The organism is Mycolicibacterium fluoranthenivorans, assembly GCF_011758805.1.
Taxonomy (GTDB): Bacteria; Actinomycetota; Actinomycetes; order Mycobacteriales; family Mycobacteriaceae; genus Mycobacterium; species Mycobacterium fluoranthenivorans.
Genome location: NZ_JAANOW010000002.1, coordinates 860,805 through 917,806, shown reverse-complemented (window position 1 = coordinate 917,806; position 57,002 = coordinate 860,805). Strand labels below are relative to the sequence as shown.

Annotated in this window: 53 protein-coding genes (2 of these 53 cut by a window edge); 16 read left to right on the top strand and 37 right to left on the bottom strand. The window is 68.7% G+C overall.

From position 1 onward, the window contains the following. The 4 genes in view from cydB to FHU31_RS22365 are tightly spaced (at most 20 nt apart) and all read left to right on the top strand, a layout consistent with a single transcriptional unit that may run on beyond the window. A protein-coding gene (gene cydB, locus FHU31_RS22380; protein ID WP_167162558.1) for a cytochrome d ubiquinol oxidase subunit II crosses the window boundary here: on the top strand, window positions 1–881 show its 3' portion. The gene continues 160 nt to the left of window position 1, outside the view; 881 of the gene's 1,041 nt are visible here — the last part of the coding sequence; its start codon lies off the left edge, out of view; the stop codon is at window positions 879–881. Window positions 882–901: 20 nt separating this feature from the next. Next, window positions 902–2,500, top strand: a complete 1,599-nt coding sequence (gene cydD / locus FHU31_RS22375; protein ID WP_167162982.1) for a thiol reductant ABC exporter subunit CydD — start codon at window positions 902–904, stop codon at window positions 2,498–2,500. Next, a complete protein-coding gene (locus FHU31_RS22370) occupies window positions 2,487–3,995 on the top strand; it encodes an ATP-binding cassette domain-containing protein (RefSeq protein WP_337789562.1) in 1,509 nt (502 codons plus the stop codon). Before cydD ends, FHU31_RS22370 begins: the two co-directional genes overlap by 14 nt. Before the next feature lie 15 nt (window positions 3,996–4,010). Next, a complete protein-coding gene (locus tag FHU31_RS22365; RefSeq protein ID WP_167162556.1) occupies window positions 4,011–4,502 on the top strand; it encodes a DUF4190 domain-containing protein in 492 nt (163 codons plus the stop codon). Here the strand turns inward: FHU31_RS22365 and FHU31_RS22360 are convergent. From FHU31_RS22360 to FHU31_RS22335, 6 genes are all read right to left on the bottom strand, one after another. After that, the gene (locus FHU31_RS22360) at window positions 4,499–5,362 is read right to left on the bottom strand and encodes an acyl-CoA thioesterase II (RefSeq protein WP_167162554.1); all 864 of its coding nucleotides are present in this window, start codon (window positions 5,360–5,362) and stop codon (window positions 4,499–4,501) included. The genes FHU31_RS22365 and FHU31_RS22360 overlap by 4 nt on opposite strands. A 24-nt stretch (window positions 5,363–5,386) precedes the next feature. Next, window positions 5,387–6,808, bottom strand: a complete 1,422-nt coding sequence (gene pyk, locus FHU31_RS22355; RefSeq protein ID WP_167162552.1) for a pyruvate kinase — start codon at window positions 6,806–6,808, stop codon at window positions 5,387–5,389. Window positions 6,809–6,880: 72 nt separating this feature from the next. Next, window positions 6,881–8,395, bottom strand: a complete 1,515-nt coding sequence (locus tag FHU31_RS22350) for a glutamate synthase subunit beta (RefSeq protein ID WP_167162550.1) — start codon at window positions 8,393–8,395, stop codon at window positions 6,881–6,883. After that, a complete protein-coding gene (gltB, locus tag FHU31_RS31635) occupies window positions 8,388–12,944 on the bottom strand; it encodes a glutamate synthase large subunit (protein ID WP_167162548.1) in 4,557 nt (1,518 codons plus the stop codon). The genes FHU31_RS22350 and gltB overlap by 8 nt, the downstream gene beginning before the upstream one ends. A gap of 80 nt (window positions 12,945–13,024) precedes the next feature. Continuing rightward, entirely contained in the window at window positions 13,025–13,420 is a 396-nt protein-coding gene (locus tag FHU31_RS22340) for a DUF2752 domain-containing protein (RefSeq protein WP_167162546.1), read from the bottom strand. Continuing rightward, complete coding sequence (locus FHU31_RS22335; RefSeq protein ID WP_167162544.1) at window positions 13,410–13,802, bottom strand: NINE protein; 393 nt, start codon at window positions 13,800–13,802, stop codon at window positions 13,410–13,412. Before FHU31_RS22335 ends, FHU31_RS22340 begins: the two co-directional genes overlap by 11 nt. A gap of 199 nt (window positions 13,803–14,001) precedes the next feature. Between FHU31_RS22335 and FHU31_RS22330 the strand changes: the two genes are divergently transcribed. Beyond that, entirely contained in the window at window positions 14,002–15,348 is a 1,347-nt protein-coding gene (locus FHU31_RS22330; RefSeq protein WP_167162542.1) for an HNH endonuclease signature motif containing protein, read from the top strand. A gap of 1 nt (window position 15,349) precedes the next feature. Here the strand turns inward: FHU31_RS22330 and FHU31_RS22325 are convergent, their stop codons facing one another. From FHU31_RS22325 to FHU31_RS22310, 4 genes are read right to left on the bottom strand one after another with little or no spacing between them, the layout of a single operon-like run. Then, entirely contained in the window at window positions 15,350–15,742 is a 393-nt protein-coding gene (locus FHU31_RS22325) for a universal stress protein (RefSeq protein ID WP_167162540.1), read from the bottom strand. Beyond that, entirely contained in the window at window positions 15,739–17,292 is a 1,554-nt protein-coding gene (locus FHU31_RS22320; protein WP_167162538.1) for a tripartite tricarboxylate transporter permease, read from the bottom strand. The genes FHU31_RS22325 and FHU31_RS22320 overlap by 4 nt, the downstream gene beginning before the upstream one ends. 1 nt (window position 17,293) lies before the next feature. Next, window positions 17,294–17,773, bottom strand: coding sequence for a tripartite tricarboxylate transporter TctB family protein (locus FHU31_RS22315; RefSeq protein WP_263987737.1), 480 nt, complete (start codon window positions 17,771–17,773; stop codon window positions 17,294–17,296). 26 nt (window positions 17,774–17,799) lie between these two features. Further along, window positions 17,800–18,780: a Bug family tripartite tricarboxylate transporter substrate binding protein gene (locus FHU31_RS22310; protein WP_167162534.1), complete on the bottom strand. Its 981-nt coding sequence runs from the start codon at window positions 18,778–18,780 to the stop codon at window positions 17,800–17,802. Window positions 18,781–18,827: 47 nt separating this feature from the next. Here FHU31_RS22310 and FHU31_RS22305 point away from each other — a divergent pair, with 47 nt between their 5' ends. The 4 genes from FHU31_RS22305 to FHU31_RS22290 are packed head-to-tail and all read left to right on the top strand — an operon-like array spanning window position 18,828 to window position 23,088. Beyond that, a complete protein-coding gene (locus tag FHU31_RS22305; RefSeq protein ID WP_167162533.1) occupies window positions 18,828–20,474 on the top strand; it encodes a sensor histidine kinase in 1,647 nt (548 codons plus the stop codon). Beyond that, window positions 20,467–21,132: a response regulator gene (locus FHU31_RS22300; protein ID WP_167162531.1), complete on the top strand. Its 666-nt coding sequence runs from the start codon at window positions 20,467–20,469 to the stop codon at window positions 21,130–21,132. The genes FHU31_RS22305 and FHU31_RS22300 overlap by 8 nt, the downstream gene beginning before the upstream one ends. A gap of 43 nt (window positions 21,133–21,175) precedes the next feature. Further along, window positions 21,176–22,354: a serine hydrolase domain-containing protein gene (locus FHU31_RS22295; RefSeq protein ID WP_167162529.1), complete on the top strand. Its 1,179-nt coding sequence runs from the start codon at window positions 21,176–21,178 to the stop codon at window positions 22,352–22,354. After that, window positions 22,354–23,088 carry a type 1 glutamine amidotransferase gene (locus FHU31_RS22290; RefSeq protein ID WP_167162527.1) on the top strand — a complete coding sequence of 245 codons (735 nt, stop codon included), beginning with the start codon at window positions 22,354–22,356 and terminating at the stop codon, window positions 23,086–23,088. Before FHU31_RS22295 ends, FHU31_RS22290 begins: the two co-directional genes overlap by 1 nt. Here the strand turns inward: FHU31_RS22290 and FHU31_RS22285 are convergent. Further along, window positions 23,067–24,416, bottom strand: coding sequence for a TIGR01777 family oxidoreductase (locus FHU31_RS22285; RefSeq protein ID WP_167162525.1), 1,350 nt, complete (start codon window positions 24,414–24,416; stop codon window positions 23,067–23,069). The genes FHU31_RS22290 and FHU31_RS22285 overlap by 22 nt on opposite strands. Before the next feature lie 98 nt (window positions 24,417–24,514). On the opposite strand from FHU31_RS22285, the gene FHU31_RS22280 reads away from it, so the two are divergent. Beyond that, window positions 24,515–25,183, top strand: a complete 669-nt coding sequence (locus tag FHU31_RS22280) for a phosphoribosyltransferase (RefSeq protein WP_167162523.1) — start codon at window positions 24,515–24,517, stop codon at window positions 25,181–25,183. Here FHU31_RS22280 and FHU31_RS22275 read toward each other — a convergent pair. From FHU31_RS22275 to FHU31_RS22185, 19 genes are all read right to left on the bottom strand, one after another. After that, complete coding sequence (locus FHU31_RS22275) at window positions 25,180–25,515, bottom strand: DUF308 domain-containing protein (RefSeq protein WP_208411338.1); 336 nt, start codon at window positions 25,513–25,515, stop codon at window positions 25,180–25,182. The two genes, FHU31_RS22280 and FHU31_RS22275, sit on opposite strands and share 4 nt — an antisense overlap. A gap of 28 nt (window positions 25,516–25,543) precedes the next feature. Then, entirely contained in the window at window positions 25,544–26,359 is an 816-nt protein-coding gene (gene wag31 / locus FHU31_RS22270) for a DivIVA-like cell division protein Wag31 (protein ID WP_167162521.1), read from the bottom strand. 190 nt (window positions 26,360–26,549) lie between these two features. Continuing rightward, entirely contained in the window at window positions 26,550–26,852 is a 303-nt protein-coding gene (locus FHU31_RS22265) for a YggT family protein (RefSeq protein ID WP_090353839.1), read from the bottom strand. A 132-nt stretch (window positions 26,853–26,984) separates the two neighbouring features. Next, window positions 26,985–27,647 carry a cell division protein SepF gene (locus tag FHU31_RS22260; protein WP_167162520.1) on the bottom strand — a complete coding sequence of 221 codons (663 nt, stop codon included), beginning with the start codon at window positions 27,645–27,647 and terminating at the stop codon, window positions 26,985–26,987. 64 nt (window positions 27,648–27,711) lie between these two features. Then, window positions 27,712–28,467 carry a YggS family pyridoxal phosphate-dependent enzyme gene (locus FHU31_RS22255; protein WP_167162518.1) on the bottom strand — a complete coding sequence of 252 codons (756 nt, stop codon included), beginning with the start codon at window positions 28,465–28,467 and terminating at the stop codon, window positions 27,712–27,714. Between the two features lie 13 nt (window positions 28,468–28,480). Next, window positions 28,481–29,182, bottom strand: a complete 702-nt coding sequence (pgeF, locus tag FHU31_RS22250) for a peptidoglycan editing factor PgeF (RefSeq protein WP_167162516.1) — start codon at window positions 29,180–29,182, stop codon at window positions 28,481–28,483. Between the two features lie 5 nt (window positions 29,183–29,187). After that, window positions 29,188–30,339, bottom strand: a complete 1,152-nt coding sequence (gene ftsZ / locus FHU31_RS22245; RefSeq protein WP_090353833.1) for a cell division protein FtsZ — start codon at window positions 30,337–30,339, stop codon at window positions 29,188–29,190. 205 nt (window positions 30,340–30,544) lie between these two features. Beyond that, window positions 30,545–31,480, bottom strand: a complete 936-nt coding sequence (locus FHU31_RS22240) for a cell division protein FtsQ/DivIB (protein ID WP_167162514.1) — start codon at window positions 31,478–31,480, stop codon at window positions 30,545–30,547. Then, window positions 31,480–32,865, bottom strand: a complete 1,386-nt coding sequence (gene murC / locus FHU31_RS22235) for a UDP-N-acetylmuramate--L-alanine ligase (protein ID WP_208411304.1) — start codon at window positions 32,863–32,865, stop codon at window positions 31,480–31,482. The genes FHU31_RS22240 and murC overlap by 1 nt, the downstream gene beginning before the upstream one ends. Window positions 32,866–32,897: 32 nt before the next feature. Continuing rightward, window positions 32,898–33,965 carry an undecaprenyldiphospho-muramoylpentapeptide beta-N-acetylglucosaminyltransferase gene (murG, locus tag FHU31_RS22230; RefSeq protein ID WP_234901616.1) on the bottom strand — a complete coding sequence of 356 codons (1,068 nt, stop codon included), beginning with the start codon at window positions 33,963–33,965 and terminating at the stop codon, window positions 32,898–32,900. Between the two features lie 62 nt (window positions 33,966–34,027). Beyond that, window positions 34,028–35,614, bottom strand: a complete 1,587-nt coding sequence (ftsW, locus tag FHU31_RS22225) for a putative lipid II flippase FtsW (RefSeq protein WP_234901615.1) — start codon at window positions 35,612–35,614, stop codon at window positions 34,028–34,030. A 159-nt stretch (window positions 35,615–35,773) separates the two neighbouring features. After that, a complete protein-coding gene (mraY, locus tag FHU31_RS22220) occupies window positions 35,774–36,853 on the bottom strand; it encodes a phospho-N-acetylmuramoyl-pentapeptide-transferase (protein ID WP_167162510.1) in 1,080 nt (359 codons plus the stop codon). Continuing rightward, window positions 36,850–38,352, bottom strand: coding sequence for a UDP-N-acetylmuramoyl-tripeptide--D-alanyl-D-alanine ligase (locus tag FHU31_RS22215; protein ID WP_167162507.1), 1,503 nt, complete (start codon window positions 38,350–38,352; stop codon window positions 36,850–36,852). Before FHU31_RS22215 ends, mraY begins: the two co-directional genes overlap by 4 nt. Then, a complete protein-coding gene (locus tag FHU31_RS22210) occupies window positions 38,349–39,866 on the bottom strand; it encodes a UDP-N-acetylmuramoyl-L-alanyl-D-glutamate--2,6-diaminopimelate ligase (protein WP_167162505.1) in 1,518 nt (505 codons plus the stop codon). Before FHU31_RS22210 ends, FHU31_RS22215 begins: the two co-directional genes overlap by 4 nt. Window positions 39,867–39,919: 53 nt before the next feature. Continuing rightward, window positions 39,920–41,869 carry a peptidoglycan D,D-transpeptidase FtsI family protein gene (locus tag FHU31_RS22205; protein WP_167162503.1) on the bottom strand — a complete coding sequence of 650 codons (1,950 nt, stop codon included), beginning with the start codon at window positions 41,867–41,869 and terminating at the stop codon, window positions 39,920–39,922. Next, on the bottom strand, window positions 41,866–42,924 hold the full coding sequence (gene ftsL / locus FHU31_RS22200) for a cell division protein FtsL (RefSeq protein WP_167162501.1): 1,059 nt from the start codon (window positions 42,922–42,924) through the stop codon (window positions 41,866–41,868). The genes FHU31_RS22205 and ftsL overlap by 4 nt, the downstream gene beginning before the upstream one ends. Continuing rightward, a complete protein-coding gene (gene rsmH / locus FHU31_RS22195) occupies window positions 42,921–44,066 on the bottom strand; it encodes a 16S rRNA (cytosine(1402)-N(4))-methyltransferase RsmH (protein ID WP_208411139.1) in 1,146 nt (381 codons plus the stop codon). The genes ftsL and rsmH overlap by 4 nt, the downstream gene beginning before the upstream one ends. Then, entirely contained in the window at window positions 44,041–44,475 is a 435-nt protein-coding gene (locus FHU31_RS22190; protein WP_090354020.1) for a division/cell wall cluster transcriptional repressor MraZ, read from the bottom strand. Before FHU31_RS22190 ends, rsmH begins: the two co-directional genes overlap by 26 nt. Before the next feature lie 347 nt (window positions 44,476–44,822). Continuing rightward, the gene (locus tag FHU31_RS22185) at window positions 44,823–45,227 is read right to left on the bottom strand and encodes an SCO2097 family morphological protein (RefSeq protein WP_167162497.1); all 405 of its coding nucleotides are present in this window, start codon (window positions 45,225–45,227) and stop codon (window positions 44,823–44,825) included. A 258-nt stretch (window positions 45,228–45,485) separates the two neighbouring features. Between FHU31_RS22185 and FHU31_RS22180 the strand changes: the two genes are divergently transcribed. The 4 genes from FHU31_RS22180 to FHU31_RS22165 all read left to right on the top strand — a co-directional run bounded on the left by FHU31_RS22180 (window position 45,486) and on the right by FHU31_RS22165 (window position 49,603). After that, complete coding sequence (locus tag FHU31_RS22180) at window positions 45,486–46,103, top strand: GNAT family N-acetyltransferase (RefSeq protein ID WP_167162495.1); 618 nt, start codon at window positions 45,486–45,488, stop codon at window positions 46,101–46,103. Window positions 46,104–46,137: 34 nt separating this feature from the next. Next, window positions 46,138–46,809, top strand: a complete 672-nt coding sequence (locus tag FHU31_RS22175; protein WP_090354017.1) for an LppM family (lipo)protein — start codon at window positions 46,138–46,140, stop codon at window positions 46,807–46,809. A 120-nt stretch (window positions 46,810–46,929) separates the two neighbouring features. After that, the gene (gene idsA2 / locus FHU31_RS22170) at window positions 46,930–48,024 is read left to right on the top strand and encodes a bifunctional (2E,6E)-farnesyl/geranyl diphosphate synthase (RefSeq protein WP_167162493.1); all 1,095 of its coding nucleotides are present in this window, start codon (window positions 46,930–46,932) and stop codon (window positions 48,022–48,024) included. Between the two features lie 4 nt (window positions 48,025–48,028). Then, on the top strand, window positions 48,029–49,603 hold the full coding sequence (locus FHU31_RS22165) for an alpha-(1->6)-mannopyranosyltransferase A (RefSeq protein WP_167162490.1): 1,575 nt from the start codon (window positions 48,029–48,031) through the stop codon (window positions 49,601–49,603). On the opposite strand, the gene FHU31_RS22160 is transcribed toward FHU31_RS22165, so the two are convergent. Continuing rightward, on the bottom strand, window positions 49,572–49,976 hold the full coding sequence (locus tag FHU31_RS22160) for an Rv2175c family DNA-binding protein (RefSeq protein ID WP_167162488.1): 405 nt from the start codon (window positions 49,974–49,976) through the stop codon (window positions 49,572–49,574). The two genes, FHU31_RS22165 and FHU31_RS22160, sit on opposite strands and share 32 nt — an antisense overlap. Before the next feature lie 36 nt (window positions 49,977–50,012). On the opposite strand from FHU31_RS22160, the gene FHU31_RS22155 reads away from it, so the two are divergent. Continuing rightward, window positions 50,013–51,248, top strand: a complete 1,236-nt coding sequence (locus FHU31_RS22155) for a protein kinase domain-containing protein (RefSeq protein ID WP_167162486.1) — start codon at window positions 50,013–50,015, stop codon at window positions 51,246–51,248. Window positions 51,249–51,254: 6 nt separating this feature from the next. Here the strand turns inward: FHU31_RS22155 and FHU31_RS22150 are convergent, their stop codons facing one another. Genes FHU31_RS22150 through FHU31_RS22140 form a run of 3 tightly spaced genes read right to left on the bottom strand, consistent with a single transcriptional unit; the run spans window position 51,255 to window position 54,079 of the window. Beyond that, window positions 51,255–52,640, bottom strand: coding sequence for a class II 3-deoxy-7-phosphoheptulonate synthase (locus FHU31_RS22150; protein WP_167162484.1), 1,386 nt, complete (start codon window positions 52,638–52,640; stop codon window positions 51,255–51,257). Window positions 52,641–52,692: 52 nt separating this feature from the next. Continuing rightward, the gene (locus tag FHU31_RS22145) at window positions 52,693–53,193 is read right to left on the bottom strand and encodes a polyadenylate-specific 3'-exoribonuclease AS (RefSeq protein WP_090353810.1); all 501 of its coding nucleotides are present in this window, start codon (window positions 53,191–53,193) and stop codon (window positions 52,693–52,695) included. 1 nt (window position 53,194) lies between these two features. Beyond that, the gene (locus FHU31_RS22140) at window positions 53,195–54,079 is read right to left on the bottom strand and encodes a hypothetical protein (protein ID WP_090353809.1); all 885 of its coding nucleotides are present in this window, start codon (window positions 54,077–54,079) and stop codon (window positions 53,195–53,197) included. Window positions 54,080–54,162: 83 nt separating this feature from the next. Between FHU31_RS22140 and FHU31_RS22135 the strand changes: the two genes are divergently transcribed. Then, window positions 54,163–55,404 (top strand): glycosyltransferase 87 family protein, encoded by a 1,242-nt coding sequence (locus FHU31_RS22135; protein WP_167162482.1) that lies wholly within the window; start codon window positions 54,163–54,165, stop codon window positions 55,402–55,404. Between the two features lie 9 nt (window positions 55,405–55,413). Here the strand turns inward: FHU31_RS22135 and FHU31_RS22130 are convergent, their stop codons facing one another. The 3 genes from FHU31_RS22130 to FHU31_RS22120 all read right to left on the bottom strand — a co-directional run. Then, window positions 55,414–56,115: a lysophospholipid acyltransferase family protein gene (locus tag FHU31_RS22130; protein WP_167162480.1), complete on the bottom strand. Its 702-nt coding sequence runs from the start codon at window positions 56,113–56,115 to the stop codon at window positions 55,414–55,416. 102 nt (window positions 56,116–56,217) lie between these two features. After that, on the bottom strand, window positions 56,218–56,598 hold the full coding sequence (locus tag FHU31_RS22125) for a hypothetical protein (RefSeq protein WP_167162478.1): 381 nt from the start codon (window positions 56,596–56,598) through the stop codon (window positions 56,218–56,220). Beyond that, window positions 56,595–57,002, bottom strand: the 3' portion of a protein-coding gene (locus tag FHU31_RS22120; RefSeq protein WP_263987746.1) for an ArsA family ATPase. It continues 846 nt past the right edge of the window; 408 of the gene's 1,254 nt are visible here — the last part of the coding sequence; its start codon lies off the right edge, out of view — the gene reads right to left on this strand; the stop codon is at window positions 56,595–56,597. The genes FHU31_RS22125 and FHU31_RS22120 overlap by 4 nt, the downstream gene beginning before the upstream one ends.

The following is a 57,002-nucleotide window of genomic DNA, read 5'->3' as shown; positions in this document are numbered from 1 at the left end:
TCGGCCCGGTCTGGGATGGCAACGAGGTATGGCTGATCACCGCGGGCGGGGCGATGTTCGCGGCCTTCCCCGGTATGTACGCCACCATGTTCTCCGGCCTGTACCTGCCGTTGCTGGCCATCCTGCTGTCGATGATCATGCGCATCTGCGCCATCGAATGGCGCGGGAAGATCAACGATCCGAATTGGCGGCGCTGGGCCGACATCGGCATCGCCGTCGGATCATGGGTGCCCGCGCTGCTCTGGGGCGTCGCCTTCGCCATGCTGCTGCGGGGTCTGCCGGTGGATGCCGACCATCAGATCCACCTCTCCGTCAGCGACGCCCTGAACCCGTACACCCTGCTCGGCGGGCTGGCGACATGCGGCCTGTTCCTGTTCCACGGGGCGGTGTTCCTCGCGCTGAAAACCGAAGGCGCCGTGCGTGATGACGCGACCAAGTTCACCATCCGGCTTGCTCTGCCCGTCACGGTGATCGTCGCCGGCTTCGGCCTGTGGACTCAGCTGGCGTACGGCAAGGACTGGACCTGGCTGGTGCTCGGTATCGCCGTGGTGGCACAGCTGGGCGCGGTCATGCTGGTGTGGAGTCGCGGTGGGGACGGCTGGGCATTCGCGGCCACGGCCACGGTGATCGCCTCGGTGGTGGTGCTCATATTCGGCTGCCTGTACCCGAATCTCATTCCCTCCACCCTGGATCCGGCGTGGAGCCTGACCATCCACAACGCCTCGTCGACGCCCTACACGCTGACCATCATGAGTTGGGCCGCGGTGTTGGTCACCCCCCTGGTCATCGCCTACCAGGCCTGGACCTATTGGGTGTTCCGGCAGCGCATCTCGGCCGACCGCATCCCCGACCCCGCGGGACTGTCACCGCGCCTGCCGTGACACTCCGATCCTCCCCCGCCATGCGGCGCTACCTCGTCGCATCGGCGGCGTGCGGGGTGCTGATCGGCGGTGCCACCGTGGCGTCGGCCTGGGTGCTCGCCCATCTGGTGGCCGGGGTGATCACCGACCCGACGTCGCGAACCGTCGCGCACTGGTCGGGGCAACTACTGATCCTGGCCGGGCTGTGGGCCGTGCGCACCGCCGGATCCTGGCTACAGGCCCGGCTCAGCCAGCGGGCCGCGACGGCGGTGATCGGCGAACTCAGCGCCGAGGTGTTGCGCTCGGTGACCGCCCGAGCCCCGCACGAGCTGACCTCGGTCCGCGACGAGGCCGCGGTGATCCTCACCCGCGGGCTGGATGGGCTGCGCCCGTACTTCACCGGGTATCTGCCCGCGGCGGTACTGGCCGGGATCCTCACGCCACTCACGGTGATCGTGATCGCCGTCGCCGATCTGCAGGCCGCCGTCATCGTCGCGATCGCACTGCCACTCATCCCACTGTTCATGATCCTCATCGGCCGGCTCACCGCGGATCGCTCGGCGGCGGCGCTGGCGGCGATGACGACGCTGCAGTCCCGGCTGCTCGACCTGGTCGCCGGGATCCCCACCCTGCGCGCCCTGGGCCGGGCCGGCGGGCCGACCCATCGGATCGCCGAACTGGCTGCCGCGCATCGCCGTTCGGCGATGGCCACCCTGCGAATCGCCTTCCTGTCGGCCGCCGTCCTGGAACTGCTCGCGACCCTGGGCGTCGCACTGGTCGCCGTCAGTGTGGGACTGCGGTTGGTGTTCGGTGAGGTGACGTTAGCCGCCGGGCTGACCGCACTGCTGCTGGCCCCCGAGGTGTTCTGGCCGTTGCGCCGGGTGGGTGTCCAGTTCCACGCCGCGCAGGACGGTAAGACCGCAGCCGACGCGGCGCTGCGCCTGCAAGTTGCCGCTCCCGAACGCACCCCTGGGCACCTCACCCCGCACGCCGGCATCATCCAGCTGGACGAACTGACCGTCGTCAGGCGCGACGGCCCGGCACCGGACCGGCTGAGCGCCACCGCGATTCCGGGTGAGGTGACCGTGCTCACCGGGCCCAACGGCAGCGGGAAGTCCACCACCTTCGAGGTGATTCTGGGACTGTCCCCGGCCTCGTCGGGCCGGGTGCTCATCGGCGACACCGATATCGCCGACGCCGACCTGCCGACGTGGTGGCCGCAGGTCTGTTGGCTGCCACAGCGACCGGTCCTGCTGCCCGGGACGGTGCGGAGCAACCTGGAACTGTTCGGACCGCTGGCCGATATCGACAAGGCCTGCCGCGCGGCGGGTTTCGACGATGTTCTCGCCGTCCTGCCCGACGGCCTGGACACGGTGATCGGGCGCGGCGGGGCGGGGCTGTCGCTGGGACAGCGGCAGCGGCTGGGCCTGGCGCGCGCACTGGGATCGACCGCGCCCGTGCTGCTGCTCGACGAACCGACCGCGCACCTGGACGCCGGAACCGAAAGCCGGGTACTGGAGGCGATCACGGAGCGCGCCCGACAGGGTGCCACCGTGCTGGTGATCGCCCATCGGACGCCGGTACTCGCCGTGGCCGACCAGGTGGTCACCGTGGGAGGTGCCCTGAGTGTCCCCTCGTGACGTGCTGGGCCTGCTGCGGCCGCGATTGCCGCGGCTGGCCCTGGCCGTGCTGTTCGGCACCCTCGCCCTGGGCAGCGCGCTGGCCCTGGCGACGGTGTCGGCCTGGCTGATCACCCGGGCCTGGCAGATGCCGCCGGTGCTGGATCTCAGCGTCGCGGTGGTCGCCGTGCGTGCACTGGGCATTTCGCGGGGCGTGTTCAGCTACTGCGAACGGCTGGCCATCCACGACGTCGCGCTGCGCTCGGCCGGCCACGCCCGGGCCGGCCTGTACCGGCGGCTGACCCAATTGCCACAGGACACCGCCCTGCGATTGCACAGCGGCGAATTGGTGGCGCGCCTGGGCAGTTCGGTCGACGAACTCGCCGATGTGTTGGTGCGGGCGGTGCTGCCGATCTGTGTCGCGGTACTGCTGTCGGCGGCCGGGATCACGATCATCGGACTGATCTCGCCCGCTGCCGCAGCGGTGCTGGCCGGCTGCTTGCTGGTGGCCGGGGTGCTGGCGCCGTGGCTGGCGGCCCAGGCGTCGAACGCCGCCGAACAGCTCGCCGCCGACCAGCACAGCGCTCGCGATACCGCCGCCGTCCTCGCCCTGGAACACGCCGCCGAATTGCGGGTGTGCGGCCGGCTCCCTGAGGTGATCGCCGAATCCGAGCGGCGGCAACGGGATTGGGGCCGCGAACTGGACCGCTCGGCGGCGCCCGCCGCCCTGGCCGCCGCGGCGACCACCGCGGCCGTCGGCGCGGCGGTCCTGGCCGCGGCTTTTATCGGCATCACCCTGGCCCCGGTCACCGCACCGACCACGCTGGCCATCCTCATGCTGGTGCCGTTGTCGGCATTCGAGGCGACCACCGCACTTCCGGCCGCAGCCGTGGCCCTGGTGCGCGCCCGGCTGGCAGCCGGCCGGATCGGCGATATCGTCGCGCCGGTTCGCGACGGCCGGCAGCGGCCCGCTACCCCGGAGGTGGAGCTGGAACCCGGCGGCCGGCTGGCCGTGGTGGGCCCGAGCGGATGCGGAAAGACCACCATGCTCATGAGAATTGCCGACGAATATCCCGAGAGTCCCCTGACTGCAGCATTTTTCGCCGAAGACGCGCACCTGTTCGACACCACCGTGCGGGACAACCTGTTGGTGGCCCGCGGGGATGCGACCGATGGGGAACTGCTGGCGGCACTGGACAGGGTGGGACTTCGGGAGTGGCTCGACCAGCTGCCCGACGGGCTGAGCACCATCCTGACCGGCGGCGCGGCGGCCGTCTCCGCCGGACAGCGCCGACGCCTGCTGTTGGCCCGCGCGTTGATCTCGGACTTCCCCGTCGTGCTGCTCGATGAGCCGACCGAGCACCTGGACGAGGCCGACAGCGACCGGTTGCTGCGCGGATTGCTCACCCCCGGTGAACTGTTCGCACGCGAGCGCACCGTCGTCGTCGCCACGCACCACCTGCCCGCGGACATCGGCGCTCCGACGGTGAAGTTACGCGGCACACCGGTTCAGTGAGTACCCTCACCATCCATGAGCTCCTATGGGCCGTACGGCGGACAGTACGGCGAGCAGTATCCGGGCCAGGGCCCCTATCCCCCGCCTCCCCCGCAGCCCTACGCCGGCTACGGCCCGCCACCGATCGGTCCGCGTAACGGACTCGGTATCACCGCACTGATCCTGGCCGTCGTGGGACTGTTGTTCTCCTGGACCATCGCGGGCGGCATCATCCTCGGGCTGGTCGCCCTGATCATCGGGTTCGCGGCACGGGGTCGCGTCAAACGCGGCGAGGCCACCAACGGCGGGCTGGCGCTCTCCGGAATCGTGCTGGGCGCCTTGGCGATCGTGCTCGGGCTGGTGTTCATCCCGGTCTGGATCGGCTTCTTCTCCCAGCTGGGCGTCGGTGACTACGTGGACTGCATGCAGAAGGCCGGCAACGACCGGGCCGCCCAGTTGCAGTGTGAGAGCAACATGCGCGACAAGATCGAGACGGACTACGGAGTGACGATCACGCCCACGCCCTAGCGAGGCGGGAAGTACTTGATGATGCCTTCCTGCATGACCGTCGCCACGATCTGACCGTCGCCGCGGAAGAAGTGGCCGTTGCTCAGGCCACGCGAGTCGGCCGCCACCGGCGACGATGTGGCGTACAGCATCCACTCGTCGAACCGCACCGGCTGGTGGAACCACACCGTGTGGTTCATCGTCACCGCGAAGATCCGATCGAAACCCCAGGACAGGCCGTGCCGGGTGATGATCGGGTCCAACACCGTGGTGTCCGACGAATACACCAGCGCCGCGGCATGCAGCACCGGATCGTCGGGCATCGGACCGTCGGCGGTCAGCCAGACCCGGTTGTGCTCCAACCGGTCGCCTTTGTCGCGCATCACCCACGCCGGGTCGTTCGTGTACCGCCACTGGATGGGTTTCAGTGCGGCGACGAACAGCGGCACCGTCTCCTCGTAGCCGATCAGCAAGTCGTCGATGGTGGGCAGGGTCGCCGGATGCGGCACGTCGGGCAGCGGAACGTTGTGCTCGAGTCCGCGGCCACCGGCCAGATGTGACACCAGGGCGGTGCCCAGCAGTACCCCGTCCTGGGTGACATCCACGCGGCGATTGGCGAACCGCCGTTCGTCACGCAACCGAACGACCTGGAATTCCAGATCTTTGGCCGGATCGCCGCCCGCGATGAAGTGCATCGACAACGTGGTCGGCGGCAGGTGTTCGGGCACCGTGCGGCTGGCCGCGACGAACGCCTGCGCCATCATCTGGCCGCCGAACGTGCGAACGGGGTTGAGGCTCGGATGCGTTCCGGTGAACGCATCCTCGCCCACCCGGGTGAGATCAAGGACCGTCAGCAGTTCCTGAAGGTGCTCTGCCGACAAAAGTCCCCCTGGTTTCTCTACACCCTATGCGTGGTCGTCCTCGCCGATCCGGTGCACATGGATCAGGTTGGTCGAGCCTACTGTGCCTGGCGGGGCACCTGCGACGATGACCACCAGGTCACCGCGCTTGTAGCGGCCCAGCCCCAGCAGCGACTCGTCGACCTGCTTGATCATGTCGTCGGTGGTCTGCATGTGCGGGACGATAAACGTCTCGGTGCCCCAGGTCAGGGCGAGCTGGCTGCGCACCTCGGGCAGCGGGGTGAACGCCAGCAGCGGCAGCGGGGTGTGCAACCGGGCCAGCCGGCGCACGGTGTCACCGGACTGGGTGAAGGCGACCAGCGCCTTGGCGTCGAGACGCTCGCCGATATCGCGTGCGGCGTAGGAGATGACGCCCCGCTTGGTGCGCGGCGTGTGGGTGAGCTGCGGCACCGCCGTCGAGTTGTCCTCGACCGCGGCGACGATGCGAGCCATGGTGCGCACCGTCTCCAGCGGGTATTTGCCCACCGAGGTCTCACCCGAGAGCATGACGGCGTCCGCACCGTCCAGCACGGCGTTGGCGACGTCGGACGCCTCCGCGCGGGTGGGTCGCGAGTGGTCGATCATCGACTCCAGCATCTGGGTCGCGACGATGACGGGTTTGGCGTTCTCGCGGGCCATCTGGATGGCGCGCTTCTGTACCAGCGGCACCTCTTCCAGTGGGAGCTCGACACCCAGGTCACCGCGGGCCACCATGATCGCGTCGAAGGCCAGCACGATGGCCTCCAGGTTGTCGACGGCCTCGGGCTTCTCCAGCTTGGCGATGACGGGGACGCGGCGCCCGACCCGGTCCATCACCTCGTGCACCAGCTCGATATCGGCCGGAGACCGCACGAAGGACAGCGCGATCAGGTCGACGCCGAGGTTGAGCGCGAACTCCAGATCGGCGATGTCCTTCTCGGACAGCGCGGGCACCGAGACGTTCATCCCGGGCAGCGAGAGGCCCTTGTTGTTGCTGACGCGACCGCCCTCGGTGACGGTGCAGACCACGTCGTTGCCGTCGACATGCTCGACCACGAGGCCGACGTTGCCGTCGTCGACCAGCAGCCGGTCGCCGGGAGAGGCGTCATTGGCCAGCTGCTTGTACGTGGTGGACACCCGGTCGTGGGTGCCCATGAAGTCCTCGACGGTGATTCGGATGGTCTCACCGGCCTGCCACAACGTGGCACCGGTGGCGAACCGGCCCAGCCGGATCTTGGGTCCCTGCAGGTCGGCGAGGATGCCGACCGCTCGACCGGCGGCGTCCGAGGCCGCCCGGACCCGCCTGTAGTTGCCTTCGTGATCGGAGTGCTCGCCGTGGCTGAAGTTCAGCCGCGCGACGTCCATTCCGGCTTCGACCAGGGCCTTCACCATCTCCTCGGTGCCCGTCGCCGGGCCGAGGGTACAGACGATCTTTCCGCGTCTATTCACGTCACGTGAGCATAGTCATGATCGATTCAGATGACCATTCAGACGGAGTCTCACACGCGTCTCACACGCGTCTCACACGACGGCCAGAGGCAGGGTTCCCGGTCGCACCGGCGCGGGCAGATCCGACTCCCCCATCAGGAACGCGTCGACCGCATGCGCGGCGCTGCGCCCCTCGGCGATGGCCCACACGATCAGCGAGGCCCCGCGGTGGGCGTCCCCGCAGACGAACACCCCGGGCGCGTCCGTCTGCCAGTCCGAACCGCATGACACGGTGCCACGTCTGGTCAGCGACAGGTCCAGGCCGTCCAGCAGGGCCATGTGTTCGACGCCCTCGAATCCGATCGCCAGCAGCGCCAGATCGCACGGGATCTCCATCGCCTCACCGACCGGTGTGATGATCCGGCGCCCATTCTCGTCGCGTTCGACCTTGACCTCGGCGATCTCCATGGCGCGCAGATTGCCCGTGGTGCCGTCGGCCCCGTCACCGATGAAGCGCTGCACGGCGACCTCGAACCGCCGCGCCCCGCCCTCGGCATGCGCCGGTGAGGTCCGCAGCACCAGTGGCCAGGTCGGCCACGGGCTCACGGATTCGTCACGGAGTTCCGGTGGTTCCGGGTTGTAGTCGAGCTGGGTCACCGAGATCGCGCCCTGGCGATGGGCGGTGCCCAGACAGTCCGCACCGGTGTCCCCGCCGCCGATGATCACCACATGCTTGCCCGCCGCGGACAGCTCCGAGGCGCCGTCGCCCTCACACTCCTTGTTGGCCGGCACCAGGTGCTCCATCGCGAGGTGCACCCCGTCCAGATGACGGCCCTCGACCTGGTTGTCGCGCGCGCGCAACGCACCCACCGCGAGCACCACGGCGTCGTACTCCGCGCGCAGGCGGTCCACCGTCAGGTCGACACCCACCTCGCAGTCGGTGACGAAACGCGTTCCCTCGGCCCGCATCTGGGTCAGGCGCTGGTTGAGCGTCGACTTCTCCAGTTTGTACTCCGGAATGCCGTACCGCATGAGCCCGCCGATCCGGTCATCGCGTTCGTACACGGTGACGTGATGGCCGGCCCGGGTGAGCTGTTGCGCCGCAGCGAGACCCGCAGGACCCGACCCGACGACCGCGACGCTCTTACCGGTCGAGATGGCCGAGGGCTGCGGTTCCACGGTGCCGGCCAGCCAGGCCTGGTCGACGATCGTCTGCTCGATCCGTTTGATGGTGACGCTGCCGCCGGTCTGCTCGTCGGAGATGGACAGCACGCACGCCGCCTCACAGGGCGCCGGGCACAACCGCCCGGTGAATTCCGGGAAGTTGTTGGTGGCGTGCAGCCGGTCACTGGCAGCATCCCACCTGCCGCGGCGCACCAGGTCGTTCCATTCCGGGATGAGATTGCCCAACGGACATCCCGCGGTGCCGGAGTGGCAGAACGGGATACCGCAGTCCATGCAGCGCCGCGCCTGCTGGGACACCTCGGCGGCCCGCTTGCGTGGCTCCTGCGACTCATAGACCTCGCGCCAGTCGCCGACGCGCTCATCGACGGAGCGTTTGGCCGCTTCGCGTTTGGTGACTTTCAGGAATCCGGTGGGATCAGCCACGGCTAGCCTCCATGATCGCGGTATCCACGTCGCGCCCTTCGGCTTTCGCCATCCGGGTGGCCTGCAGGACACGCTGGTAGTCGGTCGGCATGACCTTGGTGAACTCGGCGCTGCGCCGGGGCCAGTCCGAGAGCAGTGACCGCGCCACCGTGCTGTCGGTGAACTGGGCATGCCGGGCGACCACCTCGTGCAACCAGGTCAGGTCTTCGGGTTCGAGCTGCTGCAGTTCGACCATTTCGGGGTTCACCTTCGCCGGATCCAGACCCAGGACGAACGCGATCCCGCCGGACATCCCGGCCGCCATGTTGCGGCCGGTGTCGCCGAGCACCACCACGCGGCCGCCGGTCATGTACTCGCAGGCGTGATCGCCCACGCCCTCCACGACCGCCAGCGCACCGGAGTTGCGGGCGCAGAACCGCTCCCCTGCCCGTCCCCGCAGGAACACCTCACCCGAGGTGGCGCCGAACACCAGCGTGTTGCCGGCGATCACGTTGTCCTCGGGCAGGAACAGCACGTCATCCGGTGGCCGGACGATCACCCGTCCACCGGAAAGGCCTTTGCCCACATAGTCGTTGGCATCACCGACGAGTTCGAGGGTGACCCCGGGCGGCAGGAACGCGCCGATCGACTGCCCCGCCGACCCGGTGAGGGTGACATGGATGGTGTCGTCGGGCAGACCGGTGGCACCGTAGCGCCGCGTCACCTCCGCGCCGAGCAGGGTGCCCACGGTGCGGTTGACGTTGCGCACCGGCAGCTCCAGCCGGACCGGGTGGGCATCCTCCAACGCCCCCTCGGCGAGCTGGATCAGCGTCTGATCGAGCGCCTGATCCAGACCGTGATCCTGATCCCGCAGCCGTCGGCGCTGGGGCAGCTTGGCGCCGTGCGCGTCGGTCGGCTGCACGAAGATCGGACTCAGATCCAGGCCGCGGCTCTTCCAGTGCGCCACGCCCTGCGCGGTGTCGAGCATCTCCACCCGGCCGATCGCCTCGTCGAGGCTGCGGAACCCGAGCTCGGCGAGATAGGCACGGATGTCCTGGGCGATGAACCGGAAGAAGTTCTCCACGAACTCCGGCTTGCCGTTGAACCGGGCCCGCAGTTCAGGGTTCTGGGTGGCCACACCCACCGGACAGGTGTCGAGGTGACAGACGCGCATCATGATGCAGCCCGCGACGACCAGGGGCGCGGTCGCGAAACCGTACTCCTCGGCCCCGAGCAGCGCCGCGACCATGACATCGCGGGCAGTGCGCATCCCGCCGTCGCACTGCACGGTGATGCGGTCACGTAAACCGTTGAGCACCAACGTCTGCTGAGTGTCGGCCAAGCCGATCTCCCATGGCGCGCCCGCATGCTTGAGGCTGGTCAGTGGCGCCGCACCGGTGCCGCCGTCATAACCGGAGATCAGCACCACATCGGCATGCGCCTTGGACACCCCGGCGGCGACCGTGCCGACACCGACCGAGCTGACCAGCTTGACGTGGATGCGGGCCTGGTCGTTGGCGTTCTTCAGATCGTGGATGAGCTGCGCCAGATCCTCGATCGAGTAGATGTCGTGGTGCGGCGGCGGGGAGATGAGACCCACTCCCGGTGTGGAATGCCGGGTCTTGGCGACGTTCGGATACACCTTGTAGCCCGGAAGCTGGCCACCTTCACCGGGTTTGGCGCCTTGGGCCATCTTGATCTGGATGTCGGTGGCGTTCACCAGGTAGTCGCTGGTGACCCCGAACCGGCCCGAGGCCACCTGTTTGACCGCACTGCGCCGCTTCGGGTCGTACAGCCGGTCGACATCCTCGCCGCCCTCACCGGAGTTAGACCGGCCACCGATGTTGTTCATCGCGATGGCCATGGTCTCGTGCGCCTCCGCCGAGATCGACCCATAGCTCATCGCCCCGGTGTTGAACCGGGCCACGATCGACTCGACGGGTTCGACCTCCTCCAGCGCCACCGGCGGCCGCACGCCCTTCTTGAACTCGAACAGCCCGCGCAGCGCGCCGCCCTCGCGGTTGAGCCGGTTCACTTCCTCCGAGTACTGGGCGAAGACGTCACTGCGGCCGGTACGGGTCGAATGCTGCAGCAGGAAAACCACTTCCGGCGTGAAGAGGTGCAGTTCGCCGTCCCGGCGGAACTGGTACTCACCGCCCACCGACAACCGCCGGTGGGCCCGCTCGGTGGGGTTCTCCGGGTAGGCACGACGATGCCGGAATCGAACCTCTTCGGCGAGCACGTCCAGTCCGACACCGCCGAGTTGCATCGGCGTCCCGGTGAAGTACTCATCGATGACCTCACGGTCGATACCGATGGCCTCGAACGCCTGGGCGCCGGTGTACGACGCCACCGTCGAGATGCCCATCTTGCTCATCACCTTCATGACGCCCTTGCCGAGCGCCTTGAGGTAGTTGCGTACCGCGGTGGCCGGCTCGATACCGGTCAGTTCACCCTCGCGGATCAGGTCCTCGATGGATTCGAAGGCCAGGTACGGGTTGACCGCGGCGGCACCGAAACCGATGAGCATGGCGATGTGGTGAACCTCGCGGGCGTCACCGCTTTCCACCACCAGTCCGACCCCGGTGCGTTCCTTGGTGCGGACCAGGTGGTGATGCACCGCCGAGACCGCCAACAGCGACGGGATGGGCGCCTTGGTGTGGTCGGAGTCGCGGTCCGAGATCACCAGTGTGCGAGCACCTTTCGCGATCGCTTCGCAAGCCCGGGCGCGCAGGTCCTCCAGCGCCTCGGCTAGGCCCTCGCCACCGCGTTCGACGTCGTAGAGGGCGCGCAGCACCGCGGTCCGCAGGCCAGGATGTTCACCGTCGTCGTTGATGTGCACGATCTTGTTGAGCTCGTCGTTGTCGAGCACCGGCCAGCCCAGCATGATCTGGCGCACCGAGGCCGCGCTCGGCTCCAGCAGGTTCTGCTCGGGACCCATGACCCGTCCCATGGACGTGACGACCGCCTCCCGAATGGCATCCAGCGGCGGGTTGGTGACCTGCGCGAACAGTTCCACGAAGTAGTCGTAGAGCAACCGGGACCGCTGTGAGAGCACCGCGGTCGGGGTATCGGTACCCATCGAGCCGAGTGGTTCACCGCCGGAGGCCGCCATCGGGGTGAGCAGGATGCGCAACTCTTCCTCGGTGTACCCGAAGGACACCTGACGGCGTACCACAGACTCGTGATTCGGTTGCACCCGAACGCGATCGGGCAGGGTGCTCAGATCGAGCAGACCGGAATGCAACCACTCGCCGTACGCCTCGGCTGAGGCCATCTGATCCTTGATCTCGTCATCGGACACGATGCGGCCGGCCGCCGTGTCGATCAGGAACATCTTGCCGGGCTCGAGGCGTCCCTTGGCCACCACTTCACCGCTGGGGATGTCGAGCACACCGCTCTCACTGGCCAGGATGATGCGATCGTCCATGGTCCGCCACCAGCGCCCGGGCCGTAATCCGTTGCGATCCAGTACCGCACCGACGACGGTGCCGTCGGTGAACGTGACACAGGCCGGACCGTCCCATGGCTCCATCAGCGACGCGTGGAACTGCCAGAAGGCCCGGCGCTGCGGGCTCATCGTGGTGTTGTTCTCCCACGCCTCGGGGATCATCATCAGCACCGCGTGCGGCAGGCTGCGCCCGCCCAGGTGCAGCAGCTCGAGCACCTGGTCGAATGACGCGGAGTCCGAACCGTCGCGGGAGCAGATGGGCGAAAGCCGGCTCAGGTCACCGGGAATGAGGGCGCTGGCGAGTTTGGCCTCGCGGGCGTGCATGCGGTTCCGGTTGCCGCGGACGGTGTTGATCTCGCCGTTGTGGGCGACGAATCGGAACGGGTGCGCCAGGGGCCAGGACGGGAAGGTGTTGGTGGAGAAGCGGCTGTGCACGATGGCGATGGCACTGGTGCACCGTTCGTCGCGCAGGTCCGGAAAGAACTGCGGCAGCTGCATGGTGGTGAGCATGCCCTTGTAGGCCATGGTGCGGCTGGACAGCGACGGGAAGTAGACGTCCCCCGCCTCGGCGCGCTTGCGCAGCGGGTAGACCCGCCGGTCCAGGTCCAGGCCGCCTAGCCGGGTGCCGGCACGCTCAGGTGCCGCGACGAACAGCTGCGACATGTACGGCATGCAGCTGACCGCTGTGGTGCCGACATCGGCACCGGCCGGATCGACCGGAACGTCGCGCCAGCCGAGCACTTCCAGGCCTTCCTCGGCGGCGAGGGTCTCGATGCGGTCGCGGGCGGCCGTGCGCTCGACCGGATCCTGCGGCAGGAAGCAGATACCGGCGGCGAAGGTGTTCTCACCGTTCGCGTTCGGTGCGGGTAACGCGAAATCGACCACCGCGCCGAGCAGTTCCACCGGCAGCTGCAGCAGGATGCCGGCACCGTCACCGCTGTTGGGCTCGGCACCGGCCGCGCCGCGGTGTTCGAGATGTTCCAAAGCTGTCAGGCCGTCGGAGACGATGCCGTGGGTACGACGTCCGCGAATGTCGGCGATCATGGCGACGCCACACGAATCGGACTCGTTGTCCGGGTCGTACAGACCCTGTGCTTTGGGAAGTGCCGAGAACAGCAACTGACTACCTCGCAGTCTTCGAGAAGTTGTCGAGGGACTGCGTCGGCCCGAAATGTCAGTGTATCAGCGCAGACACCTGTCTACACACCGATAAACGTGGGGACCAGCGGGAACCCCGGCCAGTTACGCACGACCGTCCAGAGTGCGGCGGCGGCGACCACCGTCACCGTGGCCGCGGTGGGCATCAACTTCTGGCCGCGGCGCCACCGCACCACCAGCCAGGTGAGCAATATCGGTAGCCCGACGAGCAGGAAGACGTTGTCCACGACCGCAGCGCCGACATTGCCGGTCAACAGATCGTGGGTCATCCGCAGCCCGCCACAGGCCGGACAGTTGAGGCCGGTCAGCATCCTGAACGGGCAGCCGGGAAACAGGAACCCCGGCCGGTGCGGGTCGGCCAGACCGATATACAGCAGACTTCCGGCCAGCACCGCGCCGGTGCCGATCGCGCTGTACTGGGCGGTCTTAAGTGCCATCGCGCAGCGGGCGGCCCTGCGGGTCGCGGACCTTGTCGGTGAGCAGGAGGATGGCGTCGACGATGCCCCAGATCACCGCGCCCAAGCCGCAGGTGACGAGCCCGACCAGCAGCTGGGCGATGCCCAGGCCCGTGTAACCCAGGTACATGCGGCCGATACCGACCAGGCCGAACAGCCCGAGGAGCTGCAGCAGGCCGGCCACCACCTTTGATTTGTCCGAGAAGGGCTCGCCGGTGAGCGGGTGCCGGCCGTACGGCGCGGCCGGGTCGTAGTACGCACCCGGGTAGGCCGGGGGTGGATACGGCGGTGGGTAGGGGCCCGCTCCGGGCGGGGGCGGCGGGATGCTGCCCGGGTCGACACCATAGGGCGGCTGATCGGTCATGGCTTCAGGATGCCAGAGATCGCGGTCACTTCGGGGCAGCACGGCACATGAACCCTGAAAGGGCCCGCGGTGGCCGCGCTCTTTGTGTGCGAAGTCCTCGAATTCTGTTCTGTCAAGAGGTCTTTCGGGATCTGTGGATGGTTTGTTGGGCTGTGGATAACGTCTGATCGTGTCGGTGGTTCGTACTAGTGTTCGAGTCATGGAGGGTGTGGTCGATCTGGAGGCGGTGCTCGACAAGCTGTCGGGCACGGTCTTCGACGATGCCTCGGTCACCGAACTCCTCGACATCCAGACAGCGCTGGAGCAGGTGCACCGGCAGATTCCGGCGATCCAGCATCGGGTGATGGCGGCGGTGAAAGCCCAAACCAGCCCCGCCGACCTAGGTGCCCGTAGTTGGAAGGATGCGTTGGGGATCCGGTTGCGGCTGTCCCCGACGGAGGCTGGGCGCCGTCTGACCGAGGGGGAACTGCTGGCGCCGCGGCGGACGGTGACCGGTGAGCGGTTGGCGCCGGTGTATCCGGGTACCTCGGCTGCGCAGGCGCGTGGGGAGATCACCGGCGAGCATGTCCGCATCATCACCACGACGATGCGCAAGATTCCGTTTCGGGTGGATGAGCCGACCCGTGCCGATGCCGAGGCCCGGCTGGCCGGGTACGCCAGCGCCCATGATCCAGACACCCTGCGCCGGCTGGCCAAGCATCTGCTGGCGGTGCTGGATCCGGACGGGCCCGACCCGAATGCTGACGAGGACGCCGAGCGGGCCGAGGAGCGCCGCACGTTCGTGCTGGGTCCGCAGCGCCCCGACGGGACCAGTGACTTTCATGGCACCGTGACCGCGCAGGGCCGGGCGTATCTGGAACCGGTGCTGGGCAAGCTCGCCGGGCCGGGGATGTGTAACCCCGCCGACCAGAGGCCGTGTACCAAGGGCACGCCGTCGCAGGAGGCGATCGACGCCGACACCCGCAGCCTGGGGCAGCGTCAGCATGATGCGTTGATCACCCTCGCCCGCTACGCCCTGGCGTCGGGTGAGTTGGGTGAGCACAACGGGTTGCCGGTCACGGTGGTGCTCGGTGCTACCGTCACCGACTTCGACGAGGCGATCGGGCATGCGGTGACCGCGGCCGGTAGTCGGGTGCCGATGCGTGAGGTCATCCGTTTGGCCTCGCACTCCTTGCTGTGTCTGGCGGTGTTCGATGAGGTGACCGGGCGGCCGCTGTATTTCGGGCGGACCCGACGCTGCGCCAGTGTGGATCAGCGTCTGGTGCTCACCTACCGGGATCGGGGCTGCACCTTCCCCGGCTGCCGGGTCCCGGCCTATGGCTGCCAAACCCACCACGCGGTGCAGGATTTCGCGCACGGCGGCCACACCGATATCGACGAACTGGTGCTGGCCTGCGGCCCGCACAACCGTCTGGTCACAGACGGCGGCTGGACCACCGTCATCCGCGCCGACGGGTCCGTCGAATGGATCCCCCCACCGCTACTGGACACCGGCCAAGCCCGCACCAACCTCTACCACCACCCCGAACACATCCTGGACGAGTAGTTCAGGAATCCTCGGGCTTCACGGCCAACACCGGTTTGCGGCATTCCAGAAGTAGCTGCTGGGACACGCTGCCCAACAACAGCTTTCCGACCGGGTTGCGGTGCCGGATGCCGATCACCAACAGGTCGGCATCCGGGCTGTCCATCGCGTCGAGCAGTTCCTCGGCCGGGTCGACACCCACCGGTTGGGACACTTCGAAGAGCACACCGGACGCCTCGAGTTGGTCCCGAAGGTCCTGCAACGCACCGGACTGCGCGAACTGGGGGTCGGCGAGCGCATCACCCTTGGTCGCGTTGATCACCCGCAGCGTGGTGTTGCGCAATCGAGCCTCGATGACCGCGTGTTCCACTGCGGCACGACCGAACTGGTCCGCGGTGTATCCGACGACGATCATGACGCCGAGCCTTCCTTGAGAGCCTTCTGCTGCTGATCGGCGTCATCCTCGACGATCAACAGGGTTTCCTCGCTGCGATGCATCAACCGCAGGACCAGCGGCATGAGCAGCAGGATCGCCATGAGCACATAAGTGGCGATCGCGACCGGCTCGGTGAACAGGCTGCCCCAGTCGCCGCTGCCCAACTGCAGACTCTGGCGCAGCTGGCGCTCGATGCGCGGACCGAGGATCACGCCGATGATCAAGGGCAGCACCGGCAGACCGAACCGGCGCATCATCAACCCCAGCAGACCGAACACCAACAGCAGTGCCAGATCCAGGGGCTGCACGTTCACCGCGAACGCACCGAGGGTGGCGAAGAACAGGATGCCCGCGTACAGATACGGCCGCGGAGTGCGCAGCAGTTTCGCCCACAGCGGCGCCAACGGCAGGTTCAGCACCAGCAACAGGAAGTTACCGATGAACAGGCTGGCCACCAGCGTCCAGATCAGCAGGGGTTCCTTGTCGAACAGCGTCGGTCCGGGCTGGATACCGTAGGACACGAACGCCGTCAGCATGACCGCGGCGGTCGCGTTGGTAGGCAGGCCCAGCGACAGCATCGGTACCAGAGTGCCTGCGGCCGAGGCGTTGTTGGCCGCTTCCGGACCGGCGACACCCTCGATCGCGCCCTTCCCGAACTCCTCGGGATGCTTCGACAGTTTCTTCTCGGTGATATAGCTCAGGAACGTCGGCAGCTCGGCACCACCGGCCGGCAGCGCACCGAACGGGAAGCCGTATGCGGTACCGCGCAACCACGGTTTCCAGGACCGCTTCCAATCCGATTTGCTCATCCACGGCCGACCGACCGGGATCACGTCGGCGGGCCGGCGCCGCAGATGCGCAGCCACCCACAGCGCCTCACCGAGCGCGAAGATCGCCACCGCGATCACCACGATGTCGATACCGTCGGACAACAACGGCAGCCCGAACGTCGCGCGCGGTTGGCCCGTCAGGAAATCGATGCCCACGATGCCGATCGCCAATCCCAGGAACAGTGAGATCGCACCGCGCAATTTGGAAGACCCGAGCACGGCGGTCACCGCCACCAAGGCGAACAGCATGATCGCCAGATACGAAGGTGCACCGAGAGTCACCGCGAACCGCGATACCGCAGGCGCGAACAGCACCAGCAGCATCGTGCCGATGGTGCCGGCGACGAACGATCCGATCGCCGCGGTGGCCAACGCCTGCGCGGCGCGGCCGGCCTTGGCCATCCGGTTGCCCTCGATCGCGGTGATCACCGACGAGGATTCACCGGGCGTGTTCAGCAGGATCGAGGTGGTGGACCCGCCGTACATCCCGCCGTAGAAGATGCCGGCGAACATGATGAAGGCCGCGCTCGGACTGACGTTGTAGGTGATGGGCAGCAGCAGTGCCACCGTCATCGCCGGGCCGATACCCGGCAACACCCCGACGGCGGTACCCAGCAGCACGCCGATCACCGCGTAGAGCAGATTCATCGGGGTGGCCGCCTCGGCGAACCCCTGCATGAGCCAGTTCAGGTTGTCCATATCAGAGGATCCCGTCCAGAATGCCTGCGGGCAGCGGGATTCCGAGCCCGGAGTAGAACGCGTAGAAGCTGCCCACCGACAGCACGCCGCCGATCACCAGATTGCGGATGTAGTGCTTGCTGCCCAGCACGGTGGCCGCACCGGCGAACATCAGACCGGCCGTGATCGTCCAGCCCAGCGGTTTGACCAGGACGATGGTGGCCACGAACAGCGCGACCAGCAGCCCGACGGTGCGCCAGTCGCTGGGCATATCGGGGTCGATGTCCTCCCCAGCATCCGCTTCACCGACCGACCCGCGTGGGATCGCGACCGCCAGGATCACCGCCAGCACCAGCAGCACGAGGCCGATGAACATCGGAAAGAACTTGGGCCCCACCGGATCGACCTGCGCATAGCCACCGGGCAGGGTGAGCGCGTTGTAGATCAGGAACCCGCCGACCGCGACGAGAACGACCACCACCAGGTATTGGGCCTTGTCCACCCGGCGTGTACCAGGATCCGGGGCGCTCACAGCAGCCCCAGTCCGGTCAGGGTCGAGGACACCCGCTGGTCCTGATCCTTGAGGAACTGTTCGAACTTCTCCCCGGTCATGAACGCGTCGCTCCATCCGTTACGCACCAGGGCCTCCTTCCATGCGTCGGTGGCGTGCAGGTCTTCGAGCACCTTGACCAGCGCCTGCCTGGCGTCCTCGGAGATACCCGGTGGCGCCAGGACACCACGCCAGTTGGTGAAGGTCAGATTGATTCCCGCCTCGGTCAACGTGGGGGCATCGACGCCCTCGACACGTTCGGTCCCGGACACCGCCAGCACCCGGACCTGGCCCGCCTCGATCTGGTCCACGTACTCGCCGAGCCCGGAGGTGCCCACGGCGACCTTCCTGCCGAGCAGTGCGGTCAGCAGATCGCCGCCCCCGTCGTAGGTGATGAAGTTGACCTTGCGGGGATCGACACCGACCGCGCGGGCGGTCTCCATCGGGAACAGGTGATCGGGTCCGCCGGGCGAGGAACCACCACCGATGGTCACTTTCGCGGGATCGGCCTTCCACGCCGCGACCATGTCCTGCACCGTCTTGAACGGTGAATCCGCCGGAACCAGAATGCCTTCCTGCTCCTCGACCATCTTGGCCAGTGCGGTGGCATTCGAGGCCCGCGCCGAGGATCCGTTGGTGTACACCGCGCCGACCACCCCGAGCCCCATCATCATCATGAGGTCGCCGTTGCCCCGTTCGTTCATCAATCGGGCCATCGCCACGGTGCCGCCGGCGCCGATGACGTTGAAAACCTCGACACGCCCGGTGATATCGCGATCCTCCATGATCTTCACCGCGGTGCGGGCGGTCAGGTCATACCCGCCACCGGGGCTGTTGGGCACCATCATCCGCAGTCGATGCAGGCCGCCGGCCTGTTCGCCGCGGGTCACCCCACACGCGGTCAGCAGCAGCGCCACCGCCAGCAGCACGGCCAGTCCCGTCTTGGAACGCACGGTCATCCCCCATCGTCTCCTGTGATGTTCAGCAATACTGGACCCGCACAGTGATGCAGGTCACGCATGAGTTCGCAAAGGAAGTTGTGGTCGTTAAGTTCACGAAGCGGGTGCTGACGCTGCCGGGGCGCAGCCTGGCCGGCCAGTTCCTGCTGTTCCAGCTGGTGGTGGTGGCGGTGGTGCTGATCGCGGTGGCCGCGGTGTCGGTCGCGCAGTCCACCCGCGAGTTCCGCGATGTCCGCGGCCAGCGGATGATCGCCGTCGCCGAGAACGTGGCGTCCACCCCGATCGTGCGGGACCGTTACGCAGACCCCTTCGCCGCCCGGATTCTCGCCCCCGAGGTGGACCGCGCCGTGGCCCTGTCCGGGGCCGGGCTGGCCGAGATCCTCGATCCCGACGGCCGGGTGCGGGTGTCCACCGACCCCGCCCGGGTCGGTACCCGAATGGATCTGTCCGCCAGCCGTGCCGACGAGGGCCGGGCCTGGTTCGGCGACGGCGATATCGACGGGGTACGCAACCTGATCGGTCAGGTCCCGATCCTGGCCGCCAGTGGCGCGGTGCTGGCCGTCGTCTCGGTCAGCGAACGCTACCCGACGGTGTGGGAGCTGATCGGCGGCGCGGGCGAACGGCTGCTGCTGTATCTGAGCCTGGGTGCGCTGCTCGGTTTGGCGGCGTCGTGGCTGCTGTCGCGGCGGATCAAACGCCACACCCGCGGGCTCGAGGTGGCCGAGATCGCCGGCCTGGCCGATCACCGGGAAGCGTTGCTGCACAGCATCCGTGAGGGCGTGGTGGCGGTCAACCCCGACGGTGTGGTCACCGTGCTCAACGACAGCGCGCAGGAACTGCTCGGTCTCGGCGCCGAGGCCGTCGGGCGCCGAGTCGACGAACTCGGCCTGGAACGCGCCGTGGTGGATTTCCTGATGTCGGGTGAGGAAGGCCGCGACGTCGTCATCGCCACCGGCAAGCACGTCCTGGCCCTCAACCGGCGTGCGGCCCACAGCCAGGGCCGGCACATCGGTACCGTCACCACGATGCGCGACAGCACCGAATTGGCCGCGCTGCAGGCGCAGTTGTCCTCACACCGCAGCGTCACCGACACCCTGCGTGCCCAGACCCACGAGTTCGCCAATCAGCTGCACACCATCTCGGGGCTGGTACAGCTCGGCGAGTTCGACGCCGTCCACGAATTGGTCGGCACCCTGACCCGGCGCCGTGCACAGATCAATGATGCTGTCACCCAACGTATCTCCGATCCAGCGGTGGCCGCACTGCTGATCGCCAAGACCTCGCTGGCCGCCGAGAGCGGAGTCATCCTGACACTCGATCCGGACAGCCGGCTGCGGGCCCTGTCACCGGCGCTGGCCACCGATGTGATCACCCTGCTGGGCAACCTGATCGACAACGCGGTGGACGCCTCGGTCGGCACCACCCGGGCCGAGGTGAACGTCACGGTGTGCGACGCCGACGGCCTCACCCTCACCGTCACCGACTCGGGACCCGGTGTGCCACCGCATCTGCGGGAGTCGCTGTTCGCCCGCGGGGTGACCTCCAAGCCGGCTGGTGCGGGCGGCCTTGAGAAGCAGCGCGGTATCGGGCTGGCTCTGGTCCGGCTGGTCACCACACAGCACGGCGGACACGTCGAGATCACCGACGGTCCCGATGGCGGTGCCTCGTTCGTGGTGCGGTTGGCTCATGCGTGACGTGCTGATCGTCGATGACGATTTCATGGTGGCCGAGATCCACCGCCGCTTCGTCGACCGGATCGACGGTTTCCAGGCGGCCGGCGTGGCCCGCACCGGGGCGGAAGCGCTCAGCGCCGCCGAAACGCTGAGCCCAGATCTGATCCTGCTGGACGTGTACCTGCCCGATATGTCCGGGCTCACCGTGCTGCAACGGCTGCGTGCCTGCGGCAACCGAGTCGGCGTCATCATGATCACCGCGGCGCGGGAACTGGACACCGTCCGCGGAGCCCTGGACGGCGGCGCTGCCGACTACCTGATCAAACCGTTCGAGTTCGACCAGCTGCACGCCAAGCTGGGCGCATTCGCGGCCCGCGCCGACGCGCTGGCCGCCGACGGCGGCGCCGACCAGACGATGATCGACGCGCTGTTCAGCGGCGCCACCCCCGCCGCCGCACCGGTGCTGCCGAAGGGTCTGGGCGCCGAAACCGGCCAGCTGGTGCTCGACGCGGTCCGCACGGCCGAAGAGGTGTCTGCCGCGGAATGCGCCGACCGGGTCGGTATCTCCCGGGTGAGTGCGCGCCGCTACCTGGAGCACTACCTGGGCACCGGTCTGCTGGAACTGCGCCTGCAATACGGTGCGGGCCGCCCCGAACGCCGCTACCGGATCGCCGAATAGCGTGTCTGTGACGCGGCGGTGCCTGGCGCTGATACTGGCGACGATGATCGCCGGCTGCGCGCCGGCCACCCGGCCGGTCCCACCCGGCACCGATTCCGCCCAGGCCGAGGCGGTCATGCGGATCGTCCGCGACACCGTGACCCGGGCACACCTGAGATCGGCGATCGTGCGCGTCACGATCGGTGGCGCAGAAGTGGTCACCCGGGCCGTCGGAGAGTCGATGACCGGCGTCCCCGCCACCCCGGCCATGCATTTCCGCAACGGCGCGGTGGCCATCTCGTACGTGTCGACGCTGCTGCTCATCCTGGTGGACGAGAAGAAGGTCAGCCTCGACGACACACTGTCGACATGGTTGCCCGACATCCCGCACGCCGACCGTGTGACACTCGGCCAGCTCGCCCAGATGACCTCCGGCTACGTCGACTATGTCATCGGTAACACCGCAATGAACGATGCGCTCTACGCAAACCCGTTCCGGCACTGGACAACCCAGGAACTACTGGACTTCGCGGTGCATGAGCCACTGCGCTACGCGCCCGGCACCAACTGGAACTACGCCCACACCAATTACGTGCTGCTCGGGCTGGCTCTGGAGAAGGCCACCGGCACGGATATGCCGACATTGCTGTCCGAGAAGGTACTTCGCCCGCTGGGGTTGACGAACACCGCCGCCGCCGAGACCGCGGCGATCCCGCCACCGGTACTGCACGCGTTCAGCTCCGAGCGCCGGGCGGCACTCAAGATCCCGGCCGGCACCCCCTTCTACGAGGAGACGACGTTCTGGGATCCGTCCTGGACCATCACCCACGGCGCGATCCAGACCTCGAACATCTACGACCTGGAGGCCACCGCCGTCGGGATCGGATCGGGCCGGCTGCTGTCCGCGGAGTCCTACCGCAGGATGGTGTCCACCGAGCTGCGCGGCAAGACCCGCACGCAGCCGGGTTGCACCACCTGCGCCGAGATGACCGACGGCTACACCTATGGGCTGGGTGTCGTCATCTCCGGGAACTGGCTGCTGCAGAACCCGATGTTCGCCGGGTACGCCGCCGTGGAGGCCTACTTACCGGCGCGCAAGATCGCCATCGCGGTCGCGGTCACGTTCGCCCCGGATGCCTTCGACGATCAGGGCGATTTCCGCAACGAAGCCGAGGCGCTGTTCCGCACGATCGGCGCCGAACTCGCCCCCGAGGATGCGCCGCCGGTGCCTCCGGCGAAATAATGGCGCGCGTGGCGCCCAAGGTTCTCTTCCTCTACAACGAACACCTCGCTTCCGAAGCCCTGCTGGGCGAGGCGTTCACCGACCAAGGCTTCGATGTGCACACGTTCGAGGTGGTGCCCGCGGAGCGGGTCGACGACCCCGCCGGTGACGTGGCCTTCCCGGCTGCCGCCGACTACGACGTCCTCGTCCCGCTGGGGGCGCGGTGGCCGGTGTACGACGAAGCCCTGCGACGCACCTGGGTGGGCGGGCAGACCCGACTGCTCCACGACGCCGCCGACGCCGGCGTGGCGGTGCTCGGGGTGTGCTTCGGCGGCCAGCTGATCGCCCAGGCCTTCGGCGGCACCGTCGCGCGGGCCCCGATCGCCGAGATCGGCTGGACCGAGATCAGCACCGACCAGCCCGACCTGGTGCCCGGCGGCGCCTGGTTCGAATGGCATTTCGACCGCTGGACCCTGCCGCCCGGGGCCGTCGAGGTGGCCCGCACCGCCAACGCCTCGCAGGCGTTCGTCCTCGGGCGGGCCCTGGCGCTGCAGTTCCACCCCGAGATCGACCACCGGCTGCTGTCGCTCTGGCTCGCCGAGGACCGTGACGGCGAGGTCATCGGCCACGGCCTCGATCACGACGAAATACTCTCCAGGACAAAAGAATTGAAGGACGACACCGCCAAACGGGTGCGTGGCCTGGTGGACGGTTTCCTCAGGCACGTGGCACGTCAGCCGTGCCCCAGCTCGTGAGCCAGCGCGGCCTCGATACCCGGGCGGCGGAACCGGTGCCCGAGGCGCTGCAGCGCGACGGGCAGGACCCGCTGGTCGGCCTCCGCGAGTTCCCGCACACCCTGCTCCCCCAGCAGTAGCTTCGGCCCGAGCGACGGCACGGGCAGCAGCGTCGGCCGGTGCAGCACCTGCCCGAGCGCGGCGGTGTAGTCGGCATTGGTCACCGGCTCGGGTGCCACCGCGTTGACCGGTCCGGCGAGCCGGTCGTCGTAGAGCGCGCGGTAGTAGATGTCCAGCAGATCGTCCAGACCGATCCACGACAACCATTGCGCGCCGCTGCCCAGCCGGCCGCCCAGCCCCGCCGCGAACAGCGGCCGCAGCAGTCGCAGCGTGCCACCCGCGCTGGACTGCACCACGCCGGTGCGGACGTTGACCACACGCAGCCCCGCCGCGGCGGCGGGGCCGGTCGCGGCCTCCCAGTCGGCGACGACATCGGCCAGGAAACCCGCGCCGCGATCGCTGGTCTCATCCAGCGGCTCGTCGCCGCGGTCGTAGCCGTAGAAACCGATCGCCGAAGCGCTGACGAAAGCCTGCACCCCGGATGTCCGGGCGGCCAGTTCGGCCAGGGCACGGGTCGGGCCGATCCGGCTGTCGCGGATGGCCGTGCGATGCCCGTCGGTGAACCGGCCCGCGATGGAAGCACCGGCCAGATGTACCACCGCGTCCACCCCGGCCAGCAGGCTGGTGTCGGGCTGGGACGGATTCCATTGGCGCTCATGGGATCCGGCGGGCCGATGACGCACCAGCCGGATCACCCGGTGACCACCGGAGGCCAGGAAGGCCGCCAGCGCCGAACCCACCAAGCCACTGGCGCCGGTGACTGCGATGACCAGCGCTCCCGTGCCCGATGCCGCCGCGTCACGGTGTGCGGCCAGGTCGTCGGCGAGCTGAGCGTGCCGGTAGACGAACATCGGCCGCAGCGCGGCCGCCGGCACCACCGTCTGCACCGTGTCGGACACTCGCGTCGCATCCGGTCCGGTCGCGGCGAACTCGTGGACGTGCCGCCACTGCCCGATCGCCCGCGCCGGCCACGAGCGCAGACCGTCGGAGTCGAGGGTGTCGACGAAACAGTGTGGTGGGTCATATCCGGCGGGGTCGTGGCGGGCGACCCAGCGCAGGCCACCCGGCAGTCCCAGTACCGCCCGGCCGTCGGCGAGTGACGGCGTCTCGGTGACCACCGTCATCGGCTGCCACGGCGGTACCAGCCGCCGCATCGCACCGGGGCGGGCGTGCCAGGCGAACACCGTGTCCAACGGATGGTCGACGACGCTGTCGTATTCAATGCCCATCTTCCATGCCCATCTCTGATTTGCCACCTCCGCAGCCGGGGTACCCACCACAGATCCGCCGTACGCTCGAAGTGTCCCCCCTCACGAAGTCGAGTCCGATGAGAAAGACCCTCCGGCGCACCGCCGCGCCGGGCCGGTTCGCCGACCGCCGGGATGCCGGCCGCGTCCTGGCCGGCTATCTGTCGGCCTACCGCGGCCGGACCGGTCTCCTGGTCCTCGGCCTGGCCCGAGGTGGGGTGCCGGTCGGGTGGGAAGTCGCCGCCCACCTGAACGCCCCGTTCGACGCGTTCCTGGTGCGCAAACTCGGTGTGCCGGACTGGACCGAGCTGGCCATGGGCGCCCTCGCGAGCGACGGCGGGTTGGTGCTCAACCGAGATCTGATGAACAAGCTGAGGGTCACCGAGGAACAACTCCAGGAGACGATCCGGGCCGAGACCGCCGAGCTGCACCGGCGGGAGTGGGCATATCGCGGCACCCGGCCGCCACCGGCTGTCGAGGGCCGCACGGTGATCCTGGTCGACGACGGATTGGCCACCGGGGCGAGCATGTTCGCCGCGGTGCGCGCCGTGCGGGCCCGCGGCCCCGCCGAGGTGGTGGTGGCGGTCCCGGTCGGCTCCGATTCGACGTGCCGGGCGTTGCGCGCCGAAGCCGATGCGGTGATCTGCGCGTGCTCGCCGCCGGACTTCAGCGCTGTCGGGCAGGTGTACGACGACTTCCGTCAGACCAGCGACGACGAGGTCCGCCGACTACTGGCGGCCAGGCCTTAGCCCTTGTGCTCGGCCTCGGCCTCGGCGTCCGCGTCGGTTTCGGTCGCCGGCTGCTCGGTCGGCACGTCCTCGGGCGCCTCGTCGGCGGTATCCGCCGCGACGGCCTCTTCGTCGGGGTAGTCCTGGACCGCCTCGGGCTCCGGCTCTTCAGCCGCGGTGTCCTCGTCGGCATTCTGCCGGGACCGGTCACGCAGCGCGTCGACGATGAGCAGCACCACGCCGATGACGCTGGCGCCGATGCACACCCAGGCGATGACCTCGTTGCTGGTGACCACCGCGGCCACCAGCGAAGCCAGGCCGACAACGGCGAGGACGAGCGCAATGATCAGCATTGATCGACGTTAACCGACGAGGGGCCGGTCAGTTGTTTCCGCGGTTGAACTGGTTGAAGCCGCCCGAATCGTTGGTCGCACCGGAGTCCACGGGGGCCGCCGAACCGCGCTGCCCGAGCTCTTCGAGCTGCGATTCGAGGTAGGTCTTCAGGCGGGTGCGGTACTCGCGCTCGAAGGTGCGCAGCTGCTCGAGTCGTCCTTCGAGAACCGTGCGCTGCTGGTTGATGGTGCCCATGATCTCGGAATGCTTGCGCTCGGCGTCGGCCTGAAGTGCGTCGGCCTTCTCCTGCGCCTGACGCAGCTGCGTCTCCGACCGGGTCTGCGCGTCGGACAGCAGCGCGTCGGCGCGCTGGCGGGCATCGGCGAGCGTGGTCTCCGCGGTGTGCCGAGCCTCGCTGACCAGGGCATCGGCCTGGGCGCGGGCATCGGAGAGCAGCTTCTCGGACTCCGCCTTGGCGGATCCGGTGAGCCGGTCGGCGGTGTCCTGAGCCAGGCTGAGCACCTTGGCGGCCCGGACGTGGTGGTCCTCGGATACCGGTGCTGCCGGCTGGGCCACGGGCGCCGGGGCCTCGTATACCGGCTGCGCCACGGGCTCCGGCTCAGGCTCAGGCTGGTAGGCCGGGATCGTCTGAGTGGGCTGTGCACCACCGGAACACGCTCCGGCCAACTCCTGATCGAGTTCGGAGACCCGCTGGCGGAGGTCGGCGTTCTCCTCGATCAACCTGGTGAGTTCGTTCTCCACCAGGTCGAGGAAGGCATCGACCTCATCCTCGTTGTAGCCGCGTTTACCGATGGGCGGCTTACTGAAAGCGACGTTGTGAACGTCGGCTGGTGTGAGCGGCATCGCCTGCCCCCTTGAAGTCTGGACCGTAAACCGGTTTCAAAGTGTAGAGCGTCGGTACGAGTAACTGGCGTCCATCCTGTCACAGCAGACCCGGCGGTTGCAGAGGAGGCTCATAATTAAGAGCGAATTTCAATCTTCGGCGCTGGTCGGAAGCTGATCCAGCGCCGGAGCCGGCGTGGCCGGACGACGGTCAGCCGGCCGAGCCCGCGGCCGCCCCGAAGGCCAGTTGCATACCGATGAACGCGACCAGAAGCAGCACCATGATCGACAGGTCGAAGCGCACCGCGCCGATGGTCAACTGCGGGATCAGACGCCGCAGCAGCTTCACCGGAGGGTCGGTGACAGACAGGATCAACTCGAGGATCACCACCGTCACACCCTTGGGGTGCCAGTCTCGACTGAACGACCGGATGAACTCCACGACCACTCGCGCGATCAACAGGAGCCAGAACACGAACAGCGCGAAACCCAGGATTTCGAAGAACAGCGCCAACGGAAGCCGACCTCACTACGGCGGAAAAACGTGATTGCAAACCGGTGGGACCAGCCAGTCCCTCGGGATTCAGCCTACTCGGCATCTCCGGTGCGCCCCCTGCCAGGAACTACCGACAGGGGGGCCGACCGGCTACTGGTAGGAGTAGAAACCCGCTTCGGCGATCCGGCGGCGTTCTTCGGCGCTGACATCGACATCCGCCGGGGAGAGCAGGAAGACCTTGGTGGCCACCTTGTCGAAGGACCCGCGCAGCGCGAAGGCCAGGCCGGCGGCAAAGTCGACGAGTCGCTTGGCGTCGGCGTTGTCCATCGACACCAGGTCCATGATGACCGGCGTACCGTCGCGGAACCGCTCACCGATGGTGCGGGCTTCGCTGTAGTCCTTGGGGCGCAGCGTGGTGATCTTGGCCAGCGGGCTGCCGGCCTCGAACAGTTCGGCCATCCGGCGGGGTTCCATGGCCAGCGCGCCCCGGGTGGGGGCGGCGGGAAAACGCGGGGCGGGACGGTCGAACTCGCGCGGGGCCCGCAGGCGGCCTTCGAATCGCGGTGAGTCGTATCCGCTGCGGTATGCGCCCGGGGCCATCTCCATCTCGCGCTCGTACTCGCGGGGGCCGCGGTCCTCGAAGCCCCGGCTATCGCGGGCGTCGCGCACTCCGTAGCCCTCGTCCTCGAAACGATCCTCCGCGCCGCGGCGCGGGTACGACCGTGACGGGCGGTCGTCGTCGTAGTAGTCGTCCTCGTACTCGTCCAGCGGCGCCATACCGAAGTAGGCCTTGACCTTGTGCAGTGTGCTCATCGCCTGCCCCTTCTGCTGCTGATAACTATGTGGTTTGTGATGAAGATGTGACTGGAGTGACTACTCAGGGTGACGTTAGCGGGCGTTGACCCATCAACGCGGTACCGACACGCACACACGTGGATCCGTGTCGCACAGCTACTTCGAGATCGCCGGACATCCCGGCCGAAAGTCCCAGCCGGTGGGTGAAACCCCGCTGCACCCGGTCCCGTTCGGCGGCCAGCTGGGCGAAAGCCTCGTCGGTGTCCCAGCCGAGCGGCGGAATCCCCATCAGGCCAACGAATTCCAGGGCGTCGATGGCATGGGCGGCCGCGCACAGCTCGAGAATCAGATCCGGCCGGCTGACCGGCACCCCGCCGCGGGCGGGATCGCCGTCCAGACTCACCTGGAGGTAGATCCGCAACGGCTCGGTACGCCGGCCCGCGGCAATCTCCTCCTCGGCGGCCCCACCGAGCGCGGAGATCAGCCGGGCGCTGTCCACCGAGTGCGCGGCGTACGCCCACCGGGCCACCGCCCGCGCCTTGTTGCGCTGGATGCTGCCGACCATGTGCCAGCGCACCGCACCGGGCGGCTCGCCGGGAAACGCCGCGGCGACGGTGGCCGCCTTCTCGGAGGCCTCCTGCTCACGCGATTCACCGAACTCGGTGCAGCCCAGGCGGCGCAGGATGATCACATCGGAAGCGGGAAAGAACTTGGTGATCGGCAGCAGGTCGATATCGCGGACATCGCGGCCGGCCGCCTCGGCGGCGGCGGCCAGCCGAGCCCGGACCGCGGCCAGCGACGTGGCCAACTCCGCGTCCCGGTGCGTTGCTCCCGTCATTTCGTGAGCACCGTCATTCCATCCACACCAACGACGCCAGGCGTCCGGTGGGCGCATCGCGCCGATGACTGAACAGCGCACGGTCCTCGACGGTGCAGCGCGGGTCGATATCGATGGTGGTGATCCCCAATGTCGTCAATTGGCGGGCGATTCCGGCCCGGATGTCCAGCCCGGGGGTGCCCTTCTCGGTGGTGGTGCGACTGCCGGGCAGCGCGGCTTCGACCTCGTCGGCCATGATCGCGGGCACTTCGTAGTGGCGGCCACTGACGGCGGGGCCGAGCAGCACCGAGATGTCGTCTGGGGAAGCGCCCAGCGCCACCATCTTTTCGACGGTACGCGCCACGATGCCCAGCTGCGCCCCGACCCGGCCGGCATGCGCGGCGCCGATCACCCCGGCCCGCGCGTCGGCCAACAGCACCGGAACGCAGTCGGCCGACAGCACCGCGAGCGCCAGCCGCGGCGTCGTGGTCACCAGCGCGTCGGTGTCGTCGACGGTGGCACCCGGGTCACCGTCGACCACCACGACACGGTCGGAGTGCACCTGATTCATCCAGACCACGCCGTCGGCACCGATGGTGTCGGCCAGGCGTTTCCGGTTGGCCGCCACAGCGGCCGGGGCATCGCCGACGTGATCGCCGAGATTGAAGGTGTCATAGGGCGGCCGCGAGACGCCGCCCCGGCGGGTGGTCGTCACGCGCCGAACCCGGACGGGCACGGCGTCTAGTGGCGCATGAAGGGCGGCACGTCGACATCGTCGTCGGAGATGCCGCCGTCATCAGGTCCGCCGATGCGCACCGTGGCCCCGTTGGTGTGCCCGGCCGGGACGCTGACCGCGTCGGCCGGTTCGAACACCGTGGAGCGCACGTTGCCCGAGGCCGCGGGCGCGATGGTCTGGGCACCCCCGGTGACGGGTTTGCGGCTCGGGGTGACGCTGTCGAAGCCGGCCGCGATGACGGTGACCCGGACCTCGTCGCCCAGCGAATCGTCGATGACGGTGCCGAAGATGATGTTGGCGTCCGCGTGCGCGGCCTCCTGCACCAGCGAGGCGGCCTCGTTGATCTCGAACAGGCCGAGGTCACTGCCACCGGCCACCGAGAGCAGCACGCCCTGAGCACCTTCCATCGACGCTTCCAGCAGCGGCGAGTTGATGGCGATCTCGGCGGCCTTGAGTGCGCGACCGTCCCCGCGCGCGGAGCCGATGCCCATCAGCGCGGTGCCCGCGCCGCTCATCACACCCTTCACGTCGGCGAAGTCGACGTTGATCAGACCCGGCGTGGTGATCAGGTCGGTGATGCCCTGCACGCCGTTGAGCAGCACCTCGTCGGCGCTGCGGAACGCGTCCATCAGCGAGACGGCGGCATCGCCCATCTGCAGTAGCCGGTCGTTCGGGATGACGATCAGGGTGTCGCAGCTCTCGCGCAGCGACTGGATGCCGTTCTCGGCCTGGTTGGACCGGCGCTTGCCCTCGAAGGAGAACGGGCGGGTGACCACGCCGACGGTCAGTGCACCGAGCTTGCGCGCGATGGACGCCACCACCGGCGCACCACCGGTGCCGGTGCCACCGCCTTCACCTGCGGTGACGAACACCATATCGGCGCCGCGCAGCAGTTCTTCGATATCGTCCTTGGCGTCCTCGGCGGCCTTGCGGCCCACCTCGGGGTCGGCGCCTGCGCCCAGACCGCGGGTGGAGTCCCGACCGACGTCGAGCTTGACGTCGGCATCACTCATCAACAGCGCTTGCGCGTCGGTGTTGATGGCGATGAACTCCACGCCCTTGAGACCGTGTTCGATCATCCGGTTGACGGCATTCACGCCGCCGCCGCCGATGCCGACCACCTTGATGACCGCGAGGTAGTTGTGCGGGGGGGTCATGGGTGCCTTCCTCCCAGAATGTTCGAGTCCATTGCGAAACCTTCAACGAAACCCTCAACCTCAACCATAGGTTTAAAGTTATGTCAAGTAGTTCCGCGCAAACAGAACGGTAGGGCCGCCCGCCCGCGACGCCGGGCAGGCGCGCCGAAGCAACGCGACAAAATTCGATCTGTGAATCGGTACGGAGCCAGGACTATTCGCAGGACTATTTGACCGTCGGCAGGTCCGGGCTCGACACGTCATAGGTACGGCCCGGCTGGGTCAGCAGCGCCGCGAGTTTGGCCGCCTTCTCCTCGGTGCGATCGTTGGTGCCCCACACCACCACCCGGCCGTCGACGAGGGTCAGCGTGATCGCCGCGACCGACGGCGCCGCGATCCGGCTGACCTGCCCGGCCACCTCCGGCGGCAGCGAGGTGAGCACCCGCAGCGCCGCCTTGGTGGCGGGGTCCTTGGGACCGGGGGTATCCGCGTCCAGGTACGGCAGCCCCGGCGGCGGTGGCCCGGTGACGAAATCGACACCGTCCTTGTCGTAGAGGTGGGGGCCGTCCGGAAAGTCCTTCACCACCAGCGGTATCCGCTCCACCACGGTGATGCGCAGGGTGGAGGGGTACTCGCGCTGCACCCGCGCGCTGGCCACCCGGCGCAGCGTGGCCACCCGCTCGGCCACCGAATCGGTGTCGACCTGCAGCAGCGGCGTGCCCGTCGGGACAGCCGCAGCAACGGCGACATCCTGCTCGGTGAGCACGCTCAACCCGGTGATGACGGTCTCGCGCACCGACATCACCGGTGTGAAGTACAGCACCAGGCCCAGCGCCACGGCCACCACCGACGCCAGCGCCGACCACATCAGCAGTTTCAGACCGCGGATGACCCGGCGTGCCGGCACGGCCTGCTGCGGCTCCGGCCGGCCGGACACCTTGCGTTTGGCCGCCCGGCGCGCCTCCTCGATCGCCGTGGCGCGCGCCTGCGCGGCGCGGCGCTCCTCGCGTTCACGTCGCGCACGCCGGCGCGGACCCTCGAAATCCTCTGCCGCCTCGGCGGTTTCGGGCTCCCCCGGAGACGCGGCGGACTCGGCGGCCTCGACCTCAGGCTCGACCGCGGGCTCCACCGGCTCGACGGGTTCCGGTCCGGGTTCGGTCATCACCGCACCGGCCGACGCGCCAGCGCGTCGAGGATCTCGCGGCCCAGCAGGGTGACGTCACCGGCACCCATGGTCACCACCACGTCCCCCGGTCTGGCGACCGCAGCCACCCGCTCGGCCACCGCCGAGAAATCCGGCACGTAGTGCACCGCAGAGGTGACGTGCTCGACGATGCTGCGCCCGCTCACCCCCGGGATCGGCTGTTCGCGTGCGGCGTACACATCGAGCACGAACACCTCGTCGGCGGCGCTGAGCGCCGTGCCGAACTCGCGCGCGAAAGTCTCGGTCCGCGAATACAGATGGGGCTGGAACACCACGATGGCCCGGCCCTTGGACTCCGCCGCCAACGTACACACCGCCGACAGCGCGGCCGTCACCTTCGTCGGGTGATGGGCATAGTCGTCGAAGACCCGGACCTCGGCCGCGGTGCCCACCAACTCGAAGCGCCGGCGGACGCCCTCGAAACCGGCCAGCGCCTCGAGCACGACATCCGGGTCCGCGCCCGCCTGGACCGCCGCCAACAACGCGGCGAGCGCATTGAGTGCCATATGCCTGCCGGGTACCGACAACCGCATGGTGCGCGGGCTCGTCTCCCCCGCCAGTTGCACCGTGGCGATCGCGTTGGTGCCCCGCTGCTCCCATTCCACCAGCGCACCCGCCAGGTCGGGATGCCCGGCACTGCCGTAGCGCAACACCCGGATCCCGAGTGCCGCAGTGCGTTCGGCCAGCGCCGCTGCCCCCGGGTCGTCGACGCAGACCACCAGGGCACCGCCCGGCGTCAGACGCTCCATGAACGCGTCGAACACAGCGACATAGGCCTGCTCACTACCGAAGAAATCCAGATGGTCGGCCTCGACGTTGGTCACCACCGCGATATCGGGCCGGTATTGCACCAACGATCCATCGCTCTCGTCGGCCTCGGCCACGAAGAAGGGACCGCTGCCGTGATGCGCGTTGGTACCGGCCGCGCCGAGGTCACCACCCACGGCGAACGACGGGTCCAAGCCGCTGTGCTGCAACGCGACGATCAGCATGGACGTGGTCGTGGTCTTGCCGGCCGTCCCCGTCACCATGAGCGTCGTGTCACCGGCCATCAACTTGGCCAGCACCACCGGACGCAGGATCACCGGGATACCGCGGCGGCGGGCTTCGACGAGCTCGGGATTGGTCTTGGGGATCGCCGCATGGGTGGTGACCACCGCGGTGGGTCCACCCTCGAAGATGTCCAGCGCCGCGGCGTCGTGGCCGATCCGGATATCCGCACCCCGGGCCCGTAACGCCGCCACACCGCGGGACTCCTTGGCATCGGAGCCCGACACCAGCCCACCGCGGTCCAGCAGGATTCGTGCGATACCCGACATGCCGGCGCCGCCGATGCCCACCATGTGCACCCGCGCCAGTTCGGGCGGCAATCCCTTCACCGCTTCGACTTCCGGTGCGCGCGGCCCTGCCGGGCCACCTCCAGTGCCACCTCGGCCACGGCGCGGGCGGCGTCGCGGTGCCCGGCCAACGCGGCCGCGGCCGTCATCCGGCGCAGGCTCTCGGCATCGGTGAGCAGCGGCAGCACCCGCTCGGCGATGAAGCCGCCGGACAGTTCGGCGTCGTCGACGAGCAGACCGCCGCCGGCCGACACCACCGGCAGCGCGTTGAGCCGTTGTTCCCCGTTGCCGATCGGCAACGGGACGTAGACGGCGGGTAGCCCGACCGCGGTGACCTCGGCCACCGTCATCGCACCGGACCGGCAGATGGCCAGGTCGGCGGCGGCGTAGGCGAGGTCCATCCGGTCCAGATACGGCACCGCGACGTACTTTCCGGCCCCGGTCAGTTCGGGAAGATCCAGGGTGTTCTTCGGGCCGTGCGCGTGCAGAACCGAAACCCCTTTACCGACAAGATCTTTGGCCGCCGCTGCGACAGCCCGGTTGATCGATTGGGCACCTTGGGAGCCACCGAACACCAGCAACACGACGGCGTCGTCGTCGAATCCGAAGGCCGCGCGGGCCTGCGCCCGCAGCGCGGTGCGATCCAACGCGGTGATGCTGGCCCGCACGGGCACCCCGACCACCTCGACGTCATGCAGACCGGGATCGGGTACCGCGGCGAGCACTCGCCGGGCCGATCGGGCGCCGACCCGATTGGCCAATCCGGCGCGGGCGTTGGCCTCGTGGATCACCACCGGAACCCGGTGTCTGCGCAATCCGGGCCGTGCGGCCAGATACGCCGGCAATGCCACGTACCCGCCGAAGCCGATGACCACATCGGCGGCCGTCTCGTCGAAGATCGCGCGGGTCTCCCGGATCGCGTTGCGCACCCGCCACGGCAGCCGCAACAGGTCACCCGACGGTTTACGGGGCAGCGGCACCGGAGTGATGAGCCGCAGGTCGTAACCGCGCTCGGGTACCAGCCGGGTCTCCAGCCCACGGGCGGTACCCAGTGCGGTGATACGCACCTCGGGGTCCAGCTCGGTCAGGGCATCGGCCACGGCCATCGCGGGTTCCACATGTCCCGCCGTCCCGCCACCGGCGAGAACGACCGATATCCCCGTACTGCTCACCCGTAACGCTGACCTTCCAATGCGCGGGCCCGCCGGCCCTGCTGACGCGGTTCGCCGGTCGCTCCGCGGCCGGCCCGGGCCGGCTGGCCGGAGCGCTGGCCGCCTCCATGATGCCCTGCGCGCCGTCCCGACCGATCAGCCGGATGGTCGGTTTTGCGGCCGGCGCCGGTCTTGGCTTTGGCGGGCGCTTTGACGGGAGCTTTCGCGATGGCCTTCTGCGGCTTGCGGCCGGACTTGTCACCCTTGGCTCGCATCCGGTCCCGCGCCATGTCGATCCGCGGCGGCACGTACGGCTCGGGCAGCGGCAGTCGCAGCAGGCGATTCACCCGATCGTCGCGGCCGGCCCGCAGCGCGGCCACCGCCTCCGGTTCGTGCCGCGCCGCGTTGGTGATCACTCCGAGAATGAAAAGCGTTGTGGCCGTCGAGGTTCCACCGGCCGAAATGAGTGGTAACTGCAGACCGGTGACGGGCAGCAGGCCGATGACATAGCCCACATTGATGAACGCCTGGCCCAGCACCCACAGCGTCACCGTGGCGGTGAGCAGCCGCAGGAACGGGTCCGCCGAGCGGCGCGCGATGCGCATCCCGGTGTAGGCGAACAAGCCGAACAGGCACAGCAGGCCCGCCGCGCCGATGTAGCCCAGTTCCTCACCGATGATGGCGAAGATGAAGTCGTTGTGCGCGTTGGGCAGATAGTTCCACTTGGCCGTGCCCTGGCCCAGGCCGTCGCCGAACACCCCGCCGTTGGCCAGCGCGTACCGGGCCTGGCGGGACTGATAGCCCGAACCCATGGCGTCCGCGCCGGGATTGAGCCAGGACTGCACCCGGTCGGACCGGTAACCGCGGGACATCGCCAAGACCGCCGCGGCGACCACCGCCGCGCCCAGCGAGCTCACGAACACCCGCAGCGGCAAGCCGGCGAACCAGAGCAGGCCGAGCAGGATGATGGCCAGCGAGACGGTCTGGCCGAGGTCGGGCTGCAGCACGATCAGGGTGGCGGCCAGCAGCGCCGCCGGCACCAGCGGGACCAGCATCTCGCGCAGCGAGGCCTGTTCCATGCGGCGCGCGGCCAGCAGGTGCGCCCCCCAGATGGCGAAGGCGATCTTGCACAACTCCGACGGCTGCATCGACAATCCGGCGACGACGAACCAGCCGCGCGAGCCGTTGGAATACGTGCCGATACCGGGGACGAGCACGAGTGCGATCAGCACGACCGTCACGGCGAAGGCGGGCAGGGCGAGCCGGCGCATGAGCGAGATCCGGGTGCGCAGCGCGATGTAGAACGCCACCAGGCCGACGCACGTCCACAGCACCTGCTTGCCGAAGATGGTCCACGGCGAACCACCCTCGTCATAGGAGTGCACACCCGAGGCGGACAGCACCATGATCAGTCCGAGCGTGATGAGCAGCCCGGTGACGGCGATGATCAGATGAAACGACGTCATCGGCCGGCTCAGCCAGACGCCGAACCTGGTGCGGGGCTCGCCTTTCGGCTGCACCGCTTTGACCGTCTCGACCGGCTCCTGCTTCGCGCTGTCGTCGGCGTTGCTGGAACGTCGCAGCCTGGAGCGCAACGCGGTCAGCAAGCCGTCCTCCGGCGATTCACAAGAGTCACAGGTGTAACACCCGCCTCACTAGTCCCTTGCACCCGAGAATCCTCCCCCGGTCCCCGGCCGAGCGCCGGGACATCCGAGGCGTGTCGCGATAACGATCAGGCAGCTAACAGCTACGCGCCGACGCGCCTACGCGCCGACGGCTGAGAGCCATTCGCCGTAGAACAGCGCCACACCCAGCCCGCACGCAATGGCGGTCAGTAGCCAGAACCGGATGATCACCGTGGTTTCCGCCCAGCCCACCAACTCGAAATGGTGATGGAACGGTGCCATCCGGAACACCCGGCGGCCCGTCGTGCGGAAGGCCAGGATCTGCACCACCACCGAGGTCACCTCGGCGACGAAGAGCGCCCCCAGCACCACCGCCAGCATCTCGGTGCGACTGGTCACCGACAGCCCGGCGATGATGCCGCCCAGCGCCAGCGAACCGGTATCCCCCATGAAGATCTTCGCCGGGGCGGCATTCCACCACAGGAACCCCACACAGGCACCCGCGGTGGCCGCGGCGACCAGCGCCAGATCCAGCGGGTCGCGCACGTTGTAGCAGCCCAACCCGGGGCTGCTCGCGCAGGCGTTGCGGTACTGCCAGAAGGTGATCAGCACGTACGCCGCACTGACCATCGCCATGGCACCGGCCGCCAGCCCGTCCAGCCCGTCGGTGAAGTTCACCGCATTCGACCAGGCGCTGACGACCACCACCACGAACACCACGAACACCAGCGGCGCCAACGTCACGGTGGCGATCTCACGCACGTAGGACAACCCGGCGCTGCCCGGGGTCAACCCGTCACCATTGCGGAACTGCAGCACCAGCGCACCGAACAGGATGGCGGCGCCCAACTGGCCCACGGTCTTCGCGGTCTTGTTCAGCCCGAGATTGCGCGAGCGCCGGATCTTGATCATGTCGTCGACGAAACCCACCACACCAAGCGCGGTGGCCAGCCCCAGCACCAACAGACCCGATGCGGACGGGCCCTCGCCGTCGAACGCCAGCCCGACCAGATGGGTGCCCAGATACCCGGCCCAGATGCCGGCGACGATGGCCACCCCGCCCATCGACGGCGTCCCGCGCTTCTTCTGGTGACTGGCCGGGCCGTCCTCGCGGATCTCATGGCCGAAGCCCCGCCGGGTGAACAGCCGGATCAGTGCCGGGGTCAGCACGATCGACACCGCCAGCGCGATGGCGACGGCGACCAGGATCTGCTTCATGCGTCGGACTCGATCCCACCGGACGCCACCGCGTCGGCGAGCACACCGAGCCCGGCCGAGTTGGACGCCTTCACCAGCACCACGTCGCCCGGGGCCAGTTCGGCGCACAGCAACGCCAGTGCGGTGTCGGCGTCGGGGACGAGCACGGACTCACTGCCCCACGACCCCTCCATCACCGCCCCCTGGTGCATTGCGCTCATCGCTCTCCCGGCTCCGACAACAATCAGTCGAGACACATCTAAGCGCACCACCAGGCGCCCGATGCGATCGTGTTCGGTTATCGCGTCCTCGCCCAGCTCGGCCATCTCGCCCAGCACCGCCCAGCTCCGCCTGCGTTCACCACCGGAACGCGCCATCCAGGCCAGCGCCTTGAGCCCGGCCGCCATCGAATCGGGATTGGCGTTGTAGGCGTCGTTGATCACGGTGACCCCGTCGGCGCGGGTACTCACCTGCATCCGGCGCGCCGAGACCGGCGCGGCCGCCGCCAGTGCCTCCGCGACCTGGGGCAGGCTCGCGCCGCACTCGAGTGCCACCGCGGCCGCGGACAGCGCGTTGGAGACCTGGTGCTCGCCGTGCACCGCCAGCGCGACGTCCGCCTCATCGCCGCCCGCGTGCAGGGTGAACCGCGGCCGGGCCAGGTCGTCGAGCGTGACCGGACCGGCCCAGATATCGCCGCCGGACGTCCGCGACACCCGGACCACCCGCGCGGCGGTCTTGTCCGCCATGGCGGACACCGCCGGGTCGTCGGCGTTGAGGATCACCACTCCGGATGACGGGACCGCTTGTGGCAGTTCAGACTTCGTCGCCGCGATGATCTCGCGTGAGCCGAACTCGCCCAGGTGTGCCGTGCCCACGTTGAGCACCACCCCGATCGACGGGGGCGCGATCGCCGCGAGCGCCGCGATATTGCCCGGATGGCGGGCGGACATCTCCAGGATGAGGAAGTCGGTGTCGGTGGTGGCGCGCAGCACCGTCCACGGATGCCCGAGCTCGTTGTTGAACGAACCCGGCGGGGCGATCACCTCGCCCAGCGGTGCCAGCACGGCGGCGAGCAGATCCTTCGTCGACGTCTTGCCCGACGATCCGGTCACCCCGATGATCCGCAGGCCGTCGGCCGTCAGTTCGGCGGCGACCGCCTGCGCGAGCCGTGCCAGCGCGGCCAGCACCGCTGCGCCCGAACCGTCGGTGTCGTATTCCAGTGCACCCGAGGCCGGGTCCGCGGCGTCGGTGGCCCCCAGGGGCGGCACCACGATGGCGGGCACCCCGACGGGCCGGGCCGCCAGCACCGCGACCGCACCGGCCGAGACCGCGGTCTCGGCGAAATCGTGTCCGTCCGTCTTGGCGCCGGGTAACGCCAGGAACAGGCCGCCGGGCGTGATCTTGCGGGAGTCGAACTCCACGGTGCCGGTGACGACGGTGGCCTCGGCGTCGGCCCGCGTGATATCGGCCAACTCGCCGCCGACGATATCCGCGATCTGCGCGACGGTCAGGGTGATCATGCGCGTGACCTCAACATCTCCAGCGCGGCCGCCAACTCCTCGCGGTCGTCGAAAGGCCGGGTGTGGCCCTTGGCGGTCTGCCCGGACTCATGGCCCTTGCCCGCGATCAGCACGGTGTCCCCCGGACCTGCCCAGGCCACCGCATGATCGATGGCCGCCCGCCGGTCCCCGATCTCGACGACCTCGGCCCGCAGGCCGGCCGCGCCGGCCAGGATGGCGGCCCGCACCGTCGCGGGGTCCTCATCGCGCGGATTGTCGTCGGTGACGACCACCAGGTCGGCCAGCTCGGCGGCCACCCGGCCCATCGGTGCGCGCTTGCCCGCGTCCCGGTTGCCGCCCGCACCGAACACCACCGCCAGCCGGCCGGTTCCGCGCAGGGTCTGTAGCACCGCCTCCAGCGCACCCGGCTTGTGCGCGTAGTCCACCAGGGCCAGAAAGTCCTGGCCACGGTCGATGGCCTGCAGTCGGCCCGGCACCGCGGCCTCGCGCAGCCCGGGGGCACTCTGCTCCGGCGAGACGCCGACGATATCGAGCAGGGCGAGCGCCAGCAGCGCGTTCGCCACGTTGTAACGGCCTGGCAGACCGATGCGCAACCGGTGATGCACCCCGGCCGGATCGACGGCGACGAACTCCTGAGCGCCCCGCCCGACGGCCTGCACCTCGTCGATGCGCCAGTCGGCGTCGGAGCTGGTCGTGCTCACCCGCACCGGATCCACCGACCGCGCGGCGATCTGGCGGCCCCACTCGTCGTCGACGCAGACCACCGCGTGTGCGGCGTGGGTGGGTGAATCCGGTTCGAACAACTTCGCCTTGGCGTCCAGGTAATCGGCCATCGTCGGGTGGAAATCCAGGTGATCGCGCGACAGGTTGGTGAAACCGCCCGCCTCGAAGGCCAGGCCGTCCACCCGCCCCTGCGCCAGCGCGTGACTGGACACCTCCATCACCACGGTGTCCACCCCCTGCTCGACCATCACGGCGAACAGGGCCTGCAGATCCGGCGCCTCCGGCGTGGTGAGCGAGCTCGGCTGATCGCGACCGTCGATCCGGACTCCGACGGTGCCGATCAGGCCGGCCACTCGCCCGGCCGCCCGCAGCCCCGCCTCCACTAGAAACGTGGTGGTGGTCTTACCGGACGTCCCGGTGACGCCGATGACGCGGAGTCGGCGGGACGGGTCGCCGTAGACGGCGGCCGCGAGCTCACCGAGCACAGACCGGGGCGCGGGATGGACCAGCACCTCGACGTCGTGACCCGGTGGCAGCAGCGCCAAGCCCGCCGGATCGGTGAAGACCGCCACGGCGCCGGCGGCGATCGCGTCGGCGGCGAAACGGGCGCCGTGCACCGCCGAGCCCGGCAGCGCGGCGAACAGATCACCGGGAACGACGTCCTGGCTACGCAGCGTGACACCGGTGACACGGGTGTCTTGAGCGTTCGCGGCGGGCACGCGGCCGGCTCCGATACGCGCGGCCAACGGGCGTGAGAATTCGCCGGCGGGATGCGAGGGACGCAGTTTCATGGCCCTGCCACAGTACCGGTCAGGTCATGGCCCACCGTACGTGTGGATCTGGCTCAGTCGGCCTGCAGGACCAGCGGTGGTCCCGGGTCCGGGGACAGCGGCACGTTCTCCCGCTGCAGCAGCCACGCGGCGATGTGGTGGAACAGCGGCGCCATCGTGTTGCCGGGCAGTCCGTCCGCCGTCCGGTGCGGATTGTCGGCCATGATGCCGACGACGTAGCGCGGATTGTCCGCCGGTGCCATCCCGGCGAAGGTGATCCAGTAGTGGTCGTCGTAGTAGCACCCGCACGCCGGATTGATCTGCTGGGCGGTACCGGTCTTGCCGGCGATCTGGTAGCCCTCCACCGCGGCACCGGAGCCGGTGCCCTGCTGGATCCCGCGCGGATCCTTCTGCACGACGGCGCGCAGCATGTTGCGCACGGTCTGCGCGGTCTGCGGCGAGACCACCCGGATACCGTCGGGCTGCGGCTCGTCGGCGCGACTGCCGTCGGCGGCGATGACGGACTTGATGATCCGCGGCGGAATGCGCACCCCGTCGTTGGCGATCGCCTGATACATCCCGGTCATCTGCAGCAGGGTCATCGAAAGGCCCTGTCCGATAGGCAGGTTCGCGAACGAGCTGCCGGACCATTGGTCGATGGGCGGCACCAGACCGGAGCTCTCGCCGGGCAGCCCGACATTGGTGCGCTGCCCCAGGCCGAACTTGCTCAGCATGTCGTTGAAGCGCTCCGGCCCGATCCGCTGGGCCAGCATCAGGGTGCCGACGTTCGAGGACTTACCGAACACACCTGTCGTCGTGTAGGGCATCACACCGTGGGCCCATGCATCGCGCACGGTGACACCGCCCATCTCGATCGAGCCCGGAACGTGAAGTACCTCATCGGGATTGGTCAGACCCAGCTCGATCGCGGTGGACGCGGTGATGATCTTGTTGACCGATCCGGGTTCGAACGGCGAGGACACCGCGGGGTTGCCCATCTGCCGGTCGCCCTGACGGCCGATGTCCTGGCTGGGGTCGAACGTGTTGTCGTTCGACATCGCGAGCACTTCACCGGTTTTCGCGTCCAGTACCAGCGCCGAGACGTTGTTGGCACCCGAGGCGTCCTTGGCCGCCTGCACCTGCTGCTGCACGTAGTATTGGATGTCGTCGTCCAGCGTCAGCTGCACCGACGAGCCGTTGACGGCGTCGTGCTTGTTACGCATGCTGCCCGGGATCATCACCCCGTCGGAGCCACGGTCGTAGGTCACCGAACCGTCGGTGCCGGACAGCTTGGCGTCGTAGGAGTCCTCCAGGCCGAGCAGACCGTGCCCGTCCCAGTCGATGCCGCCGACGACGTTCGCGGCCAACGATCCGCCCGGGTACTGCCGGATGTCCTGGCGTTCGGTGCCGACCTCGCGGAACTTGGTGGTGATGGCGTCGGCGACGGCGGGGTCCACCGAGCGGGCCAGGTAGACGAAAGAGTCCTTGCCACTGAGCTTCTTGAGCAGGGTGGCCTCGTCCGGCTTGTCGTTCAGCCGGGTCGCGACCTCCTTGGCGATCGCCCGCAGGCGCTGCGCTGGATCCGGTGCATCGGGATCGGCGGCCTTGGCGTCGGCCAGTTGTTTCTGCACCTTGGTGGGCTGGAAGGTCAGCGCGCGGGCCTCGATGGTGAACGCCAGCTTGTCGAAATTGCGGTCGACGATGCTGCCGCGCACGGCCTTCTGCACATCAGTGACCTTCAGCTGGCCGAGCGCTTCGGCGCGCAGGCCCGCCGCATTGGAGATCTGCAGGTTGAACAGCTGGGCGGCGGCGACCACCAGGACCAGGAAGATGACGACATTGCCGACGCGATGCCGGAAGACGAACGACGAACTGCGCGAACTGGTCTCGCCGCCGGGCTTGAAGGGCTGACGGATACGCCGCTCGGTGGCCGCATGCTCCTGGGTGGGAGCTGGACGGGTGGCCGGGGCGCGCCGCTTGGCGGGCTTGGCGGGCTGGGCCGACTTCTTCTTGCGGCCGATCATGCCGGTGCGCCCAATGGCGCGGCCGGGGCCGCCTGTTCGACCCCGCCGGCCGGGCCGGGCTGCGCCGGGATCTGCGGGGCGGCCAGGTGCGGCGCTCCGTCAACCGGCACCGCGGGCGGCACGGCCTCCGGCGCGGCCGGGGCCAGGACTTCGGGTGCGGGCGCGGGCGCGGCGGGCACCACCGGGACGGTGACCGGCGGGACGGCGGCGAGCGGGACGGCCGGCGCGACCGTAGGGGTCTCGGGGAGCCGGACGACGACCTCACGGGGATCCACGACTCGCGGTCCGGGCGGGACCGGGGCCGGGGTCGGCGCGGCCGGCACGGCGGATGCGGCGGGCCGGGCGGGTGCTGCCGTCGCCGGATTGTCGTCGGGCAGCGGGATGTTCAGCGGCGGTGGCGGAACGCCCTCGGCCGGCTTGGGTGTGCCGACCACCATCCAGTTCCCGGTCGGATCCTGCACCAGGTGGGCGGTGTCACGCGACGGGATCATGCCGAGGTTGCGGGCCGCCTCGGCCAGTGCGGGGGCGGCCTGAGCCTCCAGTACATCGCGTTCGAGGCCCTCCTTCTGCTGCAGCAAGGCCTGGTTCAGCTGCCGTGCGTGGCCGAGCTGGTAGGACCGCTCGGCCGCGTCGGTGGACAACCACAACGTCATTCCCAGACCGATGCCCAGTGCGCCGATCACGAGCACCACGAACGGCACCCGCGCCACCATGGCGCGCGGGTTCAACTCGATCGAGGCCAGCCGGGTGATCAGCCGTTCCCGCAGCGGGATCCGGACGACCTTGGGAGCCTTGGCTTTCCGCGCCTTTGCCCGGGCCTTGGCCTGCTTGGCGCTCTTGGCCATGGTCGGCGCGGGGGCGGACCGCGGAATCGGGCTGGTCTGCGGTGCCGACCGCTGCGGCCGGTGCGTGCGCTGTTCGGGTGCCGGTCGGCGGGCGTTTCGCCGCCGGGGCTGCTGCTCCGGCTGCTTCTTGCCGTCCTGCGCCTTCTTCTTGGGGTTGCTGCGCCGGCGCTCATCGGTGCCGCGCACCGGTGCGGTTCGCTTGGCCTTCATGAGTCATCCTTTCCGGCGACCTTTTCGAGCGCGCGCAGGCGCACCGATGCGCTGCGCGGGTTACGTGCGATCTCGTCGGCATCGGCCTGTTCGGCACCGCGGGTCAACGCGACGAACTCGGCTTCGTAGCCCGGGAGTTCGACGGGCAGCCCGGGCGGGGTACGGGACGCGGTCGCGGTGGCGAACAGCCGCTTGACGATCCGGTCCTCCAGCGACTGATAGGCCATCACCGCGATCCGGCCGCCGCCGGTCAGCGCGTCCAGGGCCGCGGGTATGGCGGCACTGAGCGACTCGAGCTCGGCGTTGACGGCGACCCGCAGTGCCTGGAAGGTGCGCTTGGCGGGGTGACCTCCGGTGCGCCGGGTGGCAGCCGGAATCGCCTCGTACAGCAGTTCGACCAGTTCGCCGGTGGTGCGCAGGGGTTCACGATCCCGCCGCCGCACGATGCGACCGGCGATACGGCCGGCGAACTTCTCCTCGCCGTACTCGCGCAGTATCCGGGCCAGCGCCTTCTCGTCGTAGGTGTTGAGAATCTCGGCCGCGGTCAACGGCGCGTCGGGGTCCATCCGCATGTCCAGCGGAGCGTCCTGTGCATAGGAGAACCCGCGCTCGGCGCGATCCAGCTGCATGGACGACACCCCGAGATCGAAGAGCACCGCATCGACCTCGGCTTCATCCCGATCGTCCCAGTACCCGTCGTAGCGGGTCCGGACGAACGTCATCCGGTCGCCGAACGGTGCGAGCCGGGCGGTGGCGATCGCCAGGGCGTTGGGATCCCGATCCAGGCCCACCACCCGCAATCCCGGGAAGTCGGTGAGAAAACGGTGCGAGTGCCCGCCCGCGCCGAGGGTCGCGTCCACCAGCACGGCGCCGGTGCCATCGGCATGCCGGCGGGTCAGTGCGGGCGCGAGCAGTTCGACGCAGCGGTCGATCAGGACCGGAACGTGGCCGTGAGCGGCGCTGTCCTCAGGCGTGCGGTTGTCGGACACCTGGACCCCCCGGCGCTGGAGATGGTGAGCCCGTGGGGCGAGGTCTCTGTCCGAAGTGATGGACCTGGCGTCGGGGAAGTACGCCAGGGCCGGTTCGGGCAGAGGCCACGCTGCACGGGCATCGTGATCAGAGAATGTCGCGAAGAGTGTCATCGCTGGCCGCGGAGAAAGTCTCTTCGTGGGTGTCCTGGTATTCCTGCCACGCTTGCGCGTCCCAGATCTCCAGGAAGCGAATCGAACCGGTCACCACGCACTCCCGGGAGAGATTCGCGTAGCGGCGGTGTTCGGCGGACAGGGTGATCCGGCCCTGCGCGTCGGGGTGTTGTTCGTCGGTTCCGGCTGCCAGGTTGCGGACGTAGGCACGTTCCTGCGGGCTGCCCCGCCGCGCCTTCTCGTCGAGCTCGATGATCATCGATTCGAACGCCGCACGTGGATAGACGGCAAGGCTGCGGTCCTGACTCTTGGTGACCATCAACCCTCCTGCCAGTGCGTCGCGGAACTTGGCGGGCAACGTCAGTCGCCCCTTGTCGTCGAGCTTGGGCGTGTAGGTGCCGAGAAACATCTCGCCACCTCCCAGCACCCCTCCGGAGCCCCGGCCGCTCCGTTGACTGCCACTTTACCCCACTTTCCCCCACTAAGCGCCATTTGCTGCCACGAACTTGATCGCATACCCCACCTCGGCCCACTCTGACACCCACCCGATGCCACCGACCAGCACCCACAGGGGTCACCTGGAAGAAGAAGGCACAGGTCAGCCCAGATCAGAGCGTGCGAGGACCGGGTGGGGGAAAGTGGGGAGAAAGGTCAGCGCCCGCCCTGGCCGACAGCCCGCCCGGCCGACACGCCGGGCGTTCCCAGGCACAAAAAAAGGGGCAGTCCCTTACGGAACTGCCCCGGAACCGGAACCGGTCACTCGTCGAAACGACGCCGGAAACGATCCTCCATCCGGCTGGTGAACGAGCCACCGCCGCTCTTGCCTCGCTTACCGCGGGCCGAACCGCCGGCCGGAGCCGACTTGTCCCGCAGGCCGGCCACCCGCGGACCGGTGACCGCGTACACCACGCCACCGAACATCAGCACGAAGCCGATCACCGACAGGACCGGGAAGCTGCCGATCATGGTGGCCTTGAACGCCACACCCGACACCAGCAGGGCCAGCCCGATCACGAACAGCGCCGCGCCCTGCAGCCGGCGGCGGGTCGATGGGGCACGCAACGTGCCACCCCGGACGCTCGAGGCGAACTTGGGGTCCTCGGCGTACAACGCGCTCTCGATCTGGTCGAGCATGCGCTGCTCATGATCGGAGAGTGGCATCCGTCCCTCCTCAGGATCGATGCAGCGTCGTTGCAGCCGCGGCCATGTCGTCAAGTCGATTACGTCCGCGCGTACGGACGCTTAATAACCATGATACGAGGTCGATCTGACCCGTACCACCTACTTGACCGACGATTCTATGACGTCGAACACCCAAACCTGTTCAGCACCCATGCCACACCCCCGGAACGCCGCCGCGCGGGACCGGCATCCGATAATGGAGGAGTCCGAACACACCCAGACCGCGAAGGGCACCCGTTGGCGACGTATCTGGTGGATCTGTCGCCTGCGACGATGCAGCGGCGACTCGACGAGGCCCTCTCGGTCTATGTCGATGCGATGCGCTATCCCCGCGGCACCGAGAACCAGCGCGCCTCGATGTGGTTGGAGCACAGCCGGCGTCCGGGCTGGAAAGGGGTGGCGGCCATCGATACCGCCGCGCCAGCCGGCCCCGACGGCACCCCCGACCCGGACTCCGGCGACCTGGTCGGCATCGCCTACGGCTACTGCGGCGCACCCGATCAGTGGTGGCAGCAGCAGGTGGTGCAGGGGCTGCGACGCGTCGGCGTCGACCAAGCCCACGTCAATGCCCTGATGTCGAGCTACTTCGAGCTCACCGAACTGCATATCCACCCCCGCGTCCAGGGCCGTGGACTGGGCGAGGCGCTGGCGCGCCGACTGCTGGCCGGCCGCGACGAGACCCATGTCCTGCTGTCCACACCGGAGATCAACGGTGAGGCCAACAGGGCCTGGCGGCTGTACCGCAGGCTCGGTTTCACCGATGTGATCCGGGGCTACCACTTCGCCGGCGATCCGCGGGCCTTCGCCATCCTGGGCCGGTCGCTGCCCCTCGACGGTGCCGGTCTGGCACGATGACCGGGTGCCGCACCTGCTCGCCGCAACGAACCCGATGAGATCGAGGCACCCCCACCGACGGGCGCGGGCCCTGGTCCTGCTGTTGCTGATCCTGACGCCGCTGGCCGTCGGGTGCGTCCGGGTGCGGACCTCGATCACCGTGTCCCCCGACGACCGGGTGTCCGGCCAGATCGTGGCCGCGGCCAAAGCGCGCAACGCCGACGACAAAGGCCCGCAGCTGCTCAACACCCTGCCGTTCAGCAACAAAGTGGCCATCTCGCAATACGACCGCGGCGACTATGTGGGCTCGCAGGCGGTGTTCTCCGACCTCACGTTCGCCGAGCTCCCGCAGCTGGCCAATATGAACCGGGACGCCGCGGGGGTGGACATCTCGCTGCGGCGCGCCGGCGAGTTGGTGATCCTGGAGGGCCGGGTCGATCTGACGACGCTCAACGACCCCGACGCGGACGTGTCGATGAGCGTGTCGTTCCCCGGTGAGGTGACCTCCACCAACGGCGACCAGGTTTCCAGCGATGTCGTCGAGTGGAAGCTCAAACCCGGCATCGTGACCACGATGAACGCGCAGGCGCGCTACACCGACCCGAGCGCGCGCTCGTTCACCGGCGCCGCGATCTGGCTCACCGTCGGCTCGTTCGTGGTGGCCGGGATCATCGGCGCCGTCGCGTGGATGGCGCGTGACCAGTCGCCGAAGGTCGGTCAGGACTGACCCGAGCCGGCTGATCGGTGCCGGACGCGGCACCGCTGGCTACTACAAACTCGTATCGAAGCTCTAGGCTGGGAACCGTCGGGGCCGATTCGGGGCAGCAGAAAGGGGCACCCGCTGACCGTGGATACAGCGGCACCATCAGCAGTGCAACTGGCCGGCGCCGTCGTCGACCAGTTACGGCGCTACCTGTCCGATCGCCGCCGCGACAGTGCCTATATCGGTCCCGAGTACGCCGAGCTCACCGCCGCACTCGAAGAATTCGTGCTGCGCGGTGGAAAACGGATCAGACCCGCATTCGCCTACTGGGGCTGGCGCGCGGTCGTGGGCGCGGACCGCGACCCCGTCGCCGACGACGCACGCGTGCTGCGCCTGTTCTCGGCGCTGGAACTTCTGCACGCGTGCGCGCTGGTGCACGACGACGTCATCGACGCATCCGCGACGCGCCGTGGCCTGCCCACGGTGCACCGGTTCTTCACCGACCTGCACCGCACCCGCAGCTGGCACGGGACCAGCGAACAGTTCGGTCTGTCGGCGGCCATCCTGGCCGGCGACCTGTCCCTGGTGTGGGCCGACGACATCGTCGCCACCGCCGAACTGCCCGCGGAAGCGCATATCCGCGTGCACAAGGTGTGGGCCGACATCCGCACCGAGGTGCTGGGTGGGCAGTTCCTCGACATCGTCGCCGAATCCAGCGGCGCCGATTCGGTGGCCTCGGCGATGACCGTCAACACCTACAAGACCGCGTCGTACACGGTGTCCCGCCCGCTGCAGCTCGGCGCGGCCGCCGCGGGTGACCGGCCCGATGTGCAGGCCCTGTTCCATCAGGTCGGCACTGATCTGGGCGTGGCCTTCCAGCTGCGCGACGACGTGCTCGGCGTGTTCGGTGACCCGGCGGTCACCGGCAAGCCCTCCGGTGACGATCTGCGCTCGGGTAAACGCACCGTGCTGCTGGCCGAAGCCGTCGAGCTGGCCGAGCGATCCGACCCGGTGGCGGCCAAACTGCTGCGCACCTCGGTCGGCAGCGAGCTCTCCGATGCGCAGGTGCGTGAACTGTGCCAGGTCATCGAGTCCGTGGGCGCGCTGGCCGCCGTCGAAGACCGCATCGACACCCTCAACCGCCGCGCGCTGGATGCGCTGCGCGCCGCCCCGATCGACGAGCACGCCAAGATCGGCCTTGCCGAGATGGCCGGCCTGGCCTCCAACCGGTCCGCCTAGGAGCATGACCACCCCGACGACGATCGGCCACGCACCGGACGGGCTCGCGGGCGCACTGCGCCGACACCTGGCCCGCCTGCTGTTGTTCGCGGCCTCGCCCGAGGCCGGTCCGGCGCGGTTGGGCTTCCTGGGTGCGGTCTTGATCACCGCGGGTGGCCTGGGTGCGGGCAGCACCCGGCTGCACGATCCCCTGCTGGAGTCCCTGCATCTGTCCTGGCTACGGTTCGGGCACGGCCTGGTGCTGTCGTCGGTGCTGCTGTGGGGCGGTGTGGCGCTGATGCTCATCGCGTGGCTGGGTCTGGGCCGGCGGGTGGTCGAGCGGCGGGCCGGAGCACAGCAATCGGGGGGCGTTTCGGAATACACGATGCTGGCGACCACCGGGTTCTGGTTGCTTCCCCTGCTGTTGAGCGTTCCGGTGTTCAGCCGCGACACCTATTCGTATCTGGCTCAGGGCGCGTTGCTGCGCGACGGATTGGACCCGTATCTGGTCGGCCCCATCGACAATCCGAACTCCTTGCTGGACAACGTCTCCCCCATCTGGACCACCACCACCGCGCCCTACGGGCCGGCTTTCATCCTGGTGGCGAAATTCGTCACGATGGTCGTCGGCAATCACGTCGTCGAGGGCACGATGTTGCTGCGGCTGTGCATGCTTCCCGGACTCGCCCTGCTGATCTGGGCCGCCCCGCGGGTGGCCCGCCACGTCGGCGCCAACGGCGCGGTCGCGCTGTGGATCTGCGTGCTCAACCCGCTGGTGATCATTCATCTGATGGGTGGTGTGCACAACGAGATGCTGATGGTGGGCCTGATGATGGCCGCCATCGCCCTGACCTTCGGCGGCCGCCCGGTGTGGGGGGTGAGCCTGATCGCCATCGCCGTGGCGGTGAAAGCCACCGCGGGAATCGCGTTGCCCTTCATGGTCTGGGTGTGGACCCGGCAGCTGCGCAGTCGGCGCGGGTACGGCCCGGTCAAGGCGTTCACGGTGGCGACGGCGGCCTCGGGGGCGATCTTCGTGGCCGTGTTCGCCGTGCTGTCCTGGCTCGCCGGTGTCGGCCTGGGCTGGCTCACCGCGCTGGCCGGGTCGGTGAAGATCATCAACTGGCTGACCATTCCGACGGCCACCGCCAACATCATCAACACCGTTGGCGGGCTGTTCGTCCCGATCAACTTCTACGCCGTGCTGGACGTCACGCGAATCGCCGGCGTCGCCGTCATCGCGATCGCGCTGCCCCTGCTGTGGTGGCGATTCCGCCATGACGACCGCGAGGCGTTGACCGGTATCGGGCTGGCGATGCTGGTCGTCGTGCTGTTCGTGCCGGCCGCGCTGCCCTGGTACTACACCTGGCCGCTGGCCGTGGTGTCGGCGCTCGCACAGTCCCGGGCGGCGATCGCGCTGATCGCCGGCTTCTCGACGTGGATCATGGTGATCTTCAAACCCGATGGGTCCCACGGCATGTACTCGTGGATCCACGTCGCGTTGGCCACCGCGTGCGCGGTCGGCGCATGGCGACTCCTGGCCACCACGCCGGAGGACCGAGAACCCGAGATCAGTACGCCATCGCCTGAGCCCGCCGGATGACCTCGCGGGCCTGATGCGAGTGCAGGGCATCCACCGGTCGCGCGTTGGGCTGCCGTTCGGTGCTGCCGTCCCGGCTGATGGTCAAGGACGGGTCCGGGGTGAACAGCCACCGCACGATCTCCGTCTCGTGGTAGCCGCCGTCCTGCAACACCACGAGTAACCCCTGCAGCGTCTTCACGACGTGACCGGTGTCATCGAAGAAGATCTTGGGCACCACCACCGCACCCTTGCGCCGCACGCCGACCAGATGGCCGTCGCGCAACTGCTGGTGCACCTTGGTCACCGAGATACCCAGGAGGGCCGACACCGCGGCCAGGTCATAGACGGATTCGTCGGGGTCCAGAACGTCGTCGGCCGCCGGAATACTGCTCACCGCACAGAGTCTAGGGGTCAGACCGACTCTCGTACCATGTGTTCGATGGACACCTACCAGCGCGCCGACCCGCTCGTGGGCACCTTGCTGGACGGGCGCTACCGCGTGGACGGGCCGATCGCGTCCGGCGGGATGTCCACGGTGTACCGCGGGCTGGACGTCCGGCTGGACCGGCCGGTCGCGCTGAAGGTGATGGATTCCCGGTATTCCGGCGACCATCAGTTCCTGACCCGATTCCAGCGCGAGGCCAAAGCCGTGGCGCGGCTCAAGGATCCCGCCCTGGTCGCCGTCTACGACCAAGGCGGCGGCGGGGCCAGCCGGCAGGCCCCTTTTCTCGTGATGGAGCTGGTCGAGGGGGGCACGCTGCGCGAGCTGCTCAGTGAACGCGGGCCGATGCCACCCCACGCGGTGGCCGCCGTGCTGACCCCGTTGTGCCGCGGTCTGGCGGTGGCCCACGCCGCCGGGTTGGTACACCGCGACATCAAACCGGAGAACGTCCTCATCTCCGACGCCGGCGAGGTCAAGATCGCCGATTTCGGATTGGTCCGTGCCGTCGCCGAAGCCGGGATCACCTCGACGAGTGTGATTCTCGGCACCGCCGCCTACCTGTCCCCCGAACAGGTCGGCACCGGGGAGTCCACGCCGCGCAGCGATGTGTACGCCGTCGGGGTGCTGGCCTACGAATTGCTCACCGGTGTCACCCCGTTCACCGGTGACACCGCACTGACGGTGGCCTATCAGCGGATGGACCGCGATGTGCCGCCGCCGAGCGCCGCCATCGCCGGGGTGCCCAGACAGTTCGACGAACTGGTCGGGCGGGCGACCGACCGCGACCCTGCCGCGCGCTACGCCGACGCCGGCGACATGGCCGACGCGCTGGCCGAGGTGATCGACGAGCTGAGGCTGCCCCCGTTCCGGGTGCCGGCTCCGCAGCAGTCGGCACAGCACCGGGCCGCCACGATGTTCGGCGCCCAGACCACCCACCATGTCGACGGCCGGGCGCGCACCGCGCACGTGCCGAACCCGACGCGTGAGTACGGCGCCGATTTCGCCGACGAGCTGAGCAGTGCGCTGGCTGAACCGGAAACCGAGCCCGAATACGCGCCGGTGCCAACGCAATTCGCCGGGATCGCGATCGACGATTTCGAGTGGGCGCGCCAGCGGGCCAGGCGCGCCGCACTGATCTGGCTGCTGGTGCTGGTCACGCTGACCGGGATGGTCGCCGCCGGCGCGTGGACGCTCGGCAGCAACCTGCCCGGGTTGCTGAACTAGCGGGCGCTAGCCCCGCAGCATCTCCGCGACCAGGAACGCCAGCTCCAGGGATTGCTGGGTGTTCAGCCGCGGATCGCATGCCGTCTCGTAGCGGCCGGCCAGGTCGTCATCGGAGATGTCCTGCGCACCACCGAGACATTCGGTGACGTTCTCACCGGTGATCTCGACGTGGATACCGCCCGGGTGGGTGCCCAGCGCGTGGTGCACCTCGAAGAAGCCCTGCACCTCGTCGACGATGCGGTCGAAGTGCCGCGTCTTGTATCCGGTGGAGGATTCGTGGGTGTTGCCGTGCATCGGGTCGCACTGCCAGATGACCTGATGCCCGGATGCCTGCACCTTCTCGATGATCGGCGGCAGCGCGTCGCGCACCTTCTGGTTGCCCATCCGGCTGACCAGGGTGAGCCGGCCGGCCTGATTGTGCGGGTCCAGCTTCTCGACGTACTCGACGGCCAGTTCGGGCGACGTGGTGGGACCGATCTTGATGCCGATCGGGTTGGCGATGGTCTCCACGAACGCGATATGTGCGCCGTCGAGCTGGCGGGTGCGCTCACCGATCCACACGTAGTGCGCGGACAGGTCGTACAGCCGCGGCTCCTCGAACTCGGTGGACAGCCGCAGCAGAGCGCGCTCGTAGTCGAGCACCAGGGCCTCGTGGCTGGCGAAGATCTCGGCGGTCTGCAGGTTGCGGTCGTCCACACCGCAGGCGCTCATGAAGCGCAACCCGCGGTCGATCTCGCCGGCCAGCGCCTCGTACCGGGCCCCCGCCGGCGAGGTGCGGACGAATTCGCGGTTCCAGTCGTGCACCTTCTGCAGCGATGCCATACCGGAGGTGGTCAGCGCCCGCACCAGGTTCATCGCGGCACTGGCATTCGCGTACGCCCGTACCAGGCGCGACGGGTCGTGATCGCGCACGGCGGCATCGGGGGCGAATCCGTTGACCATGTCACCGCGGTAGGACTTCAACCCCAGCGCGTCGGTGTCCGAGGACCGCGGTTTGGCGTACTGGCCCGCGATCCGGGCCACCTTCACCACCGGCATGCTGGCGCCGTAGGTCAGCACCACCGCCATCTGCAGCAGGGTGCGGATATTGGCCCGGATATGGGGCTCGGTGTTGTCGACGAACGTCTCGGCGCAGTCGCCGCCCTGCAGCAGAAACGCCTCGCCACGGGCGACGGCGGCCAGCTGCACCTTCAGGTTCTCGATCTCGGTCGGCACCGTGATGGGCGGCACGCTCTCCAGCACCGTCCGCATCGCCTTGGCCTGGTCGGCATCCCAGCTGGGCTGCTGCAGCGCGGGCTTGGACAGGGCGGCGTCCAGGCGGTGGCGCAGATCCTCGGGCAGGGCCGGCAGCTCCGGCAGCTGGTCGATGGGTACGTCGACGGTCCAGTTCACCGCTCTATGGTAACCGCGCCGACGCAACGATTTTACCGGCCATACGCGCAGCTCAGGCTCGTGCGGCCCAGCCTCCATCGTCACTCATCAGCTGGAACCGGCGCAGATTGTGACGTGCATCAACCAACGCGTCATGGGAGTCGGTGGGCCGCGGCGGCATCCGCGGGCTGCCCCGCTCCTCCCAGAACTGGCGCAACTCCCGGGTGAACCGGGGCATCGCCGGGGGCAGATCGGTCATCGGACCCCACAGCTGACACAGTACGACGTGGTCATAGGCGCCGACCCAGGCCCACAATTCGATGGTCTCGTCGCCGTCGATATCGAAGAAATCCTCCAGCTCGGCCCGGATCTGCCTGCGCGAGCGCCACAGCTTCGACGACGGCGACGGCAACTTGGGCAGCACGTTCTTGCGTACCCAGCTGCCGGCCCGGTCCGGATCGAACTCGGTGGATATCGCGTAGTACTCGCGGCCGTCTTCGGCCACCACCCCGATCGAGATGAGCTCGATGGTGCGGCCGTTGTCGATGAACTCGGTGTCGTAGAAATAGCGCATCTCAGCGGGCTTCCTTGGTTGCGAGGGGCGCCGCGGGCGCAGGGGCTGCGTGGATCTCCCGGTCCAGTTCCTGATCGACCAACGCATCGTCGGGGAATTGTGGTTCACCCGCCACGATGTGCTGGAGCCACAACTTGGCCTGCACCACCGGCCGGCGCAGATGACGCTCGCGTTCGAGCGCCTTGTGCATCTTCCTCGGCCGGGTGGTGTAGCGCCACCGGGCCCACGGCGCATGCGGGCGCGACAGCCGGATCGCCCCGACGATCAGCAGCGGGGTGATGAACATGCCGACCAGGCCCGTCCACACCTTGCCCTTGAGCAGTACCACCACGGCCAGGGCCAGCGTCAGCACCGCGACGGCGATCACCACGGCCCGCGCCTGCCAGGTGTCGTCGGCCCGCCAGATGCCGATATCGAAGAAGGACAGCGGGTTGAACCCGAGCACCAACAAGCCGGCCACCGCGATCGCGACGAACACGGCATCCACCGAGGTGCGGCCGTCCTCGGCCCAGTACACGTCCTGCAGGTGCAGGATCAGGGCGAACTCGTCGAGCACCAGTGCCGCGCCGATCCCGAAGAAGACCGCCGCGACAGTGAATTCGGGCACACCACCGTTTACCGCGAGGGTCACCATGGACACTCCGGACACCATCACCAGAATGACGCCGATCACCACATGGTGCAGGTGCACGCCGCCGCCGACCGACAGGTTGCGCGGTTGCCACCACTTGCGCGGCGCGTCGCCCGCGGGATGGCTGCGGATGTAACGGACGATGAGGCGGGTCAGGAAGAACGTGAGGATGAATGCGATCAGGCAGCACAACAGCGGCAGACGATCGCCGGTGATGAAGTCGAGCTGGATCCGCAGATGCACGGTCGAGAACATACGCCGACCTGCAACCGAAACGCGGCACCAGTCGTCCTGCGCCGTCCGGCGTGCCGGACCTCCCCGATAGGCTGGGGGACGAGATGAGCACTCAGGCGGGTTTACGGACGACTGTGGCGTGGCGGTTGGTCCAGCTGCTGATCCTGGCCGCCCTGGCCTGGGCCGGATGGCGCCTGCTCGGCCACGAGCCCTACCGCATCGACATCGACGTGTACCGGATGGGCGGGCGGGCCTGGCTGAACGGCACCCCGCTGTACGCCGACAGCACCAAGTTCCAGACGCAGGCCGGCCTCGACCTGCCGTTCACCTATCCCCCGCTGGCGGCGATCGTCTTCGCCCCGTTCGCCTGGCTCTCGTTGCCCGCGGCCAGTGTGGCCATCACCGTGACCACGCTGGTCCTGCTGATCGTGTCCATGACCATCGTGCTGACCCGCCTGGAGGTGGCCGCGACGTGGCAGCACCGGGTCTGGCTGGCCGCGGCGATGGTGGCCCCGGCGGTGGTCTTCCTGGAGCCGATCCGGTCCAACTTCGCCTTCGGCCAGATCAACGTGGTGCTGATGGCGCTGGTGATCGCCGACTGCGTCCCGCGCAAGACCCCGTGGCCGCGCGGGCTGCTGCTCGGTGTGGCCATCGCCGTCAAACTGACCCCGGCGGTGTTCCTGCTGTACTTCGTGTTGCGGCGCGATACGCGCGCGGTGCTGGTGACGGTGGCATCGGCCTGCGCGGCCACCGTCGTCGGATTCGTCCTGGCGTGGCGGGATTCGTGGACGTATTGGACCGAGACGCTGCATGACACCGACCGCATCGGCAACGCGACGCTGAACACCAACCAGAACATCTCGGGCACGCTGGCCCGGCTGGGGATCGGCGAGGACGAGCGCTTCGTGCTGTGGGCCGCGGCGTGTGTCGCGGTGCTCGGCCTGACGGTGTGGGCCGTCCACCGGGTGCTGCGGGCCGGCCAGCCGGTGCTCGCCCTGATGTGCGTGGCCCTGTTCGGGCTCGCGGTGTCACCGGTGTCCTGGTCGCACCACTGGGTGTGGGTGTTACCGGCGACGCTCACGGTCTCGGTGCTCGGGTTCCGCCGGCGTTCGGCGCCGCTGCTCCTGGTGGGCGCCGTCGGGATCGCGCTGATGGTGTGGACACCGATCGTCTTGATGCCCGAGCACCACGAGACGGCGGCCTCGCTGTGGCGCCGCCTGCTCGGCGCGTCCTACCTGTGGTGGGGTCTGGCCATGATCGCGGTGGCCGGAACGGTGGCGCCGCGCCTCGCGGAGCGGCCGGTCGCACCGGTCGGCGCCGACCCGCAGATCACCGCGGCGACGTAGGTCAGCGTGTCAGCCCGCTTTGGCGGCGGGTTGCGGGCACTTGCCCTCTTTGACGTCGGCGGCGTACAGGTCCACGTATTCCTGGCCGGACAGCCGCATGAGCTCGTACATCACCTCGTCGATGACCGCGCGTTCGATGAACCGGTTACCGGCCAGCCCCTCGAAACGGCTGAAATCCATCGGCTTGCCGAAGCGGACCTCGACGCGGCCGAAGTGCCACATCTTGCTGCCGGGCGGGTTGACGGAATCGGTGCCGATCATCGCAACCGGAATCACCGGGATCCCGCTTTCCAGCGCCACCCGCGCCAGTCCCGTCTTGCCCTTGTAGAGCCGGCCGTCCGGTGATCGGGTGCCCTCGGGGTACATCCCGAGCAGCTTGCCCTCGGCGAGGATGCGCTGGGCGGTGGTCAGGGCGGCGGCGGCGGAATCGGCGTCGGTGCGGTCGATCGGCACCTGCCCGGTCGACGAGTAGAAGAACTTGGTCAGCTTGCCCTTGAGACCGGTGCCGGTGAAGTACTCGGACTTGGCCAGGAAGGTGATCCGGCGCCGGAACACCAGCGGCAGGTAGAAACTATCCGCGACGGCGAGGTGGTTGCTGGCCAGGATGACCGCTCCCGAATCCGGAACATATTCCAGCCCCTGCACTTTCGGCCTGCCCAGCAAGCGCAGCAGGGGGCCCATCAGGATGTGCTTGTAGAACCAGAAAAACATGGACCCTCCTGCGCCGACGCCCCGACGAGCGTTCCGCGACAACTTTACCCACGCAATGTTGCGACGACCACACAGCGGCCTGAGAGTTCGTCGGCGCCCGCGTCACTCCTGGAAGCTCACCGGGATGTGCTCGTAGCGACCCGACGGGGCCGGGTCCGGGTCACCGCCGTGCCGCGGCGGGCCCGACGGGTCGTCCGGTGGCGGCGGGGTGGGTTCGGCGCAGGGCTCGGCGACCATGGCCCGCACGATGGTGAGCAGGGCGACGCTGTGCTCGGCGATGACCGACAGCAACGGATGTTGTTCGCCGGCGACCAGCGCGGCCAGCGCACAGACCGGACACCACACCTGCTGGCACTGTCCCTGGGCGGCACCGGCGGACGCGGCGCGCGCAGCCGCCACCCGCACCGCCGGGTCCAGGCGGTCCAGGATCGTCTGCGCCAGCTGCCGCAGTTCGGGAGGGAGATCGTGGTGCACCCCAGTCACGCCGGCCACACCTTTCGATCGGGGCGGAATCGCACCGTGAGTTCGGTGCCGCGCAGTTGCGCATCGATGACGAGGCAACGCCGCAGGACCGACGCCAGCCGCACCCGGCGGCGCAGACCGCCTGAACCGATGATCAGATCGTCATCGACTCGGCCGAGCGTCAACGAGCCCGGATCCACCTGCGGCAACTCTAGCCGCATCCGGTACACCGCTTCGAGCCCAGTTCCCGATTCCCGGTCCACCACCGGCCGCAATGGTCCCGGTGGTGGCGCACCGTCGCGCCGCCGGGCCCCGTCGAGCAGTTCACCGAGCGCTTTGGGCCCGATCGGTTCACCGGCCAGATGCGGCACCAGCACCAGCTGCACGTCACCGATGGCGGCATCCAGCTCGTCCAGGACGGTGCG

What these genes read in the sequence shown, in the direction of transcription:
- cydD (WP_167162982.1), top strand. Translation starts at nt 902, where the DNA reads ATGCGGCGCTACCTCGTCGCATCGGCGGCGTGCGGGGTGCTGATCGGC.
- FHU31_RS22365 (WP_167162556.1), top strand. Translation starts at nt 4,011, where the DNA reads ATGAGCTCCTATGGGCCGTACGGCGGACAGTACGGCGAGCAGTATCCG.
- FHU31_RS22340 (WP_167162546.1), bottom strand. Translation starts at nt 13,420, where the DNA reads ATGGCACTTAAGACCGCCCAGTACAGCGCGATCGGCACCGGCGCGGTG.
- FHU31_RS22335 (WP_167162544.1), bottom strand. Translation starts at nt 13,802, where the DNA reads ATGACCGATCAGCCGCCCTATGGTGTCGACCCGGGCAGCATCCCGCCG.
- FHU31_RS22330 (WP_167162542.1), top strand. Translation starts at nt 14,002, where the DNA reads ATGGAGGGTGTGGTCGATCTGGAGGCGGTGCTCGACAAGCTGTCGGGC.
- FHU31_RS22325 (WP_167162540.1), bottom strand. Translation starts at nt 15,742, where the DNA reads ATGATCGTCGTCGGATACACCGCGGACCAGTTCGGTCGTGCCGCAGTG.
- FHU31_RS22320 (WP_167162538.1), bottom strand. Translation starts at nt 17,292, where the DNA reads ATGGACAACCTGAACTGGCTCATGCAGGGGTTCGCCGAGGCGGCCACC.
- FHU31_RS22310 (WP_167162534.1), bottom strand. Translation starts at nt 18,780, where the DNA reads ATGACCGTGCGTTCCAAGACGGGACTGGCCGTGCTGCTGGCGGTGGCG.
- FHU31_RS22305 (WP_167162533.1), top strand. Translation starts at nt 18,828, where the DNA reads ATGCAGGTCACGCATGAGTTCGCAAAGGAAGTTGTGGTCGTTAAGTTC.
- FHU31_RS22300 (WP_167162531.1), top strand. Translation starts at nt 20,467, where the DNA reads ATGCGTGACGTGCTGATCGTCGATGACGATTTCATGGTGGCCGAGATC.
- FHU31_RS22295 (WP_167162529.1), top strand. Translation starts at nt 21,176, where the DNA reads ATGATCGCCGGCTGCGCGCCGGCCACCCGGCCGGTCCCACCCGGCACC.
- FHU31_RS22290 (WP_167162527.1), top strand. Translation starts at nt 22,354, where the DNA reads ATGGCGCGCGTGGCGCCCAAGGTTCTCTTCCTCTACAACGAACACCTC.
- FHU31_RS22285 (WP_167162525.1), bottom strand. Translation starts at nt 24,416, where the DNA reads ATGGGCATTGAATACGACAGCGTCGTCGACCATCCGTTGGACACGGTG.
- FHU31_RS22280 (WP_167162523.1), top strand. Translation starts at nt 24,515, where the DNA reads ATGAGAAAGACCCTCCGGCGCACCGCCGCGCCGGGCCGGTTCGCCGAC.
- FHU31_RS22275 (WP_208411338.1), bottom strand. Translation starts at nt 25,515, where the DNA reads ATGCTGATCATTGCGCTCGTCCTCGCCGTTGTCGGCCTGGCTTCGCTG.
- wag31 (WP_167162521.1), bottom strand. Translation starts at nt 26,359, where the DNA reads ATGCCGCTCACACCAGCCGACGTTCACAACGTCGCTTTCAGTAAGCCG.
- FHU31_RS22260 (WP_167162520.1), bottom strand. Translation starts at nt 27,647, where the DNA reads ATGAGCACACTGCACAAGGTCAAGGCCTACTTCGGTATGGCGCCGCTG.
- FHU31_RS22255 (WP_167162518.1), bottom strand. Translation starts at nt 28,467, where the DNA reads ATGACGGGAGCAACGCACCGGGACGCGGAGTTGGCCACGTCGCTGGCC.
- ftsZ (WP_090353833.1), bottom strand. Translation starts at nt 30,339, where the DNA reads ATGACCCCCCCGCACAACTACCTCGCGGTCATCAAGGTGGTCGGCATC.
- FHU31_RS22240 (WP_167162514.1), bottom strand. Translation starts at nt 31,480, where the DNA reads ATGACCGAACCCGGACCGGAACCCGTCGAGCCGGTGGAGCCCGCGGTC.
- murC (WP_208411304.1), bottom strand. Translation starts at nt 32,865, where the DNA reads ATGGTGGGCATCGGCGGCGCCGGCATGTCGGGTATCGCACGAATCCTG.
- murG (WP_234901616.1), bottom strand. Translation starts at nt 33,965, where the DNA reads ATGGCCGTGGCCGATGCCCTGACCGAGCTGGACCCCGAGGTGCGTATC.
- mraY (WP_167162510.1), bottom strand. Translation starts at nt 36,853, where the DNA reads ATGAAGCAGATCCTGGTCGCCGTCGCCATCGCGCTGGCGGTGTCGATC.
- FHU31_RS22215 (WP_167162507.1), bottom strand. Translation starts at nt 38,352, where the DNA reads ATGATCACCCTGACCGTCGCGCAGATCGCGGATATCGTCGGCGGCGAG.
- FHU31_RS22210 (WP_167162505.1), bottom strand. Translation starts at nt 39,866, where the DNA reads ATGAAACTGCGTCCCTCGCATCCCGCCGGCGAATTCTCACGCCCGTTG.
- FHU31_RS22205 (WP_167162503.1), bottom strand. Translation starts at nt 41,869, where the DNA reads ATGATCGGCCGCAAGAAGAAGTCGGCCCAGCCCGCCAAGCCCGCCAAG.
- ftsL (WP_167162501.1), bottom strand. Translation starts at nt 42,924, where the DNA reads ATGAAGGCCAAGCGAACCGCACCGGTGCGCGGCACCGATGAGCGCCGG.
- rsmH (WP_208411139.1), bottom strand. Translation starts at nt 44,066, where the DNA reads ATGACACTCTTCGCGACATTCTCTGATCACGATGCCCGTGCAGCGTGG.
- FHU31_RS22190 (WP_090354020.1), bottom strand. Translation starts at nt 44,475, where the DNA reads ATGTTTCTCGGCACCTACACGCCCAAGCTCGACGACAAGGGGCGACTG.
- FHU31_RS22185 (WP_167162497.1), bottom strand. Translation starts at nt 45,227, where the DNA reads ATGCCACTCTCCGATCATGAGCAGCGCATGCTCGACCAGATCGAGAGC.
- FHU31_RS22175 (WP_090354017.1), top strand. Translation starts at nt 46,138, where the DNA reads ATGAGATCGAGGCACCCCCACCGACGGGCGCGGGCCCTGGTCCTGCTG.
- FHU31_RS22165 (WP_167162490.1), top strand. Translation starts at nt 48,029, where the DNA reads ATGACCACCCCGACGACGATCGGCCACGCACCGGACGGGCTCGCGGGC.
- FHU31_RS22155 (WP_167162486.1), top strand. Translation starts at nt 50,013, where the DNA reads ATGTGTTCGATGGACACCTACCAGCGCGCCGACCCGCTCGTGGGCACC.
- FHU31_RS22145 (WP_090353810.1), bottom strand. Translation starts at nt 53,193, where the DNA reads ATGCGCTATTTCTACGACACCGAGTTCATCGACAACGGCCGCACCATC.
- FHU31_RS22140 (WP_090353809.1), bottom strand. Translation starts at nt 54,079, where the DNA reads ATGTTCTCGACCGTGCATCTGCGGATCCAGCTCGACTTCATCACCGGC.
- FHU31_RS22135 (WP_167162482.1), top strand. Translation starts at nt 54,163, where the DNA reads ATGAGCACTCAGGCGGGTTTACGGACGACTGTGGCGTGGCGGTTGGTC.
- FHU31_RS22130 (WP_167162480.1), bottom strand. Translation starts at nt 56,115, where the DNA reads ATGTTTTTCTGGTTCTACAAGCACATCCTGATGGGCCCCCTGCTGCGC.